We start from the raw sequence: 57,015 nt of genomic DNA on the forward strand, positions 1-57,015 counted from the left end.
ACAACGGATGGCTCGCCGTCGCCTGGTGCCTGGCGCTGGCCGCCCTCGGCTACTTCTGGTCGAAGGCGCTGTTCAACCGCGACCCGCGATGAGCACGCGGGCCGCGTCCCGCAGCTCGTCCCGCCCCAGGGCGGCGTACTCGGCCACCGCGTCGGCGTACGCCGCCCGGTCGGCGTCCTCGGCCGCCCGGCGGGCGCGGGCCGCCGCCATCGTGGGCTGGAACTCCCGCAGCACCCAAAGCCGTTCGGCGAGCGCGAGCATCCGTAGGGCGGCTGCGTCCCTGGCCACGAGCCCGGCCGCGCCGAGCGCGTGCAGCACGGTGCCCAGGACGGGCAGCCCCAGCTGGTCCGCGGCCGGCCCGGAGGCCACCGCCCGCAGCCGGTCGACCACGTCGGCGACCGGCGCCGTCCGCCCCGCGTACGCGTGCGCCGTCACCGCGGTCGCCTGCAGTTGCAGCGCCCACGGGTCGTGGCACCAGTCGGTCTCGTGGCCCGCCCCGGCGACGGGCAGCCTGGCCACGGCCCGGCGCCACAGTCCGAGCCCGGTGCCCGTGTCGCCGCGGGCGAGCGCGATCTCGGCGCGGACGCCCAGGTCGGGGCTGTAGAAGGGGGCCTTCTGCGCGGTGCCGTCGGCCAGGGCCCGCCGCAGCCAGCCCTCGGCCTCGTCCGGGTCGCCACGCTGCAGGCAGGCGAGGGCGAATCCCCAGCGGATGCCGACGTAGTCGTTCTCGTCGCCCAGCCGGGGCAGTGCCGCGCGGGCCGCCCCGAGGTACCGGTGGGCGGCGTCGCCGTCCCCCGTCTTCAGGCACAGCTCGCTCAGCCGTGAGTAGCCCATCACCTCCAGCGGCGGGCTGTCGACCGGCCCCAGGACCTCGTTCACCCGGCGGGCCGAGGCGAGCGCGCGGTCCATGTCGTGCTCGTGCTCCCAGACGTACGTGGCGACGCTCTCGGCGACGGAGGCGACCAACGGGTGCTCACTGGCGCACAGTTCGCGCAGCACGTCGTAGCCGGGAGGCCGCATCTCGGGTACGGCGCTCAGCACGACGGCGATCGCGCGCAGCAGCGTGTCCGGCGGGGCCGGGGGCAACCGGCGCAGGGCGACGAGGTGGCGGACGACCCGCGGGGCGTGGTCGACGATGAGGCTCGCGGCGCACAACACCGCCGCGGCGCGGGTGACTTCGACGTAATCGGGTTCGGGGCGGTAGTGCGAGAGCGGGGCGCCGGTGTCGGCGGCGAGCGCGGCGAGGCGGGCGAAGTTCGAGTCGGTGGACCACAGGGCGGCGAGCACGGCGGTGACGGCCGCGAGGGTGGGGCCGTCGCCACGGGTCAGGGCGTGGCGGAGGGCCGCGACGAGGTTGTCCTGCTCGGCCTTGATCAGCTCCCAGGTGTCCGGCGACCGCGGCCCGAACAGCGTCGCGTGCTGGGTGACGCCGAACTCCCGCGCCCACAGACACATGCGGCCCACGGCCCGCTCGTCGTCACCCGCCTCGACGCGGCGGGCCGCGCTGAACTCCCGTACGGTCTCCAGCATGCCGAACCGGACGCCGGCCGGGGTGTCGGTGACGGTGAGCAGCGACTGCTCGGCCAGTTCCCGCAGCAGGTCGAGCGCGTCCCCGCCGAGCACCCGCTCGGCCGCCGCGCCGGAGAATCCGCCGGGGAAGACGGACAGGGTGCGCAGGGCTGCGCGGGCGTCGTCCGTGAGCAGGTTCCAGCTCCACTCCACGACGGCGTGCAGGGTGCGGTGCCGCTCCGGCACGTCCCGCACCCCGCCGCGCAGCAGGGCGAACCGGTCGCCGAGGCGGCGGGCCAGGTCCGGCACGGACAGCACCCGCACCCGGGCCGCCGCGAGCTCCACCGCGAGCGGCAGCCCGTCGAGGTGTCCGCACAGGTCGGCCACCGCGTCCGGGGGCAGTTCGACGCCGGGCCGCGCGGCCCTGGCCCGCTGGACGAACAGTTCGGCCGCCGTCTCGCGGCCCAGCTCCGGCAGCGCGTGCACCGCTTCGGACGTGAGGCCCAGCGGGGACCGGCTGGTGGCGAGCACCCGCAGGTCGCGGCCGCGGGACAGGATCGCCCGGACGAGCTCGGCGACGCCGTCGACGACGTGCTCGCAGTTGTCGAGGACCAGCAGGGCGGGCCCGGTGCCGAGCGTGCCGACGATGCCGGACACCGGGTCGGCCGGGGCACGTGAGCCGACGGCACCGTGCCGTGCCTCGCCCACGCCGAGCGCGGCGGCCACCTCGGCGGTGACGTCCGCGTCCGCGGTGACGCCCGCCAACGGCACGGCGTGCACGACGCGTTGCGGGGCGCGGCGGGCGACGGCGTAGGCGAGGCGGGTCTTGCCGAGGCCGCCGGGCCCGACGACGGTGACGGCGCGGGAGGCACGCAGCAGTTCCTCCACCGCGTCGATGTCCGCGTCGCGGCCGAGGAGCGCGTTCGGTTCGTGCGGCACGCCGGACCGGATCGCGGGCGGCTCGTCGCGCAGCAACTCCTCGTGCACTGTGCGCAGTTGGGGGCCCGGGCCGGTGCCGAGGTCCCGCCGCAGCCCGGCGCGGTACGTCTCGTAGCGGGTCAGTGCGGCGGCCGGGCCCGCGGTCGCCGCCTCGGCGCGCAGCAGTTCGGCGAGCACCTCCTCGTCGTGGGGCCGGTCCGCGAGGGTCCGGGCCAGGTCTCCGGTGGCCTCCGTGGCGCGGCCGAGGCGGGCGAGCGCGAGGGCCCGGGTGCGGGCCAGACCGGCGCGGACGGGGCGGCGCTCGGCGCGCAGCACGGCCACGGGGTCGCCGGAGTCGCCGGGGCCTCCGGGACCGCCGGGGCCGCCGTTCTCGTCGGCGCCGTCCGGCCACAGGGCGAGCCCCGACTCGGCCGCAGCCAGCGCCCCGGCGTGGTCCCCGGCCCTGGCCCGCTCCGCGCTCACGGCGGCGTGCCGCAGCAGCGCGGAGCTGTCGACCTGGTCGTCGGCGAGGGCGAGCCGGTAGCCGGTCGGCGTGCTCGTGATCGCGTCGGTGCCCAGCAGGGTCCTCGCCCGCGAGACGAGCACCTGCACCGCCTTGCCGGGACGCTCGGGCCGTTCGTCGGGCCAGAGCCCCGCCACGAGCCGCTCGGTGCTGCACCCGCCGCGCGGCTCACCGGCGAGCAGGGCGAGCAGGCCGCGCAGCCGGGGCGCGGTGATCTCCCGGCCCCGGTGGGCGACGCGGGGCAGCAGGGTCAGGTCGGTGCTCACCCGTGCAGATTAGATCCCCGGCGCGGTCAGGGGCCCGGCGGTGCCGGACGGGCGGCGGCGGGCACCGGTGCGGCGGCCGGTACCGGGGGCGTGGACTCCTTTCCGCGGAAGGCGAGTTGGGCGAGGACCGCGAAGGCGCAGGCGACGGCGGCCCCGGTCCAGATGACCAGGTAGGCGGTGAGCGCCGGGGTGTCCGTCGTGCCGAGGACGAGGGAGCCGAGGGCGACGGAGAAGGCGGCGCCGCCGACGCTGCCGCCGAGCGTCTTGAGGTTGTTGTAGACGGCGGTCGCGCTCGCGGTGCGGTCGGTGGCGCTGCGCTCCACGATCACCGTGGGCAGCCCGCCGAGCGCGAACCCGGCTCCGACGCCGACCAGGGCGCCGCACGCGGCGAACGGGACGAGCGCGGAGTGGCCGACGATCTGGCCCGCGTATCCGGCGGCGAGCAGGGCGAAGGCGACGAGCAGCAGCCGCCGGTAGCCGATCTTCACGGCGAGCGCGGCGCACAGGGCGGACCCGGCGAACGCCATGATGTTCGGGACGACGCCGTAGAGGCTGATCTGCCAGGGCGCGAGGTCGAAGCCGTAGCCCTCGTCGGCGGGCGAGGCGGCCATGAAGCTGACGGCGACGGTCTGTCCGCCGAGCATCACCCCGCCGAGCACGAACCCGGACGCGTAGTACGGGGCGCTGTGCCTGCGTGCGAGGGCCCGGACGTCCACCAGGGCGTGCGGGCGGGCGAGTTGGAGCCTGGCCCACACGGTGAGCAGCACGGCGGCGAGCAGCAGTCCGCCGAGCGTGGGCGCCGACAGCCAGCCCCACGCCGTGCCGCGCGAGACCGTGCCGAGCAGCAGGACCAGGGCGAGCGCGAGCAGGGCCGCGCCCGACCAGTCCATGCGGCCCCCGGCCCGGGTGCGCGACTCGGGCACGGCGACGAAGGACAGGGCGACGCAGCACACGGCGAGCACGGCGAGGGCGACGAGGGTCGCGCGCAGATCGCCGAGGAGGCTGAGCAGGGGGCCGGCGAGGGCGTGTCCGAGGACGGTGCCCAGGGTCAGCGAGCCGACCAGCATGCCGACGGCCCGGCGTCCGCCGTCGACGCTGAGCCGGTCCCGGACGAGACCGATCTCCAGGGGAAGGAGCGCGGCGAGGGGGCCCATCAGGGCGCGGCCGACGAGGAGGACGGCGAGGTTCGGGGCGCAGGCGACGAGGACGGTGCCCAGGGCGATGGAGCCGAGGGCGACGCGGATCAGGCGCCGGTGTCCGTACAGGTCGCCGAGGCGGCCGAAGGCGGGGACGCTGATCGCGGCGGCCAGGTACTGCACGGTGGTGAACCACTGGGCCTGGCCGGTGCTGATGCCCTGCCAGTCCTGGATCTGCGGGACCAGCGGCACTGCGGCGCCCTGGAGGAAGCCGCTGACCAGCTCGAAGGCGACGAGGAGTCCGACGACGGCACGGACCTTGGCGGCGGCCGGGGCCGGGGCGTTCACGCGGCGGCTCCCTGCTTGAGGCGCTCCTCGGCGAGCACGGTGAGCAGGGCGGCCTGGCGGCCCAGGACCCGGTCGTCGAAGACGGCGTGCGGTGAGTGGTTCATCGGCGCGGTGGCGGCGTCGACGCCTTCGGGGGCGGCGCCGACCAGGAGCATCGCGCCGGGGACGCGCTGCAGGACGAACGCGAAGTCCTCGGAGCCGTTGGCCGGGTCGGGGGCCTGCCACACCTGGGTGGGGCCGAGCAGTTCGCGGGCGGTGTCGAGGGCGAAGGCGGTCTCGCCGGGTTCGTTGACGGTGACCGGGTACTGCACGTCGTAGGTCACCTCGGCGTCGATGCCGTGCGCCTGGGCGATGCCGCGCACGAGCCGGGGCAGGCCCTCGACGAGGCGGGCGTGGGCGGCCTCGGAGTAGCTGCGCACGGTGGCCTCGAAGGTGGCGGTCTCCGGGATGACGTTCTGCTGGGTGCCGGCGTGGAAGGTGCCGACGGTGACGACGACCGGGTCGAAGATGTCGAAGCGCCGGGTGACCCAGTTCTGCAGCGCGGTGACGATCTCGCAGGCGACCGGGACGGGGTCCTTGGCGCTGTGCGGGGTGGAGCCGTGGCCGCCCGCGCCGCGCACGGTGACGCGCAGGACGTCGGAGGCGGAGGTGACGGTGCCGGGGCGGGTGGCGACGAGGCCGCCGGGCAGCCGGTTGGCGGCGACGTGCAGCGCGAAGGCGGCGTCGAGCGGCTTGCTCGCGGCGTCGAGGACGCCCTCCTCGATCATCAGGCCGGCGCCGTTGTGGCCCTCCTCGCCCGGCTGGAACATGAACACGACGTCGCCGTGGAGGTGTTCACGCCGTTCGGCGAGCAGGGTGGCGGCGCCGACGAGTCCGGCCGTGTGCAGGTCGTGGCCGCAGGCGTGCATCGCGCCGGGGACCCGGGAGGCGTACTCCACACCCGTCTTCTCGGTGACGGGCAGGGCGTCCATGTCGCCGCGCAGCAGGACGGCGCCGCCGGGCTTCCCGCCGCGCAGGACGGCGGTGACGGAGCCGAGTCCCTTGCCGGTGCTGATCTCCAGGGGCAGTCCGTCGAGGGCGGTGAGCACCTTCTCCTGGGTGCGGGGCAGGGCGAGGCCGAGCTCGGGTTCCTGGTGCAGGGCCCGGCGCAGGGCGACGAGTTCGGGGGTGAGTTCCTGGGCGCGTTCGGTGATCGACATGCGGGACGAACCTCCTGGTACGGTCCGGCGGGACGGCGGGGAATGGCGTCAGGGTGCTGCCCTGGCGCAGGAACGGCTCTTGAATCGCAGGGAAAACGCAGGAGTGGAGCGGTGGTGCAGGAATTCTGCGGGGCGCTCGACGACCTCGATCAGGCCCTCGTGCACGCCCTGCAGATCGCGCCGCGGGCCGGTTGGGCCCGGATCGGGGCGGCGATCGGGGTGGATCCGGTGACGGTGGCCCGTCGCTGGAGCCGGCTGACCGAGGCGGGTGCCGCCTGGGTCGGCTGTCATCCGGCGCCGGCCCTCGCCGAGTCGGGCCAGGGGTGCCTGGCGTTCGTCGAGGTCGACTGTGCGAACGGGCGGCTCTCCGGCGTCGCCCGGGAGCTGATGGCGGAGCCGCACGTCATCGGGGTCGAACACGTCAGCGGCGGCCGGGACCTCCTGCTGACGGTGCTCGCGCCGCGGCTGTCGGCGCTCACCCACTGGGTGACGCACCGGCTGGGCTCGCTGGCGGGCATCGTCGCGACCCGCACCCACCTGTCGAGCACGGTTTACACGGAGGGCAGCCGCTGGCGGCTGCGCGCCCTCGACGCCGCGCAGATCGCCCGCCTCGCCGGGACGGCGCAGACCCGCGCGGACGCGCCGGTCTTCGAACTGACCGAGCTGGACCGCGCGTTGCTCGCCGAGCTGTCGGTGGACGGCCGGGCGGGCCACCGTGCGCTGGCCGAGCGGTGCGGTACGAGCCCGGACACCGTGCGGCGCCGCGTGAACCGGCTGTTCGCGTCGGGCATGGCGCAGACCCGCTGCGAGGTGGCCCGCCCCCTCTCCGAGTGGCCGGTGTCGCTGATCCTGTGGTGCCGGGCGGCGCCCGCCGAACTGCGGGCGGTCGCCGAGCAGGTCACGGGGGCGCGTGAGGTGCGGCTTTGCGCGGGGGTGATCGGCCGCCACAACCTCAAGGTGATCGCCTGGGTCCGCTCGATCGACGACGCGCAGCGCTTCGAGGTCCGGCTCGCCGAGCGGGTCCCGGCCCTGACGGTGGACGACCGGGCGGTGGCCCTGTGGCCGATGAAGCTCAACGGCCATCTGCTGGACGAGCGCGGATACCGCACGGGCGCCGTGCCGATCGACGTCAGGACCGTGGCTCCCTCGGCATGAGCAGGTTCCGGGCGATGCCGTTCTTCTGGATCTCGGAGGACCCGGTCAGCACCCGGAACATGCGCAGCCGCCGGAAGATCCCTTCGACCTCGGCGCCGCGCACCAGGCCCGCCTTGCCGTGGATCTGCACGGCCTCGTCGGCGATCCTGAAGGCGTTCTCGGCGACGAACAGCTTGCACATGAAGGCTTCCGTACGGGGCTCGTGGCCCGCGTCGAGGTCGGCGAGCGCGTCGTAGGTCATGCTGCGGGCCGCGTAGTACGAGGTGGCCATGTCGGCGATCTTGTGCTGGACGGACTGGAGAGCGCCGAGGGGTGCGCCGAACACCTGGCGGGTGCGGGCGAAGTCGATGGTCAGGTCGAGGGCGCGGCGGGCCTGGCCGAGGGCGGTCGGGCAGTGCAGCAGCCGGTTGGTGGTGACCCGGCCGAGCCCGATGCGCAGCCCGTCCCCCACCGAGCCGAGGAGCTGCTCCGGTCCGACCCGGCAGCCGTCGAGCACGATGTCGCTCTCGATGTGCTCGCCGGACATCGGCGTCTCGCCCGGCAGGACGGTGCAGCCGGGCGCGTCCAGGTCGACCAGGAACGCGGAGAACACCGGCGGGGCGTCGGCCGGGGCGTCCGGCTCGGCTGCCATGCGCGCGATGAGCACGGAGAAGTCGGCGAAGGGGCCCGCCGAGGAGAACACCTTGTGCCCGGTGATCCGCCAGCCGTCCCCGTCCGCCTCCGGTACGGCGACCGTCGTCATGGCCCGTACGTCCGAGCCCGCGTCGGTCTCGGTCAGCGAGAAGCAGCAGGCCCGCTCGCCGCGGACGACCGGCAGCAGGTACTTCTCCAGCTGGTGGTCGGTGGCGTACCGGAGGATCGACCCGGCGCGCAGCGGTCCGCCCATGTCGCCGAGGACGCTGTGCTGGAGGACGCGTCCGGAGGCGCCCACCTCCTCCTTCAGGGCGGCGAGTTCGGTGTGGGTGAGGCCCTGGCCGCCCTGTTCGACGGGCAGGTGGATCCCGTAGAAGCCGAGTGCGCGGCTGCGCCGCCAGACGGGTTCGAGGACGGCGCGGGTGTAGACACTCTCGGGCGCGAGCCCCAACTCCGCCTCGTACTGGGCGAGTTCGCCCTGGAGATAGTCACGCAGCCGCTCGACCAGGTCCTGGAGGCGCGGATGGTCGTCGTAGGTCGGGGTGAGGGTGAAGGTCACGGCGGTCTCCTGTCAGTGGACGCGGCGCTCGGCGCCGGCCCAGTAGCGCGCGCGGACGGCGCGGCGGTCGATCTTGCCGTTGCGGTTGACGGGGAGCGCGTCGACGAACTCCACGGACCGCGGCTTCTTCACCCGGGCGAGCCGGTCGGCGCAGAACGCGACGATCTCGTCCTCGTCGGCCGCGGTGCCCGCCCGGCGCACGACGACGGCCTTGACGGCCTCGCCCCAGCGTTCGTCGGGGACGCCGACGACACAGACCTCGGCGAGGGCGGGGTGGGTGTAGAGGACGGCCTCGACCTCGCTGCAGTAGACGTTGTAGCCGCCGGAGATGATCATGTCCTTCTTGCGGTCGACGATGAACAGATAGCCGTCCGCGCGCAGGTAGCCGAGGTCACCGGTGTGCACCCAGCCGTTCTTGAAGGTCTGCGCGGTCAGTTCGGGTTCGTGCCAGTACTCCCGTACGCAGTCGGGTCCGCGCGCGATGACCTCGCCGACGGTTCCCGCGGGCACGGCCTCGCCCGCCTCGTCGACGATGCGTATCTCGGTGTCGTAGACGGGACGTCCGCAGGACAGCAGGAGGTCGGGGTCGATGGTGGTGCCGGCGAGGACGTCCTCGCGGGTGAGCATGGTGATGCCGCTGGTCGTCTCGACCTGTCCGTAGCCCTGCACGAGGATCGGGCCGAACGCCTCGACGGCGTCCCGCAGCCGCTGCGGGGCGACCGGTGCACCGCCGACGTGCAGGGCCTTGAGGCTGGAGAGGTCGGCGGTGGCGGACGCCGGGTGGGCGAGCAGCATGTTCAGCATCGTGGGCACGACGAACGTGGCGGTGATCCGCTCGCTCTCCACGGTGCGCAGGAACAGCTCGGTGTCCCACTGCGGCAGGACGACCACGGTGGAGCCGTACGCCAGTGAGGCGAGCAGCGGCATGCCGGGCGCGTGCGTGATGGGTCCGGCCGCGAGGTAGCGCTCCCCCGTGGAGGGCGCGCTCTCCGAACTCATCATCCGCTTGCGCATGTTGGCCAGCCGGTTGCCCTGGGTCTGGACGGCGGCCTTGAGCTTTCCGGTGGATCCCGAGGTGAAGTTGAGGACGGCCGGGTCGTGCTCGTCGACCTCGACGGCGACGGGCTCCTCGCTCCCCTCGTCGAGCAACTCCGCGTAGCCGAAGGCCCCCTGTCCGTCGTACGCGACCAACAGGCAGTCCGTTCGGGCCTGCTGGAGCGCGGCGCGGGCGGCGTCCAGACGCTCCGCGTCGGCGAACAGCACGCGCACGTCGGCGTCGGCCACGATGTGCGCGACCTCGCCGACGGAGAGCCGGGGGCTGATCGGCACCCGTACGAGGCCGCTCTTGCACAGGGCCATCTCGGTCTCCACGACCTGTGCGCAGTTGCCCGCGTACGTCGCGACGGCCCGGCCCGGCGCCAGCCCGCGGCCGGCCAGCGCCGACGCGAGGCGGTTGGAGACCCGCTCCAGCTCGCGGTAGGTCAGCCTGCGTTCGCCGCAGACCAGGGCTTCCCGGTCCGGCCAGAAGGTACTGCTTCGAGTGATGTACGTGCCCAGGTTCACGGGCTGCTCCCACGCTCGTCGGCTCAAATCGTCATGGCGGCCACTAATAGACAGCGTGTACAGAAACTTTCTGGCTGTCAATGATCAGGTGTAGGCTGCCGACGCCGACGAGGGACGCGAGAGGAGCCGGACCATGCCGCCGGAAGCGGGCGACCGCCGAGTACGCCGCACCCGACGCCTGCTGCGCGACGCACTGGTGTCACTGGTCCTCGAACGGGGCTACGCCGCCGTGACCGTGGAGGACATCACCGAACGCGCCGATCTGGGCCGGGCGACGTTCTACAGCCACTACACGGACAAGGACGACCTGCTCGACCGGGTCGTCACCGATCTGCTCGACGAGCTGGCGGAGCGGCTGCGGCCGCTGGTCCCGGCGTCCGAGGTCGGGTTCACCGGCAAGCCGGCGCTGGAGATCTTCCGGCACGCCGAACAGGAGCGCGACGCCTACCGGATGATCCTGCGCGGCGAGGGCGACGGGCGGGCGCTGCGCCAGTTCACGCAGGCGCAGACGCAGGCGGCGGCGGAGGTGTTCCGGGAGCGCGCCGCGCACGAGAACGTCACGCCGAGGATCAGCGTCGACGTCCTGGCCCGCGCCTGGGTCGGCGAGCAACTCGCCGTACTGCACTGGTGGTTGGAGGAGGAACCGCGCCCGATGTCTCCGGAGGAGGCCACGGAGACGCTCCTCGACCTCTCGCTCCGGGGCCGCTACTGGGCCAACGGCTTCGAAGGCACCGCGCCCGAGCGGGGGCCGTCCGGCCGGTAGCGGGCCCTGGGCGGCCCCCGCTCGGGCCCTGAGGACTCAGCGCACCGCCTGGCCCTTGCCGAGCGCGATCACGCCCGCCTGGGAGACCGTGTAGAGCTCGGCGTCGCGGCCCGGGTTGACGCCGATCGTCGCGCCCGCCGGGACCTCCACGTTCTTGTCGAGGACCGCGCCGCGCACCACCGCGCCCCGGCCCACCCGCACGTTGTCGTGCAGCACCGAGCCCTGGACGACCGCGCCGTCCTCGACGGTGACGCCCGGCGAGAGCACGGAGCGGGTGACCTGGCCGCGGATGACGCAGCCGGGGCTGACGATCGACTCGCTCGCGATGCCGCCCGCGCAGAACTTGGCGGGCGGCAGCTGGCCGGGGTGCGTGTAGATCGGCCAGCGGCGGTTGTCGAGGCTGAACACCGGACGGTCGGAGATCAGGTCCATGTGGGCCTCGTAGTACGAGTCGAGCGTGCCGACGTCGCGCCAGTAGCCGTGGTCGCGCTCCGTCTCGCCGGGGACGTGGTTGCCGTCGAAGTCGTAGAGCTGGGCGACCCCGCGCTCGGTGAGCATCGGCAGGATCGAACCGCCCATGTCGTGCGCGGAGTCGTCGTCCTCGGCGTCCTGCTGGATCGCGTCGACGAGGGTCTTCGTCGTGAAGAGGTAGTTGCCCATCGAGGCGAACACCTGGTTCGGGGTGCCGGGCAGCGCCGGCGGGTCGGACGGCTTCTCCAGGAACGCCTCGACGCGGGTGCCGTCCCGGGCGGGCGTGATGACGCCGAAGGACGACGCCTCCGCGCGCGGCACGCGGATGCCCGCGACCGTGACGCCCGCGCCGGACTCGATGTGCTGGGCGAGCATCTGCCGCGGATCCATCCGGTACACGTGGTCGGCGCCGAACACCGCGATGTAGTCGGGCTGTTCGTCGTGGACCAGGTTCAGGGACTGCAGGATCGCGTCGGCGCTGCCCAGGTACCAGCGCGGCCCGAGCCGCTGCTGCGCCGGGACGGGCGTGACGTAGTTGCCGAGCAGGCTCGACATCCGCCAGGTCGTGGTGACGTGCCGGTCGAGCGAGTGCGACTTGTACTGCGTCAGGACACAGATCCGCAGGATGTCGGCGTTCACCAGGTTCGAGAGGACGAAGTCCACGAGGCGGTACGTGCCGCCGAACGTCACCGCGGGCTTCGCCCGGTCCGCGGTGAGCGGCATCAGCCGCTTCCCCTCTCCTCCCGCCAGTACGATCCCGAGCACCGAAGGCCCACCGCGCATGTCAACCCCCTGTGATTCACGTGCCGTTGAGGATCTCCTCGTACACGTCGACCGTGCGCCGGGCGATCGCGCCCCAGCCGAACTCGGCCGCCGCCCGCTCCCGTCCCGCCTCACCCATCCGGCGCGCCGCTCCCGGATCGCCGACCACCTCGTTCAGCGCCCGGGCCAGCCCCGCCTCGAAGCCCTCCGGGTCCTGCTCGCGGTACGGGACGAGCAGCCCGCTCTCCCCGTGGGCGACCACCTCGGGGATGCCGCCGACCCGGGAGGCGACCACGGCGGTGCCGCAGGCCATCGCCTCCAGGTTCACGATGCCGAGCGGCTCGTACACCGAGGGACACACGAACACCGAGGCATGGGTGAGGAGTTGGACGATCTCGGAGCGCGGCAGCATGGACGGGATCCAGCGCACGCCGTCCCGCGACCGCTTCAACTCGTCGACCAGCACCCGGAATTCACGCCCGATCTCCGGGGTGTCCGGCGCCCCCGCGCAGAGCACGAGCTGGACGTCCTTCGCCAGTCCGTGGGCCGCGCGCAGCAGATGGGGCACGCCCTTCTGGCGGGTGATGCGGCCGACGAACAGCACGTAGGGGCGGGCCGGGTCGACGCCGATCCGCTCCAGCACCTCCGTGCCGGGGTCCGCGTGGTAGAGCGAGACGTCGATGCCGTTGTGCACGACGCGCACCCGCTTGGGTTCGAGGGCGGGATAGCAGGCGAGGATGTCGTCGCGCATCGCCCGGGACACGGCGATCACCCCGTCCGCCGCCTCGATCGCGGTGCGTTCCGCCCAGGCCGACAGAGCGTAACCGCCACCGAGCTGCTCGGCCTTCCAGGGGCGCAGCGGCTCCAGGGAGTGAGCGGTCATCACGTGCGGGATGCCCAGGTGCAGGGCCGCGAGGTGGCCCGCGAGGGCGGTGTACCAGGTGTGCGAGTGGGCCAGCTCGCGGCCTTCGAGGGCGGCGGCGATGGACAGGTCGACGGAGAGGGTGCGCAGCGCGTCGTTCGCCCCGTCGAGCGCGGGCCACGCGCGGTGCCTGCGCACGCCGTCGGTCGTGCCCTCGCCCCACGTGTGGACCTCGAGGTCGACGAGGGGGCGCAACTCGCGCGCCAGGAACTCGACATGGACGCCGGCCCCGCCGTAGACGTCCGGCGGGTACTCCCGGGTGAGCAGTCCCACTCGCACGCGCGGCCCCCGTCGTCGGTCGGCAACACTCGCTCAAGGTCATGGTGCTCGGTTCCGCGCCCGAAGCGCTCCTCATGGTCACCCATGGAGCGGCCCGTGCGGAAGAGCGCGTACGCCACGAGGTGCTCCGACGCACCGGGGGCACCCGCCCTGGGGATGACGCGGCAGGAGCCGTACTCCATCGGCAGTAGGACCCAATGCCTGCTCAGGTCGGACGACAGATCCGCGTAAGAGAGAGATCGTGGAGACATGAGAACCGACCGTTCGCCGCGCCGCACCGCCAGGGACGCCAAATGAGTGCCCTGGTGCTGTCCGTGCTGCTCTCGCTCGTCTCCGCGTTCGCCTACGCGGGCGGGGCGATCGTGCAGGAACGGGTGGCCGAGACGTCCGGATCCACGTACGCGCCGCTGCGCAGGCCCGCCTGGTGGGGCGCCGGGTGTCTGAACGGCCTGGGCGCGCTGCTGCACGTCGTCGCGCTCGCCTACGGCCCGCTGAGCCTGGTGCAGCCGCTCGGCGCCCTGACGATCGTCGTGGCGCTGCCGATGGCGGCCCTGTTCGTCGGCCGCAGAGCGGGTTCGACCGCCTGGCGCGGGGCGATCATGGCGACGGTCGGTCTCGCGGGGCTCCTCGCGCTGACCGGAACGCCGTCGGAGCAGGCCCTCGACGGCACGGAGCGCCTGCTGGTCGGCCTGATCACGGCCGGTGGCGTGGTCGTCCTGATGACGTCGGCGCGGGCCGCGCACCGGCATCCGGTGGTGCGGGCGGTGCTGCTCGCGGTGGCGGCGGGCGGCGCGTTCGGCATGGCGTCGGTCTTCACGAAGTCGGTGGCCGTCGACTGGTCAGGCAGTCCGCTGGCCCAGCTGCCCAGCCTGCTGGCCATCGCGGGCCTGGCCACGACGGGCATGCTCCTGTCGCAGGCCTCCTACCGCGGTGCGGGGCTGGCCGCCCCGCTGGCGACCGCGACGGTGGTGAACCCGGTCGTGGCGGCGGCCGTCGGCATCACGCTGTTCGGCGAGACGTTCCGGCACGGCACCATCGGCACGGTGCTGGCCCTGGGCTGCGGCGTCGTCGCGGCCGGCGGCCTGATCCTGCTGACCACGGAGCGCATCGGCCGGGACCGCCGCGAGAGCACCGCTCACGTCGTCGCCCGGCACCCGTCGGCGCCGGCGTCCCCGGTCGTGCCGGACAGCCCGGCCGCGCTCGACGGCATGCCGAGCCAGCCGAAGCCGCCGCACGACGACGAGCGCTCCTCGTACGAGAACGTCAGATCCTGACCCCGTGGGCCCGCAGGTACGCGAGCGGGTCGACGTCACTGCCGAAGCCGGGCCCGGTCCGCACCTCGAAGTGCAGATGCGGGCCCGTGCTGTTGCCCGTGGACCCGGAGCGGGCGATCCGCTGGCCCGCGACGACGCGCTGGCCGCTCTTCACGGAGAGCGCCGACAGGTGCCCGTACTGGCTGTACCGGCCGTCTGCGTGCCGGATCACCACTTCGTAGCCGTACGAGCCGCCCCAGCCCGCGGAGACGACCTGGCCCGCCGCGACGGCCTTCACGGAGGTGCCGGTGGGCACCGCGAAGTCGACGCCCGTGTGGTAGCCCTTCGACCACGAGGAGCCGGCGGCGTGGTACGGGGTGCCGAGCGAGGCGGCGACCGGGGCGACGACGCCGCCCGCGCCCGCCCTGGGCCCTTCGGTCTTCTTCGGCTCGGTCTTCTTCGGCTCGGCCTTCTTCGGCTCGGCCTTCTTGGGCTGAGACTTCTTGGGCTGCGTCTGCTTCGGGTGGGCCTGCTTCGGGTGCGCCTTCCGGGACACCGGTGCCTGCCCGGTCCCGCCGGGGACGGTCAGCCGCTGCCCGGGCACGATCAGGTCCGGGTCGGCGCCGATCGTGGAGCGGTTCGCCGCGTACAGCCGGGACCAGCCGCCGGGCACCTTGCGGGAGTCCGCGATGCCGGACAGCGTGTCGCCGCCGACCACCGTGTACGAGGATCCGCGCCCCGCCGTGGACTGCGGGATGACCTCCGGCTTGACGTCCTGGACGGTCCGCGCACGGACCGGTTCGCGCTCGGGTGCGCGGGCCAGGCCGGCCTTCTGCGAGCACACCGGCCAGGCACCGGGTCCCTGCCCCTTCAGCACCTTCTCCGCGACCGCGATCTGCTGGTCCTTGGACGCGAGGTCGGCGCGCGGCGCGTACGCCGTGCCGCCGTACGCGGCCCAGGTGGAGCGGGTGAACTGGAGCCCGCCGTAGAAGCCGTTGCCGGTGTTGATCGCCCAGTTGCCGCTGGACTCGCACGCGGCCACCTTGTTCCACGTGGTCACGTCCGCGGCGTGCGCCGTCCCGGCGCCGATGAGGGGGATCGCCATCCCGGCGCCGCCGACGGTCACGGTGAGCGACGCCCGGTTGACCCTGCTCGGCTGATACCGGCGGTGCCGGCCGCGTAACGCCATGAAAGCCCCCTCTGGGTACCCGTACAGGCACACGTAGGAGCGGCAAATTAGCCGCTCCCACGCAGTCATGACAAGAGAGCCTCAAGCCACCTTGGCCACTTTTAGCCCCTCAAGTGACCAGGAATCCACCGCAGTTGGACGGCCTGCTGGAAGGGGCCGCCGCCCTCGTGGTCGTTGAAGGCGTACACCTCCATGGACCGCTCCGCGCCCGCCCAGTTGTTGTACGCCGCGAACACCGTCGACGGCGGGCAGGTCAGGTCCTCCAGGGCGGCCGAGAAGAGTCCGGGCGCCGTGGCGCGGGCCGCGAAGTTCATGCCGTCGAAGTACGAGAGTGTCCGGAAGACCCGCTCGTCCTCGCCGATGTGCGTCTTGAGGTACTGCGCGATCTCGCGGTACGGGTGACGCTCGGTGAGCGTGGCCGCGCGCCCGAAGTGGCACAGGAACGGGACGTCGGGCGCCGCCGCCTTCAGGTCCGGCACCAGACCGGCCACGGCGATCGTGATGCCGCCGCCCTGGCTGCCGCCGGTGACGGCGACCCGGGAGGCGTCCACGAGCGGGTGCGAGCGGGCCGCGTCGACCGCCCGCACCCCGTCCGTGTACACGCGCCGGTAGTAGTACTCGTGCGGGTCCTGGATGCCCCGCGTCATGAATCCGGACACCGCGGGCGCGCTGCCCACCGGGTCCGGGGTGTCGCCGACGGTGCCGCCGCTGCCCTGGCCGCGGGTGTCCATCACGAAGTGCGCGAAACCGGCGGCCGCCCACCTCAGGTGGGTGTGCGGCAGGCCCCGGCCGCCGCTGTAGCCGATGTACTCGACGACGGCCGGTATCGGCTCGCTGGTGCCCGCGGGCAGCACGAGCCAGCCCTTCACGGGATGCCCTCCGAAGCCCGCGTACGTAACGTCGAACACGTCGACCGCCGTGTACGGCACGTCGACGGGCTCGAAGCGCGCGTCGAGGTCGTGCTCCCTGGCCTCGGCGAGGGTCTTCTCCCAGAAGGCGTCGAAGTCGTCAGGGGCCGTCAACGCTGGCTTGAACGCACGCAGTTCGTCGAGCGGCAGATCGAAATGAGGCACGCACGGCTCCGGTTTCGTAGAGAGTTCACCTGGGGTGTCAGCGGCAACGCTAACTCCCGCCGTGCCACAACTGAACAAGATCTATCAATTTCCCAATCCAGGAGCGACAGGCATGAGCACTACAGCCCAGATCGGTGTCACGGGGCTCGCTGTCATGGGGCGCAATCTCGCCCGCAACTTCGCCCGCAACGGCTACACCGTCGCCCTCCACAACCGCACGGCGTCCCGGACGCACGCGCTGGTGAAGGAGTTCGGCGAGGAGGGCATCTTCGTCCCGACCGAGACCGCCGAGGAGTTCGTGGCCGCGCTGGAGCGCCCGCGCCGCCTGGTCATCATGGTCAAGGCGGGCGACGCGACGGACGCGGTGATCAAGGAGTTCGCCCCGCTCCTGGAGCCCGGCGACATGATCGTCGACGGCGGCAACGCGCACTTCGCGGACACCCGCCGCCGCGAGAAGGAGCTGCGCGAGCAGGGCATCCACTTCGTCGGCACGGGCGTCTCCGGCGGCGAGGAGGGCGCGCTGCACGGGCCGAGCATCATGCCCGGCGGCAGCGTCGAGTCGTACGCGTCGCTCGGCCCGATGCTGGAGAAGATCTCCGCCAAGGCGAAGGACGGCGCCCCCTGCGTCACGCACGTCGGCCCGGACGGCGCAGGCCACTTCGTGAAGATGGTGCACAACGGCATCGAGTACGCCGACATGCAACTCATCGGCGAGGCCTACCAGCTGCTGCGCGACGTGGCCGGCTACTCCCCCGCGGAGATCGCCGACATCTTCCGCAGGTGGAACACGGGCCGCCTCGACTCGTACCTCATCGAGATCACGGCGGAGGTGCTCTCCCACGTCGACGCGGCCACCGGGAAGCCGTTCGTGGACGTGGTCCAGGACCAGGCCGAGCAGAAGGGCACCGGCCGCTGGACGGTGCAGATCGCGCTCGACCTGGGCGTGCCGGTGTCCGGCATCGCGGAGGCCGTCTTCGCCCGTTCCCTGTCCGGGCACGCCGAGCTGCGCGCCGCGTCCCGGGGCCTGGCGGGCCCGACGGCGAAGCGGCTGACCGACGCGGAGGCCGCGGCCTTCGCCGGGCAGGTCGAACAGGCCCTGTACGCCTCGAAGATCGTGTCGTACACGCAGGGCTTCCACGAGATCTCCGCGGGCAGCGACGAGTACGACTGGAACATCGACCTGGGCGCGGTGGCCGGCATCTGGCGCGGCGGCTGCATCATCCGGGCCGCGTTCCTGGACCGGATCACGGCCGCCTACGAGGCGGAGCCGGGTCTGGTCTCGCTGCTCTCGGACAAGGGCTTCGCCGACGAGATCGCGGCGGCGCAGGACGACTGGCGTGCCGTCCTGGTCGCCGCGACCACGCAGGGCGTACCGACACCGGGGTTCGCCGCGGCCCTCGCGTACTACGACGCGCTGCGCGCCGAACGGCTGCCGGCCGCGCTCACGCAGGGCCAGCGGGACTTCTTCGGCGCGCACACGTACCGCCGCGTCGACCGGGAGGGCTCGTTCCACACGCTGTGGGGCGGTGACCGCTCCGAGGTCGACGCGTAGACGGCTCGTCCCCTATGCGGGTGAGGGCTCCGGCTCGGGTGGCGCCGGGTCGGGGTCCGGGAGCGGTCCCGGTGGGGCCGGGGCCGGCGGGGGCTGCGGCACGGGCCGCGGCTTCGGCGTCGGGAACGGGTCCGGGAGCGGTCCCGGGTCCGGGACGTCGGGGCCCGGTCCTGGGCTCGGCCCGGGGCCCGGGGTCGGCCCGGGCGGGACGGGGTCGGGGAACGGATGGGTCATGGTGGTGCCTCCAGCGGTTCGGAGGATTCCTTTCCACTGTCTCCCGGCACGCGTGCCCACGCCCGCCGAGTCCACGCGTCCCGCACCCGGCGGTTCAGCCGTTCGCGCGGGTCAGCCGGACGACGGGGATGTCCCGGCTGGTCTTCTTCTGGTACTCCGCGTAGTTCGGGAACAGCTCGACGAGCGAGTCCCACACGCGTGCCTTGTCCGCGGCGGAGAGCGTCTCGGCGCGGGCGTCGAACCGCTCGGTGCCCACGCGCAGCCGGACGTCCGGGTTGTCCTGGAGGTTCAGGTACCACAGCGGGTGCGTGTCGGATCCGCCGTACGAGGCCACGATCAGGTAGTCGTCGCCGTCGCGCCCGTAGATCAGGACGGTCCGCCGCCACTGGCCGGACCTGCGGCCCTGGTAGTCGAGCAGCAGACAGGGCACGCCCTGGATCGTGGTGCCCTTGGTGCCGCCGGACTCCTCGTAGGTGCGCGCCTGGTCGGCGACCCATCCGGTGGGGCTGATGACGACGTCGGTGTCATGGTCGGCCATGCCGGTCCTCCTCGCTCGGTCCTCGCTCAACTTCCTTCACCGTAAGCGTTCTTGAGCCGTCCGCATTCCGCCGCGCCGGCCTCGAAGCCGGTGCGCGGGCTGGACAGGACGGGCAGCGGGGTGCGGACCCGGCCGGCGGCGTCGGCGAGGGAGGGCTGCGCGAGGACGATCACGTCGGCGTCGGTGACCGCGTCGACGGCCGCCGCGACCAGGTCGAGGTAGCCCTCGCGGTCGCCCGCCTCGAACCGCTCCCAGGCGCCGTCGACGAGGACCGTGCGCACGGTGACCTCGCGGCCGGCCCGCGCGGCCTCCTCCGCGACCAGCGCTGCGCTCGGTCCGAGGGTGCTGGCGACGGTGGCGATCACGGTGACGCGCTCGCCCGCGGCGACCGCCCGGGCGGCCATCGGCCGGTCCCCGCGCAGGACGGGGACGCCGACGGCGGCGGTCTGTTCCTCGGCGACGCCACTGATGGTGGAGCAGGTGCACACCACGACGCCGGCGCCGTCCGCGACCGCCGCGGCCAGCAGGGCGCGGATGTCGTCGGCCACGGCGGCCGGGCCCTCGGCGCGGGCCCTGGCCAGCAGGTCCTCGTGCACGAGGTGGCGCAGCGCGAGGTCCGGCTCGTGGGCGTCGCGCAGCGCGTCGTAGACGGGGACGTGGACCGGGGAGGTGTGCAGCAGTGCCAGGGTCATGCAGGGCACCCTACGCAGCGCCTCCGGTCGGGTCACCAGGTGCTCGGGTCGGCGGCGAGGGCGGCCCGCGCCGCGTCCAGCAGTGCGCCGGACGCGGCGGGCGCCTCGCCGGGGTGCCGCTCGGCCCACCGCACGACGAACGAGCAGAGCGGGGCGACGGCCACGCCGTCCCGGGCCGCGATCGCGTACAGCTCGCGCGTGAGCGATCCGGCGATGCCCTTGCCCTCGTGCTGCGGCTCCACGACGGTGTGCACCGGCACGAGGGCCCGCTCGGGCGCGTCGAGCACGAAGTACTGGATGTGGCCGACGGTCTCCCCGTCGGCGCCGCCCGCGCGGGCCAGGAGCATGCCCCGGTCGCGGTCGTCGTGGATCTCGATGTCGCTCATGGGGCTCTCCTGCCGTCCTGGGCGGGCCGGTGCTCAGCCCGCGGACACCGCCTGGGGAACTGCCTGGGGACTGCGCTGCGCGTCGCCGCCGGGGGCCGGCTCGGACGGGTCCGTCCCGAGCGCCACGATCGCGTTGTCCCGGTCCACGTGCACGACCCTGGGCCGCAGGGAGCGGGCCTCGGCGTCGTCGACCTGAGCGTAACTGATGATGATCACGAGGTCGCCCGGGTGCACGAGGTGGGCGGCGGCGCCGTTGATCCCGATGACACCGGATCCGCGCTCGCCCTCGATGACGTAGGTCTCCAGACGGGCGCCGTTGTCGATGTCGACGATGTGGACGAGTTCGCCGGGCAGCAGGTCGGCGGCGTCCAGCAGGTCGGCGTCGATCGTCACCGAGCCGACGTAGTGCAGGTCGGCCTGGGTGACGGTGGCCCGGTGGATCTTGGACTTGAACATGGTGCGCAGCATGAAGGCACTCCTGAGGGGTCGGCTCCCTGCCTGTCTTGTGCAGGTCAAGGGCGTCTCGCCACTGTAGCGCGCCCCCGATCGGCCCCACCGGCCGAACGCCGACGGACCCCACCTGCCATGGACCCCGCTTTGAGGGTTGCCCGACCGAACTTCCTTTCTTCCAGGGCCATTTCGCGACCTGTTCACGCAAAAGTCTCCAACGATTATTCAACGATAGCGTTGAAGGCATGGCTACTGACATCAAGGGCACCACGCATGCCGTCGACGCCTCCGCCGTGCTGGGGCTGCTTCCGGTCCGGCCCCGGCTGCTCGGTCTCGGTGAGCCCACTCATGGGGCCGACTCGCTGCTCGACGTGCGCAACGACCTCTTCCGGGAGCTCGTCGAGGACCACGGGTTCCGGACGATCGCGATCGAGAGCGACTGTCTGACGGGGCTGGTCGTGGACGACTACGTCGCCGGGGGCCCGGGGACGCTCGACGACGTGATGGAGCGGGGGTTCAGTCACGGGTTCGGCGCGTCCGCCGCCAACCGCGAGCTGGTCCGCTGGATGCGCGCCCGCAACGAAGGACGCCCGGCGGACCAGCGGCTCCGGTTCGCCGGCTTCGACGGGCCGCTGGAGATCACCGGCGCCGCGAGCCCCCGGCAGGCCCTCACCTCCCTGCACCGCTTCCTCGCGGACCAGGTGGCGGCGGACCTGCTGCCCTGCACCGCCGACACCCTCGACCGGCTGCTCGGCGCGGACGACCGGTGGCCCGAACCCGCCGCGATGATGGACCCCGCCCGGTCCGTGGGACGGTCGGCCGACGCGAAGGAGCTCCAACTGCTCGCCGTCGACCTGGCGGCGCTGCTCGACGCGCGGACACCGGAACTCCTCGCGGCGACCTCGCGGGCCGACGTGGAGCGGGCCCGGCTGTACGCGCGCACCGCCGTCGGTCTGCTCACCTACCACCACTGGATGGCCGACACCTCGCCAGGACGGATGGAGCGGCTGCTGGGCCAGCGCGCCTCGATGATGGCCGCGAACCTGCTCGCGGTCGCCGAGCAAGGCCCGGCCCTGGCGTACGCCCACAACGGACACCTGCAACGGGAACGCAGCTCGATGCGCATGGGCGACCTGCCGCTCCGGTGGTGGAGCGCCGGCGCGCTGGTGAGCGACCGGCTCGGGGACGACTACGCCTTCCTGGCCACGCTGCTCGGCACGCTCCGGCACCATGGGGTGGACGCCCCGCCGCCGGACAGTGTCGAGGGGCTCCTGTACGCGCTGCCGGAGGACCGCTGCCTGGTCGACCCCACCCGGTTCGCCACCGCCGTCGGCGGGACACCGGTCGCGCAGCGCGTGTCCCCGTGGTTCGGGTACGCCCCGTACGACCCGGCCCATCTCGCGGCGACGGACGGGATCGTGTTCGTCAAGGACGTCCCGCGGGACTGAGCCGCACCGGCTGGACGGCGCCTACCGCATCCGTCGTATCCCTCTGGTCCGCGATCCCAGGGTTTTCACCGTGGCCCGATCAGCGGCGCGGGTCCATCGTGGAGGGCACGGAAGTTCACGGGCTTCCGGCACGGGGGAACAACGGGGGAACGGGGGACGGGGGTGTCCGCAGCGGGCACCCCCGCTGACATGCGGTCGACGGGGTCGGCCGGGTCAGGGGTCCCCGGACTGGCTGAGCAGACGCACGAGTTGGGCCCTGCGGTGCACCCCTTCGAGCTTCCGGTAGATGTTGCCGAGGTGGAACTCGACCGTCTTGACGCTGAGGAAGAGCTGCTCGGCCGCCTCGTGGTTGGTGACGCCACGGCCCACGGCGAGGGCGACGCGCAGTTCCTGCGGGGTGAGGCCGTCCAGCGGGGTGGGTCCGGTCCGCACCCGGTCGCCGCCCGCCGCGTGGAGTTCGGCGGCGGCGCGGGCCGCCCAGCCGCTCGCGCCGAGCCGTTCGAAGGTGTTCAGGCCGCGTTGCAGCCAGCGCCGGGCCTCGCTGCGCCGGCCCTGGCGGCGCAGCAGCTCACCGCGGGCGAACTCGGTGCGGCCGCGCTCGAACGGGGCCTGCACGCGGGCGAGCCGGGCCAGGGCGCGGTCCATGTGCCGGTCGGCGTCGGCCGGTTCGAGCATGCCGCGGACCCGGGCGGCCGCCGCGGCGGTGATCGGCCGGTCGCCGCGGCCCGCCTCGTGGTCCAGGACGCGGAGCACCTCGTGGGCGTCGGCGGTGCGGTGCAGGTGGACATAGGCGTCGGCGAGGTCGGCGGCCCAGGAGAGGTAGAGGCCGTCGCCGCGGCCGTGGGCGAGGGAGAACTCGCGTACCTCTTCCAGGTGTTGCACCGCCTCCTCGAACCGGCCGAGGCCGAGTTCCAGCAGGCCGAGGGCGCCGCGGGCGCGGGCCGCGTCCATGGGGAGTTCGGAGGCGGCGGCCAGCGCCCGGGCCTGGGCCTCGTGGCGGCGGCAGTCCGCCTCCCGGTCGAGGGCGGCCTCCGTCCTGGCCTGGGCGGCGAGCGCGCGGCAGACCTCGATGACGCGTCCGGTGTCCTCACCGAGCCGCGCGGACTCGTCGGCGTGGGCGAGCGAGGCGTTCCACCGGCCGCGCCAGAACTCGATGACGGAGTACGTGCCGAGGAGGTGGGCGAGGAGGCCGACGGTGCTGGAGGCGCGGGCCGCGTGCACGGCGCGGTCGAGCAGGGCGTGACCCGCGTCGAGTTCCTCGGCGGCCAGGTAGCACAGGCCGCCGACGCCGGAGACCGGATAGGGGAACGCGAGGTCCGGTGCGGCGAGGGGCTTCTCCAGTTCGTGCAGCAGGGCGCGGCCCTCCTCCGCGTCGCCGCCGAGCAGTTCGACGAGCGCGTGCAGCAGGCGGACCGGCAGGGCGGCGGACGGGTCGCCGAAGGCCTCGGCGATCTGCATCGACTCGGCGGAGGTGGCCTTGGCGGCGGTGAGGTCGCCGATGGCGAGTTCGGTGAGGGTGATGCCGCCGAGCATCACGGCGGCGAGGGCCGGGTCGACGCGGCGGGCCTCGTCGACGGCGGCGCGCAGCTGCTCCCTGGCGCGGGCCGGGCGGCCGCGGTTGATGTCGACGTAGCAGCGGAGTTGGCGCACGTCGAGCCGGGTGCGCTCGTGTTCGGCGTGGCCGAGCGCCCGGTCGAGGAGGTCGGCGGCCTCGTCGAGGGACCCGGCGGCCTGGGCGGCGCGGGCCGCGGACAGCAGGCGGCGCGCGCGGTGCTCGTCGTCGGGGGTGAAGCGGGCGGCGTGCGCGTACAGGCGGGCCGCGAGGGGGAAGGTGAGGCTGCCGGGGCCGCCGGACGCGGCGCGTTCCAGGCCGGCCGCGACCTGCTCGTCGGGGTCGGCGCCCGATTCGGCGAGGTGCCAGGCGTACCGCTCCAGCGCCGTGGGTGCCTTGGCGTCCTGGAGGGCGTGGGCGACGGTGCGGTGGGCCCGCCAGCGGCGCACGGCGGTCGCGCCGTGGTAGACGCCGGAGCGGACCAGCGGGTGCCGGAAGACGTACGCGCCCTCCTCGACGGTCATCAGGCCGGCCCGCTCGGCCGGTTCCAGGGACGCGTAGGTCAGCCCGTGGGCGCGCAGCACCCGTTCGGTGCCGGCGAGGGGGCGCGGGCCGAGGACGGCGAGCAGCAGCATCGCCTCCCTGGCCTCCGCCGGCAGCCGGTCGACGGCGCTGCGGAAGGTGCGGGCGAGGATCTCGCCGATGGGCAGCGGGGCGCCGGTGTCGGGCCGGTGGCCGCCGCGGACGAGCAGGGCGGGCAGTTCGACGAGGGCGAGGGGGTTGCCGCGGGCCTCGGCGAGCAGCCAGTTGACGTCGTGCGGGGTGAGCGGTTCGTCGGCGACGAGGCGGCGCGCGGAGTCGGTGTCGATCCCGCGCAGGGTGAGGGTGTCGACGGGAGCGAGGCGGGACGCGGCCTCGTCGGTGTCCCGGGTGGCGAACAGGGCGACGACGCCTTCGCGGCCGAGGCGGCGGGTGGCGAAGGCGAGGGCGTCGAGGGAGTAGGGGTCGAGCCACTGGGCGTCGTCGACCACGACGAGCACCGGGCCCGCCTCGCTGACCGCGCCGAGCAGGCTGAGCGTGCCGGCGGCGACGGCGAACCGGTCCTGGGCGACGGCCGGGCCGAGGGCGAGCGCCCCGGTGAGCGCGGCGGCCTGCCGGTCGGGGATCCGGTCGAGGTGGTCGGTGACGGGGCGGAAGAGGTCGGCGAGCCCTACGTAGGGCAGTCCGGTCTCGCTCTCGATGCCGTGGGTGCGCAGCTGCGTCAGATCGTCGGCGATGGACGTGGCGTACGCGAGCAGACTCGTCTTGCCGATGCCCGCCTCACCGCGGACGACCAGGGCGGTGCTGCGCCCTCTGCGCGCGTCGTCGACGAGGTCCGCCAACCGAGCGCATTCCGCTGTACGTCCCAGCAGCATGCGTCCAGAGTAATGGGGCCCAACGGCCCGTGGCAGGGGCCAACTGCGCCCTGCACCGGGCCGGTTGGACTCTGCCACGAGCTTCTCCCGGCGGCTTCCGGGCAGTCCCCGGAACCATCACCCCGCCCTCAGGCCGCCTCCGCGACTGGCTCCTCGTCGCCCGCCGCGAACTGGGTGCGGTACAGCTCCGCGTACCGGCCGCCGGCGTCGACGAGTTCGTCGTGCGTGCCGCGCTCCACGATGCGGCCGTCCTCGACCACGAGGATCTGGTCGGCGGAGCGGACGGTGGACAGGCGGTGGGCGATGACGACGGCGGTGCGGCCTTCGAGGGCCTCCGCGAGGGCTTCCTGGACGGCAGCCTCCGAGGTGTTGTCGAGGTGGGCGGTGGCCTCGTCGAGGATCACGACGCGCTGGCGGGCCAGGAGCAGGCGGGCGATGGTCATCCGCTGGCGTTCGCCGCCGGAGAGCCGGTAGCCGCGCTCGCCGACGACCGTGTCGAGCCCGTCGGGCAGCGCCCGCACCAGGGCGTCGAGGCGGGCCCTGCGCAGGACGTCCCAGAGCTCGTCCTCCGTGGCGTCGGGCCGGGCTAGCAGCAGGTTGGCGCGGACGGTGTCGTGGAAGAGGTGGCCGTCCTGGGTGACCATGCCGAGCGTGGCCCGCATCGATCCCGCGCGCACGTCGCGGACGTCGACGCCGCCGATGCGGACGGTCCCGGAGTCGGTGTCGTACAGGCGCGGCAGCAGTTGCGCGATGGTCGACTTGCCGGCGCCCGACGAGCCGACGAGGGCGACGGTCTGGCCGGGTTCGGCGCGGAAGGAGAGGCCGTGCAGGACCTCGGCGCCGCCGCGGGTGTCGAGCGTGGCGACCTCCTCCAGGGAGGCGAGGGAGACCTTGTCGGCGGCGGGGTAGCCGAAGCGCACGTCGTCGAACTCGACGGCGACGGGCCCCTCGGGGACGTCGCGGGCGTCGGCCTTCTCCTCGATGAGCGGCTTGAGGTCGAGCACCTCGAAGACCCGCTCGAAGCTGACGAGGGCGCTCATGACCTCGACGCGCGCGCCGGCCAGCGAGGTCAGCGGTGCGTAGAGGCGGGTGAGGAGCAGGGCGAGGGAGACGACGGCGCCCGCGTCCAGGGTGCCTTCGAGCGCGAACCAGCCGCCGAGCCCGTAGACGAGCGCCAGGGCCAGGGCGGAGACCAGGGTGAGCGCCGTGATGAACGCCGACTGCGACATCGCCGTCCGTACGCCGATGTCGCGCACCCGCCGGGCCCGCTCCGCGAACTCGGCCGACTCGTCCTCGGGCCGGCCGAAGAGCTTGATGAGGGTGGCGCCGGGTGCGGAGAACCGCTCGGTCATCCGCGTCCCCATGGCCGCGTTGTGGGCGGCGGCCTCCCGCTGGAGGCGGGCCATGCGGGTGCCCATGCGGCGGGCGGGGAGGACGAAGACGGGCAGCAGGGCGAGGGCGAGGAGGGTGATCTGCCAGGACAGGGTGAGCATGACGGCCAGGGTCAGCAGCAGCGTCACCACGTTCCCGACGACGCCCGACAGGGTGTTGCTGAAGGCGCGCTGGGCGCCGATGACGTCGTTGTTGAGACGGCTGACCAGCGCGCCGGTCCTGGTACGGGTGAAGAAGGCGACGGGCATCCGCTGCACGTGGTCGAAGACGGCCGTGCGCAGGTCGAGGATCAGTCCCTCGCCGAGGTTCGCGGAGAGCCACCGGGCGAGCAGTCCGATGCCCGCCTCGGCGAGCGCGATCAGGGCGATGAGGAGCGCGAGCCGGACGACGACGCCCTGGTCGTCGCCGCCCACGATGGCGTTGACGACGTCGCCCGCGAGGACCGGGGTGGCCACGGCGAGCAGTGCGGTGACGATGCTCAGGAACACGAACTGGGCGATGCGCCGCTTGTGCGGCCGGGCGAAGGCGGCGATGCGGCGCAGTGTGGCGCGGGCGAAGGGGCGGTTCTTGCGACCGCCGTTCTGGGCGTTCATGACGCTGTACATCTGCGTCCAGGCTGTGGTCTCCATGCTCATGTCCACGACGGTAGAACCTCAAGCTTTGTCGAGGTCAAGTCTTCAGCTCAGGGGGGAACCTTCGGCCCGCCGCAACCCGCCGTTGGCCGGGACCGGGAAACCTCCCCCGATGTGACCTCCCTCCCCACCTCCTTCCCCCTCCGCCTCCCCTCCGGCCGCTCGGTGCGGGGTGTCCTGTGCCTGCTGCCCCTCGCCCTCGTGGCGGTGGCCGCCAGCCGCCACTGGCCCGTCCTCGCGGACGGCTTCGGCCAGTTGGGCTCCGCGCGGCCCGCGTGGGTGCTCGCCGCGGTGGCGACGACCTGTCTGACCTGGGTGGCCGCGGCCTGTTCGCGGCAGGGCGCGGTGGTACAGCCACTGCCCCGGCTCCGGCTGCTCGCCGCCCAGTTCGCGGCGGGCGCGGCGAACCACCTGCTGCCCACCGGACTCGGCGCGGGCGCCGTGAACCTGCGGTTCCTGTCCGTGTGCGGAGTGCCGCTCGCCCGCTCGTCGGCGGCGCTCGCGCTGTATCTGCTGGCGGAGGCGGCCGGCCGGGTGGGGCTGCTGGTGGTGCTGTTCGCCGCGTTCCCCCGAGCGCTGCGGCTCGGCACCCTGCTGCCGGACATGGCCGTCGGGCCGCTGACGGCCGGCGCGGTCCTGGCCGTCGGATGCGCCGTGGCGGTGCTGCTGTGCGTACGGCGGCTGCGCACGGCCGTGTTCGACTTCGTCCGCACGGCGTGCGGCGAGGCCCGTTCGGTGCACGCCCGGCCGGCCAGGGCGGCGGCCCTGTGGGGCGGTTCGGTCGCGTTCCCCGCGCTGCAGGCGGCGGGTCTGGTGGCGGTCGGGCGGGCGTTCGCGCTGCCGGTGCCGATGGCGCACATGGCCGTCGCCTATCTGGCCGCCACGGTGGCGGTCGCGCTGGTCCCGGTGCCCGGTGGGATCGGCTCGGTGGAGGCGGCGCTCGTGGTGGCGCTGGTGGCGGCGGGCGGCCCGCTGACCACGGTGACCGCGGTCGTCGTGACGTACCGGATCATCACGGTGTGGGGGCCGCTGCTGCCCGGCGCGGTGACGCTCGGGGCGCTGGTGCGCATGAAGGTGATCTGACGCGACGCCCCGCCGCATTCCTTGATCCGCGGGTGAGCGGAACGTAGCTTCGCCGCACTTCTTGCGCCCACCGCACGCGTCGTGGGTCTGCGACCACCGGGAGGCGAAGACATGCCGGAGCTACGCGGACGTCCTGAGCTGCGCAGACGAACCGTGCTGTCCGCGCTCGGCGTCACCGCCGCCGCGGGAGCCGTCGTGACAGGGCCGTCCACCGGGACGGCAGGTGCGGCGGACACGACGGCCGCTTCGGACACGACGGCCGCTTCGGACACGACGGACACGACGGACGCGACGGGCGGGCGCGAACGGCCCTACGGGAGCAGGGTCCGCGACCTCCTCGACCGGATGACGCCCGACGAGAAACTGGGGCAGTTGCAGCAGTTGCCCTGGGCGTACGACCTCAATCCCGGATCGGGTTCGACCAAGGAGGTCGAGGACGCGGCCCGGTCGGGCCGGCTCGGTTCGGTGCTGAGCGTCTTCGGGGCGAGGACCACGAACGCGCTGCAGCGCATCGCCGTCGAGGAGTCCCGGCTCGGGATCCCGCTCCTTTTCGGCCTCGACGTCATCCACGGCTTCTGGACCACGTTCCCGATCCCGCTCGCCCAGGCCGCGAGCTTCGACCCCGAGGTGGCCCGCACCGACGCCCGGGTGTCGGCGAAGGAAGCACGCTCGAACGGGGTGCACTGGACGTTCTCCCCGATGATGGACGTCACGCACGAGCCGCGCTGGGGCCGGATCGCCGAGAGCAGCGGCGAGGACCCGTACCTCACCGCGCGGTTCGCGGCGGCCAAAATCGAGGGGTACCAGGGCTCGGGGTACGGCGCGAAGGAGACCGTCGCGGCGTGCGCCAAGCACTTCGTCGCGTACGGCGGCGCCGAGGGCGGCCGGGACTACAACACCGTGGACGTGTCGGAGTCGCGGCTGCGCAACCTCCATCTCCCGCCGTTCAAGGCGGCGTCGGAGGCCCGCGTGGCCACGGTGATGGCCTCCTTCAACACGATCAGCGGCGTCCCCGCGCACGGCAACGCGCACACCCTCACCGAGATCCTCCGCGACGAGTGGGGCTTCGGCGGGACGGTCGTCAGCGACTGGTCGGGCGTCCAGGAGCTGATCGCGCACGGCTTCGCCGAGGACGGGGCCGACGCGGCGCGGCTCGCCCTGAACGCGGGCGTCGACATGGAGATGACCAGCACGCACCTGCGCACGAACGGCAGGGCGCTGCTGCGCGCCGGGAAGATCACGCAGCGCCGCGTGGACGACGCCGTGGCACGGGTGCTGGGCCTCAAGTTCGAGCTGGGGCTCTTCGACGACCCGTACGTCGAGGAGGACGCCGCGGTCCCGAAGCCGTCGGCCGGGGCGCGCGCGGCGGCGCGGACGGCGGCCGCCCGCTCGATGGTGCTGCTCAAGAACGACGGGGACGTGCTGCCCCTCGCGACGTCCGTCCGCTCCCTGGCTCTGGTGGGCCCGTTCGCGGACTCGGCGGACCTGCTGGGCACGTGGGTGCTGCCCGCGGCGGCGGAGCGGTTCCCGGCGGTGACGGTCCTCGACGCGGTGCGGCGGGCCGCGCCGGACACGAAGGTCACGCACGTGCGGGGCGTGGATCCGGTGGGCGAAGAGGCGGATGACGCCGGCGGCATCGACGCGGCGGTCGCGGCGGCGAAGGCCGCGGACGTCACCGTCGTGGTCGTCGGGGAGCCCGCCGCGCTGAGCGGAGAGGCGGCCGCGCGCAGCGACCTCTCGCTGCCCGGCGCGCAGGAGGAGCTCGTCGCGGCGATCGCCGCGACCGGCAGGCCGTTCGTGGTGGTGCTGGTCAACGGCCGGCCGCTGACGACCGGCGACTGGATCGACGCGGCGCCCGCGGTCCTGGAGGCGTGGCACCCCGGCATCGAGGCGGGGCACGCGATCGCGGACGTGCTCTTCGGCGCGTTGAACCCGGGCGGCAGACTGCCGGTCTCCTTCCCCCGCACGGTCGGCCAGCTCCCGGTCCATTACAACCACGAGTCGACGGGCCGCCCCTACGCCGCGGACAACAAGTTCACGTCGAAGTACCTGGACCTGCCGCCCACCCCGCAGTTCCCCTTCGGGTTCGGCCTGAGCTACACGACGTTCGCACTCGGTGCGCCACGGCTGGGCCGGGGCGACGTCTCCGCGGCGGCGCTGCGCGCGGGCGACACCGTGGAGGTCGCGGTGGACGTCCGCAACACCGGCGCGCGGCCGGGTGACGAGGTGGTGCAGCTGTACGTCCACGACGTGGCGGCGAGCATCACCCAACCGGTGCGCAGGCTGCGGGGATTCAAGCGGGTGACGCTCGCCGCGGGCGCCGCCACGACGGTCCGCTTCCGGCTCGGCGCGGACGATCTGGGGTTCTGGACGAACGACCCGCGCGGGCGGTTCCTCGTCGAGGAGGGCACGTTCGACCTGTATGTGGGCACCAGCTCGACGGCGGAGGCGAGACTGTCCCTCAAGGTCACGTGATTCGCTCCCCTGGAGGCTCCGTCATGTCGTCGGTCATGTCGTCGGTCCGCGTCGAACGAGTAGGCCCTGTCACCACGGTGATCCTGTCCCGCCCGGAGGCCCGCAACGCGGTCGACGGCCGGACGGCCGGCCTGCTGGCGGACGCCTTCCGGGCGTTCGAGGCGGACGAGGCGGCGCGGGTCGCGGTGCTCTGGGGCGAGGGCGGCACGTTCTGCGCGGGCGCGGACCTCAAGGCCGTCGGGACGGAAGCCGGCAACCGGGTCGCGGAGGACGGGGACGGCCCGATGGGTCCGACCCGGCTGCGCCTGTCGAAGCCGGTGATCGCGGCGGTGAGCGGGCACGCCGTGGCGGGCGGCCTCGAACTGGCCCTCTGGTGCGATCTGCGGGTCGCCGAGGAGGACGCCGTGTTCGGGGTGTTCTGCCGCCGCTGGGGCGTTCCCCTGATCGACGGCGGTACGGTGCGGCTGCCGCGGCTCATCGGGGAGAGCCGTGCCATGGACCTCGTCCTCACCGGCCGCCCGGTCCCGGCACCGGAGGCCCACGCGATGGGGTTGGCGAACCGTCTCGTGCCTCCAGGCCGGGCCCGCGCGGAGGCGGAGGCACTCGCCGCGCAGCTGGCCGCGTTCCCGCAGGCGTGTCTGCGCAGCGACCGGGCGTCGGTGCGGGAGCAGGGCGGGCTGGCCGAGGAGACGGCCATGCGGGGTGAACTCCGTTACGGCATGGGGGTGTTGGCGGAGGGCCTGGACGGGGCGGGACGGTTCGTGGCCGGGGAGGGCCGGCACGGCGGCTTCGGCGGCGGCGCATGACCTCTGAGGTAATCGCCCGCGGCGGCGCGGCTCCCTAGGTTCGAAGCGGCGCCCCCGGGCGGGGGCGTGACCAGCCGGAGAGGAGACTGCCGTGTCCGCCTATGGCTTCGCCCATCTGCGCAGTCGGCGCGATCACCCCGACGTCCTGGAGTATCTGGAGCGCATCCAGGCGACCCTCGACCCGTTCCACGGGCGCTTCGTCATCCACGGGCCGCCGGCCGAGGTCCTGGAGGGCGACTGGCCCGGCAGCATGGTGCTGATCGAGTTCCCCGGAACCGCCGAGGCCCGCGCCTGGTACGCGTCCCCCGCGTACCAGGGGATCCTGCGGCTCAGGACCGACCACATCGACGGGGACGTGCTGCTGATCGAGGGGGTCGGTCCGGACTACGACCCGAGGGAACGCGCCGCGAAACTGCGCGCGGACGGCCGGGCCCGGGGCGCGTCCGGCGCTTGACGCGCCCACTCGGACCGCTCTGCCCGCCCAACTCGCTCAGCCCGCCCAACTCGCTCAGCCGGCCCACTCGCTCGGCCCGCTCAGCCCGCCCAGCCCGCTCAGCCCGCTCAGCCCGCTCCCAGGTCGCGGAGCACCACCGCGCCCACCCGGCGTCCTTCCGCCGCGGCCATGCGGGCCGTCCAGGTCACGTGGGCCAGGTTGCCGATCGCGTAGACGCCGGACCGGGAGGTGCGGGCGGCCCCGTCGGTCGCGGGGGCCCGGGTGGCGGGGTCGAGGAGGAGGGCGCCTCGGCGGGCCAGGTCGTGGTCAGGGGCGAGGTCGCCGGTGAGGACGACGGTGTCGCAGGGCAGCACCGCGGTGCGGCCGTCGGCGCGGCGCACGCGCAGGCCGGTCGCGCGGGGGCTGCCGAGGATCTCGGCGGGGGTGGTGCGGGTGAGGACCGGGATGCCGAGGCGCAGCCGGGCGTCGAGGTCGCGCGGTGCGGCGGGCCGGTCCGTGACGAGCGCCGCGACGGCGACCCCGGCGCGGCGCAGTGTGCCCACCGCGGCGTGCCCGATCCGGCCGGTTCCGACGACGACCGCGCGGGCCCCCACGTACTGGCCGAAGAGGTGGACGGACTGCTGCAGTTCGCCCGTGGTGAGGATGCCGGCGGGGCGGGTGCCGGGGATGAGGCGGGCGGCCCGGGAGCGTTCCCTGGCGCCCGTCGCGAGCAGGACGGCGCGGGCGGCGATCCGCTCGTGGCCGTGGGCGCCGACCGTGTCGAGCGCCGGTGTCGTGGTGTCGGCCCAGCCGAGCGCGGTGACACCGGTGCGGACGGCGGCTCCCGCGTTCTCGGCGGCCCGGACGGCGCGGCTCGCGTAGCCGGGGCCGTTCAGCGGGTGCCACGGCGTTCCGAAGCCGCCGTGCCGGCAGTGCCGGGGGACGCCGCCGGCCTGCTGGTCGCGTTCGAGGACCTCGACGTCCAGGCCCGCCGCCGCGAGCCGGGTGGCCGCGGCGAGGCCGGCCGGCCCCGAGCCGACGACCAGGACGTCCACGTGGCGTACGGCCGGGGTCATGTGCGCCCCCCGTTGCCCCGCCCGAACAGTTCCCGTACCGCCGCCCCGCAGGAGAACCCCTGGCACCGGCCGGCCCGCGCCCGGGTGCGGCGGCGCAGTCCCTCCAGTGACGCGGGCGGGATCGTGGCGGCGAGGGCGTCCCTGATCTCGCCGCGCGTGACGCGCTCGCAGTGGCAGACGATGGTGCCGAACTCCGGGTCCCGCGCGATGAGTTCGGGATCCTGGTAGGGGCGCGGGAACGCCTCGCCGAGGTTCGGCAGGGTGACCGGCGGCAGGTCGCGGGCCCGGCCGAGGTCGGTGCAGCCACTGTCGGCGAGCAGGTCGGCGACGTGCGCGGCGATGCCCATGCAGGCGGTGAGGCCGGTCGAGCGGATGCCGCCGACGGTCACGTAGTGCTGGTCGGGGCGGGCGTCGATGCGGTAGTCGTCCTGGTCGGTGGCGGTGCGCAGTCCCGCGTAGACGGCGGTGACCTCCTCCTCGACGAGCGGGGGCAGGATGCGGCGACCCGCCGCGCGCAGCCGGTCGAGCGCGTCGGCCGTGGTGTGCGTGGCCCGTTTGTCGTCGAGGTCCTCGGCCGTGGGGCCGAGCAGGACGTTGCCGTAGACGGTCGGCGCGACGAGCACGCCCTTGCCGAGCGCGGTCGGGACGGGCAGCAGGATGTGCCGGACGAGGTCGCGGGCGAACTTGTCGTAGACGATGAGCTGGCCGCGGCGCGGGGTGACGGTGAGCGTGTCGTGGCCGAGCAGCCGGTCGATGGCGTCGGCGTGCAGACCCGCCGCGTTGACGAGCCAGCGCGTGTCGACGGTGCCGCGTCCCGCGGTGTCGACGTGGTGGCTGCGCCCGTCCCATGTCACCGCCGTCACACGGGAGTTGAGGTGCAGGTCGACTCCGGCGCGGACCGCCTGGGTGGCGTGGGCGAGGGTCGTGGTCCAGGGGCAGATGATGCTCTCGCCGGGGACGTCGAGCGCGCCGTGCGCGCCGGGGCCCAAGTGCGGTTCGGTGGCGACGAGTTCGTCGGGTTCGATGATGCGGGTGGCGCGGTGGCCGTTGCGTTCGGCCTTGGCGGCGAGGCCGGGCAGCGCGGCCCGCTGCGCGGCGTCCCAGGCGACGAGGAGCGCGCCGACGGGCTCCACGGGGATGCCGGACTCGGCCGCGTACTGGGAGAGTTGACGGCCTCCCTCGCGGACGAGCCGTGCTTCGAGGGAGCCGGGCACGGCGTCGAAGCCGGTGTGCAGGATGGCCGTGTTGGCCTTGGAGGTGCCTTCGCCGACGTCGTCCGCCGCGTCGAGCAGGGCGATCCGGGCGCCGGGCGCCCGTCGCACCAGCTCCCGGGCGAGCGCGCAGCCGACCACTCCGGCGCCGACGACCGTGAGGTCGTACGCGATGGTGGGCAGCGGCCCGGTGCGGCTGACCGTCACGAGACGCGGTCCACGGCCGCACGGAACCGGGCGAGCCGCTCCTGCGCCTGCGCCGCGTCGATCCGCGGCTCGTGAACGCGGGCCGGCCGCCCGCCGGCCACGACGTCCTTCAGCGACAGCGAGGGATCGAGGCCGAGGCGGGCCGCGGCCGCCGCGCCGAGGGCCGTGGTGTCGGGCAACGCCGATACCTCGACGGGGAGTTGGAGCAGATCGGCCTGCGTCTGCATGAGCAGCTCCGAACGGGTCAGGCCGCCGTCGACCCGCAGCGAGGCCAGTGGCGCGCCCAGGTCGTCGGCGGCGGCGTCGGCGAGCGCCACGACCTGCGCGGCGATGCCGTCGCACAGTGCCCGCACCAGGTGGCCGGGGCCGCTGTCCAGGCCGAGTCCGGTGAGCGTGCCGCGGGCGTCGCCGCGCCACCAGGGGGCGGCGAGCCCGGACAGCGCGGGCACGAACGTGACGCCGCCGCTGTCCGGCACGGACCGGCCGACGGTGTCGAGTGCGTCGGGTCCGCTGAGTACACCGAGGTCGGTGAGCCAGCGGACGGCGGACGCCGCCGCGTAGACCTGGCCGTCGAGGCAGTAGTCGGTGCCCCGGCCGGCGAGCCGCCAGGCCACGCAGGAGACGAGCCCCGAGGAGCCGCGGCGCGGCCGGTCCCCGGTGTGCGCGAGCAGGAACGCCCCCGTGCCGTACGTGCACTTGGCGGCGCCCGGCTCCGTGACGCCGTGGGCGAGCAGGGACGCCTGCTGGTCGACGAGCAGCCCCGTGAGCGGAACCGGCGCGCCGCCGAACGCCGCGATCTCCCCGAACTCCCCCGCGACGTCGACCACTTGGGGCAGGTTCTCGTCGCCGAGGCCGTAGATCTCCAGGGCGCGGGGCGACCAGTCGACGGTGTCGAGGTCGAGGAGCTGGGTGCGGCTCGCGGTGGCGGCGTCGGTGACGAAGGCGCCGGTCAGCCGGTGCGCGAGCCAGGCGTCGCTGGTGGTGACGACGCCGTCGCGGGTGAGGTGGCGGCGGATCCACGCCATCTTCGGCGCGGCGAAGTACGGGTCGAGCGGGAGCCCCGTGAGGGCCAGCAACTCGTCGGCGTGCGGCGCGAGTTCGGCGCAGATGCCGTCGGCCCGCCGGTCCTGCCAGACGATCGCGTCGGTCAGGGGCGCGCCGGTGGCCGGATCCCAGGCGAGGACCGTCTCGCCCTGGTTGGCGAGGCCCGCGGCGACGACCGGCTCCGCCGCCTCGGCGAGCGCGCGGCCACCGGCGTCGAGCACGGAGCCGAGCAGCTCGGCCGGGTCCACCTCGACCCGGCCGCCGGGCAGATGGCGGGTCCGTACGGGCGCGGTCGCCGCGCCGATGACTCCGCGCTCCGGGCAGACGACGAGCGCCTTGGTCGCGGAGGTGCCCTGGTCCACGGCGAGCACGGGCCCGCTCACGATGCCGCCACCTCTCCCCCGTCCGCCTTCTTGATCGCCGTCGGCCAGCCTGCGGCACCCGGCCGACGCCCGTCAAGCACGCCAACTGGCCTGCGCCCCCTGGCCGTTCCGGCCCACGACATGAATCATGGGCGGCCGCAACCCCCGACCCCCACCGGAGGCAAGCCCGTGTCCCACGCACCCGCCGACGAGGAGCAGCGCCTGCGCGCCCTCGGCTACCGGCCCGTCCTGGCCCGCCGGATGAACGGCTTCGGCAACTTCGCCATCAGCTTCTCCGTCATCTCGGTGCTGTCCGGATGCATGACCCTGTACGGCTTCGGCCTGGGCACCGGCGGGCCCGCGGTGATGCTGTGGGGCTGGGCGGGCGTCGGCCTGTTCGTGCTCTTCGTGGGGATGGCGCTCGCCGAGGTGACCAGCGCGTACCCCACCTCGGGGGCGCTGTACTACATGGCGGACCGGCTCGGCGGGCGCCGCTGGGGCTGGTACACGGGCTGGCTGAACCTGCTCGGGCTGCTCGGTGCGATCGCCGGGATCGACTACGGGGCGGCCCTGTTCACGGGCGCGTTCCTGAACCTGCAATGGGGTTTCGTGCCGACGCCCGGCCGCACCATGCTGATCTTCCTGGTGATCCTGCTCCTGCACGCGACGCTCAACCTGTTCGGGGTCCGGCTCGTCAGCGTCCTCAACTCCATCAGCGTGTGGTGGCACCTGGCGGGCGTGGCGGCGATCGTCGGCGCCCTCGCGCTCGTCCCCGACCACCACCAGTCGCCGTCGTTCGTGTTCACGCACTTCGTCAACGACACCGGCTGGGACAGCCCGTTGTACGTCGCCGCGATCGGACTGCTGCTCGCCCAGTACACGTTCAGCGGCTACGACGCCTCCGCCCATCTGTCCGAGGAGACGTCCGGCGCGTCCGTGGCGGCGGCGCGCGGCATCGTGCGGGCGATCTGGGTGTCGTGGATCGCCGGGTTCGCGCTGCTCGCCGGGCTGACGTTCGCCATCCAGGACTACGCGGGGACCCGGGACAGTGCGACGGGGGTGCCGCCCGCGCAGATCCTGCTCGACGCGCTCGGCACGGGCGGGGCGACGGCGCTGCTCCTCGTGGTGATCGTGGCCCAGCTCTTCTGCGGCAACGCGGAGGTCGCCGCGGCGAGCCGCATGGTGTTCGCGTTCAGCCGGGACGGGGCGCTGCCCGGCTCGCGGCTGTGGCGCAAGGTGAGCGACCGCACCCGGACCCCCGTCGCGGCGGTCTGGCTGTCGGTGGCGGCGGCCGGGGTGCTCGCCCTGCCGTCGCTGTGGTCGGCGACGGCGTACGGCGCGGTGACCGCGATCAACGTCATCGGGATCACGCCCGCGTACGCGATCCCGGTCCTGCTGCGGCTGCGCGCGGGCGACCGGTTCGAGCGCGGCCCCTGGCACCTGGGCCGCTGGAGCCGCCCGGTCGGCTGGGTGGCCGTCGGATGGGTGGCCTGCGTGACGGTCCTGTTCTGTCTGCCACAGGCGTCACCGGTCACCGCCGACTCGATGAACTACGCGGTCGTCGCGCTCGCCGCCGTCCTGCTCCTCGCGACCGTGTGGTGGTACGCGGCGAAGGACCGCTACGCCACGCCCCGACTGCCGCACCCGTCAGCCGAGTTCGAGCGTCGTGACACCGAAGACGCGGCTCTCGGCGAATGACCGGACGGGCCCGGTGTACATCCGGGCCGTCTCGAACCCGGGCGTCAGGCCCCGCGCCTCGGCGAGGGCGACGGCGTCCGGGTTCGACAGCGGGACGTCGATGCAGACCGGCCCGTCCGCCGGCACGAGCGCGTCGAACAGGGCCCGCGCGTCGTCCGCCGTGTCCGCGAACAGCGGCCCGATCCGGGGCATGTCGCGGCCGGGCCGCAGCACCCCGTACCCGACGAGGCGCCCGTCGACGACCCGGGCGAGCGCCGTGTGGCCCTCCGTGGTCAGCCAGGTCTCCAGGAAGCGGGGCCGGTCGGCCGGGTAGCAGGCGCTGTCGTACGCGTGCAGGGGCGCGAGGTCGCCGCCGACCGGCACGATCCCCGGCGCGGGCACGCGCGCGGCGCCGGCCGGGATCCCGGTGAACCGGGCGGTGCGGTGGGCGAGTTCGAACCCGGACCTGCGGTAGTTGCCCTGCTGGGCGACGACGCCGTCCAACCCGACGGTGCGCCCGCCCGCGTGCTCGAGCCCCGCGGTCCAGGTGGCGAGGCCGTGCCCGCGTCCGCGCAGATCGGGCCGGACGAGGTAGAACCCGAGGAAGGCGTAGCGGTCGTCGTAGGTGACGACGGAGACGGCGGAGACGGGTTCGCCGTCGAGCCGCCCGAGGAAGAAGCCGTCCGGATCCTGCGCGAAGAAGCTCGGGCCGTCGGCGAGCCCGGGGTTCCACCCCTCCTGGGCGGCCCAGCCGCGGACCACCGCCCAGTCGTCGGGGGTGGCCCGGGAGACGTCGAGCCGGTCGGGACGCGCAGGGGTGTCGAGCCGGTCTGGCCGTTCGTGGCTGCCGAGGCGGTCGGGCCGCCCAAGGGCGCCGAGCCGGTCGGGACGCCGGGGGGTGTCGAGCCGGTCGGGACGCTGGGGGACGTCGCTCATGCCTGCTGCTCCTGTTCGGTCCGCTGCCGCCGTGCGGCCTGCGCCGCCATCCTTCCCGATTGCCGCCCCACGCCTCACACCCGTACGGCAGGATGACCGGACGTACGCTCGAACGGACCACGCCGACCAGGGAGTTGCCCATGCCGGAGACGTCCCCCGCCTCGCCCGCCTCGCCCGCCTCGCCCGCCTCGCCCCGCATCGACACCAGCAAGCCGCACCCGGCCCGGGTGTACGACTGGTTCCTCGGCGGCAAGGACAACTACCCGGTGGACGAGGCGCTCGGCCGGCAGATCACGGCGATGGAGCCGACGGCCAAGTACGGGGCCCGGCACAACCGTTGGTTCATGCAGCGCGCGACGCGGATGCTCGCGGCCCGGCTCGGCGTGCGCCAGTTCCTCGACATCGGCACCGGCATACCCACGGAGCCGAACCTGCACCGCGTCGCACAGACCGCGGCGCCCGAGGCGAGCGTCGTCTACGTCGACAACGACCCGATCGTCCTCGCGCACGCGGAGGCGTTGCTGCGCGGCACGCCGGAGGGCGTCACCCGCTACCTCCAGGCGGACGCCCGCGAACCGGCGAAGATCCTGGAACTGGCGGGCGGGATCCTGGACTTCGACCGCCCGGTGGCGGTGTCCCTGATCGCACTGCTGCACTTCATCCCCGACGACCAGGGGGCGTACGACATCGTGCGCACGCTGGTGGACGCGCTGCCGTCCGGCAGCCATCTCGTCCTGTCCCGGTTCGAGCCCTGTCTCCAGGATGAGGGCGACCGGCACACCCTGCATCTTCGTGCCCGCCCCGCACGGCACTACATCGTGAAACCATGCAGCGCATGACCACCGCCGGGGAGACCTGGAAGACCTAGGAGACCGGGAGACCTGGGAGAACGATGGACGATCTCGTGCAGTGGCTCGGCGAACAGCTCGACGAGGACGCGCGCGCGGCGAGCAGCTGGCACACCCTCGACTGCGACATCCACGCCTACCTCCAGGGCGACCTGGACGCCGTGAAGGCGGCCATGTCCATGTTCCATGACGCTCCGGGTGCGGTCTGTGACTGTGGGGTACCGGCCCGGGTGCTGCGCGAGATCGACGCCAAACGACGCATCCTCGCCCGCTACGTCGAGGCCCGCACCGAGCGCCACGGCGTCCGTGAGCGCTACCGCGAGGCCCTCGCGAACGGCAGCGACGAGCACAGGATGCGCCTCCGGCAGGATCTGGACGACGCCACCGAGCGCCTGGCCGACCATCGGGATCCGGTGTCCGATCTGGCCTCCGTGTACGCGGGCCGCCCCGGCTACCGCGAGGAGTGGCCGGCGTGACACTCGCCGTGTTCCTCCCCGGCCTGGGCACGGTGCCGCGCTGGCTGCAGATCACTGCGGGCGTGGTGGTCCTCGGCCTGGCGGTGGCCAGGATCGTGCTCTTCTACCGCCGCCGGAAGTAGCCGGAGGAACAGGGAGGGATCGGCGACCTGGGGCCTGGGACCTGAGGGCTACTTGACCTCACCCACCCAGTGCTTGCCGTCACCGAGGAAGTCGGGCCGCACTTCGAGATCCACCTTGGTCAGCTGCGCACGGGGCACGTCGAACGCGAACTCGGCGGTTCCCGACGACCCGGGCGACACGCTGCCCGCGATGCCCGCGCCGAGGTTCCCGTCGAAGATCTGCTCACAGGTGTCGCCGTCGCTGCCGGACTTCGCGTAGACGGTCATCAGCGCTCCCTGGAACGCTTCGTCCGTGCCGTTGTGCACCTTGATCCGCCACTTCACGCCCTGGTTGCCGGTCTCGTGCCCGATCGAGTACGGGGACGGCGTGAACTTCACCGGCTTCGACACGGTGACCTCCAGGCCACCGTCCCACTTCTTCGTGTCTCCCCAGTCCGTGTCCGTGGACGGCGAGGGCGAGGGCGACGGCGCCGCCACCGTCACGCCGGCACCGGCTCCCAGGAGACAGACAGTCATCACGGCGGCAGCGGAGACCCGCACCGCCGCGGTCACGCGTATGCCGTTCATGGTTCCAGCATCCGCCTGTCCACCGGGGCGGTCGACTCGATCAACTTCCGGACCGAACCGGGCGGCGCCCCCCTCTCTACGCCACCTGGCCTTCGATGTCCGCGGCCCAGTCGGCAAGCGCCCGGAAGTCGGGGTCGAGGAGGCCGAGTCGGGGGCTGACGTGGTGCAACAGGGCGGGTCCGTCGTGGTGCGCGGCGACGTAGGCGCGGTCCCGGTCGGTGACGTCGTCGTCGATCCACGCGAAGGGCCGCCCGGCCGCCCAGTCGACGACGTGCTTCGTCTTCCAGAAGACACCGCCCTGTGGCTCGTCCCGAGCACCGTCGGGCCACGTGATGACAGGCAGGTGCGGCAGCCCCAGGTGCGGGCCGATCCATTCGTTGGCCTCCGCCTGCCAGGTGGTGCACCAGACCAGGTCGAACGGCAGCGCCTGGAGCGCGGGGCCGTGGGCAGGGTTGAGCCAGACCCGCAGCGGCTTCTCCCACGGGTTCTCCCATCCCGCGGGTCGCATGCGGTGCGTCCGGTAGCCGTCGGGGCGCCGGCTCGGCGGGGCCGCATACGGGTTGAGCGGGCCGTCGACGTCGATGAGGAGCAGAGGCCTCACTGCGCTCTCCTGGGCACGCTCAGCCGATGATTCCGGCGGCGGTGGCGGTGCGCAGCCAGTCCGGGAACTCGGCCATGAGCCGGTCGTAGAGGACGCCGTCGGGAATCAGCTTCGGGTCCTTGCCCGCAGGGAAGAAGTTGGCATTGTCGACAAGCCGCTTCTTCGGGACGGCGAGCTCGTCGAGCTTGTGCAGGAACCGGAACTCGTCGTCGCCGTATCCGATGAACTGCCAGAACAGGGGCAGCTTGGCGGCCTTGCACAGGGTCTGTTCGGCGGCGCGGCGGGAATCGGGCGATCCGTCGGTCTGGAAGATCACGTACGCGGGGTGCTTGGCGTCGCTGTCGAGGTAGTGGTCGATGACGGCGTCCATGGCGGCGGCGTAGTTGGTGGTGCCCATGTGGCCGAGGGCGTCGTGGAGTTCGTTGATCCGGCCCGTGTAGTGGTCGAGGCTGATGTCGACGGCGTCGTGGGCGTCGGTGTCGAAGAAGACGGTGGGCACCACGCCGTCGTCGTCCAGGTTCGCGGACAGGGCGAGGGCCTGTTCGGCGAGGTGCTGCATGCTGCCGTCCTTGTAGTAGCCGCGCATGCTCCCGGACCGGTCCAGCACGAGGTAGACGGCGGCCCGCCGCCCATCCAGGCCCTGCTTGCGCAGGGAAACGGCGGCGGTCTTGGTGAGACTGACGAGTCCGGCGGGGACCTTCTCGACGCTGATCGGCATGGGGGTGCTCCTTGGTGCGGGTGGGTGGTTGACGCTTCAGACCCACCAAGGGTTGCCCTCCCGTCCACTCGACCGAGAACAACGGCACGCCACGAGCCGCCGTCCTACGTAGTTCACGGCCGCGCGCCAACCCCCAGATGCGTACCAACTGGCATGGTCAATAGTCGAGTTGATGGCCGACGGGCCTTTTCACGGCGCCCGCGTGGCGAACGTTCACTCAGGTGTCCCGCCGCCGGAGCGCGGGAGGTAGTACTCCGGGACGGGAGTCGGTGGGCCGGCCCGGTCGGATGACTCGAGCGCCCGGTCGAGCAGCGTGACGAACTTGCGGTCCTTGCGGCTCATGGCGCTCGCCGTGGCATGCCATCCAGCACGCCGGGTCCTCCAGAACTCTCGCCCGATCTCGCCTCTCATCAGCGTTTGGGCCCACACGAGGACGCTCGCGTCGGTGGACGCGCCGTTCAGGTAGTCCACCCGCCAACCGCTGATGATCAGGTTGATGTAGGTGTACTGGCGCGCCCGCTCACGCGTGGTCGGGGTCACGGGCGGCTCCCAGCACTCCTGCAGGCTCGGGTCCTGCAGAGCCTGCATCATCAACTCCCGGTGGCCGGCCCTGAACTCGTTGCCGTTGGCGATCCTCATCTGCCGCGCCTGCATGATCAGCGACCAGGCGACCGCAATCAGTGCCGCCCCGGACAGGGGCGCGGACAGCGCGCTGTACGTCTGGCTGATGTCGGCGAGGCGGTCCCACTTCAACCCGCCCGGCGCCCACCGATCGAGGATGAACGGCGTGAGGATCGTCAGGGCCAGCAGTGCGGTGGTGACGGCTGCCCACGGTGTCCAGCGCAGGAGTTTGGATGTCGCCATAGGCCCCCCTCTGTACGACGTGGGCCAGATATGCCCACCATCCGTGAGGAGTAGCCCCTTCCGGCGTCAGCGTGGCCGCCTTGACGCCGACGAGTGGCTGTACGGATTGCCCGCAAAGGGTGGCGGCTCAACAGGCTCAGGGGTCGCACTAGTTGAGGGTCGTAGCGTCACCCGCGTCGGCCCCAGCCCTGTCGGCGGGGCTGGGGCACGGCACCGGGGCGGTCACCGCCTGCGCACTTCTCCGATTTCGATGACCTGCGGCTGCTCGACGGGGAGCTCGTGATGGATGCCCCGCGCATGAGTGCAGTCGAGCAGTCCGGGCTATGCGTAGTTCGCGATCAATGATGGCCGGGGCCTCGGCGTGAGCCGATCTCACGTAACGAACAGCGGGCGTCTTCCACCCGCCGCTGCTCATCATCACCAGGGATCGGCATACGGCAGGGATGCCCGACCGGGCGAGGAACAGTCGTTTCCCGCACGCAGAAGGCCCCGGACGCGGAATGCGGCCGAGGCCCCGTCGTGTCTGGTCAGCCGAGGCTGCCGGCGAGCCCATCGCTCTGCGCTTCCTCCGCAGGCAGTCGGGGGGTCTGGGGAGTCCAGTCCCCCGGTTCATGGCTCACGGCTGAGGCCGAGGGCAGCCGCCTACTCCGGCGGCGTAGGCGTGTCGTGGCTGCGGTACATCGCCTGGACGTCCAGTTCCAGCTTGACCGTGGGGCCGACCACCGCGATGCCCTTGGCCAGCATGGTGCGCCAGTTGAGCGTGTAGTCCTCGCGGTGGAGTTCCGCCGTGGCGAGGGCCGCGCAGCGCAGTTCTTCCGCGTAGCCGCCGTTGACGACGCCGAGGTAGCCCGTGTCCAGGTCGACCGTGCGGCTCACGCCGTGCATGGTGAGGGCGCCCTGGAGGGTCCACTTGCTGCCGCCCCGGTAGAGGAAGCGGTCCGCGGAGAAGTCGATGTAGGGGTAGCGCTCGACGTCGAGGAAGTCCGCCGAACGCAGGTGGTTGTCCCGCGTGTTGTTGCCCGTGGTGATGGAGGCGGCGTCGATCCGGACCTCCACGCGGGAGTCCGCCATGTCGGGGGCGACGTGGATGCCGCCCTCGAAGCGGGTGAACCGGCCGTGCACGTGCGCCATGCCGACGTGCTTGGCGATGAAGCGGATCGCGGTGTGCGGCGGGTCGAAGAGCCAGGTGCCCGGCCGGGGCAGCTCGGGGGCGCGGCCCACATGCAGTTGGACGGAGGTGAGCGGGGCGGTCTCGTCGGGGAGCACGTCGACCGTCTGCTGGTGCGGCTGGAGGCCGTCCGCCGAGATCAGGACGCCGTAGCGGCCGGGCGGCAGGGTCAGGAAGACGAGGCCGTAGGGGTCGGTCGTGGCCTTCGCCGCCGCACGCCCGGTGTCCGTGGCCGTGACGGTCACGTCGGCGCCCGGCATGGGCTGCCCCATCGGGTCGGCGACCTGGCAGTGGAAGGCGCCCGCGCCGTGCGGCAGGGGGTGCGCGAGGCCGGCGCCCCGCGCTGCGGAACCGGCCCGCTTCCGGCGGAACAGGGCGAGGGGCATGGCGGGCCTTTCTGATGCTGCTGACGTCCACGATCACCTTGCCATGTACACCGATTCCGCAAAGAGGGACGGAAGGCCGCATTCCGGTGCGCCGGGGCGCCGCGCTTCACCGAATTCACACCGTCCTGACACCCTCCGGCCTCAAAGAGAAAATTAAGGCACCCGAGCTGTTTTCCAAGGATTCGCCCAGGTCGCGCGGGCAGCATGCGACACCTCAGCAGCCATCGATCAGAAAGGCTCGGCGTGGGCGGCTCTCGGGAACGGACAGACGGCGGGGCGGGGACGGGATGGATAGCAGGGGCGGCGGGGGCGGCAGGGGCGTGGTCTCGGCGCGGGGTGCTCACCGCACTGGGTGCGGCCTCCCTCGTGTCTGTCGCGGGGTGTGGTGGTCGGGACGAGAGCGAGGCGGGGGGCAAGGCCTCGGCAGCTGGCGGGCGTAGCGCCGCGAAGGTCACTGTCAGGCCGACCGCCGGGACCACGGGGGCCGACTTCACCGAACCGGTCACCGTGGCCGTCTCGGGCGGGACGCTCGCCGACGTCAGCGTGATGGCCGAGGGCGGGAGCAGGCTGACGGGCACGTTCAACGACGCCCGGACCCGGTGGACCTCGGACGCCCACCCCGCGTCCGGCACCACGTACACGGTCACCGCGGGCGTCGAGGACGACGACACCGCGCACACGTCCCGGTTCACCACGAAGAAGCCGGGCGCGACCTTCGTCGGGTACTTCACCCCGGAGGACGGCTCCACGTCGGGCGTGGGCATGCCCGTCTCCCTCGCCTTCACGAAGGCCGTCGGCGACCGGGCCGCCGTACAGAAGGCGATCACCGTGACCGCCGAACCCGACGTGGAGATAGTGGGCCACTGGTTCAGCGACACCCGGCTGGACTTCCGGCCGAGGACCTACTGGGCCGCGGGCACGAAGATCACGCTCGCGCTGCGGCTCAAGGACGTCGAGGGCGCCGACGGGGTCTACGGCACCCAGGACAAGGACGTCACCTTCCACATCGGGCGCGAGCAGATCAGCGTCGTGGACCTGAAGGCCAGGTCGATGACCGTGCGGCGGGACGGCGAGGAGATCGCCACGTACGACGTGACCGGCGGCGGCAGCGGCTACGAGACCTGGGCGGGGAAGATGGTGATCTCCGAGCGGTTCGAGGAGACCCGGATGGACTCGACGACGGTGGGACTCGGCGACGAGTACGACATCGACGACGTGCCGCACGCCCAGCGGCTGACCACCTCCGGCACCTTCATCCACGGCAACTACTGGGCGGCCGCGTCGGTCTTCGGCACCAGCAACACCAGTCACGGCTGCATCGGCCTGCGCGACGCGCAGGGCGCGGACGACTCCTCGACACCGGGCGCCAGGTTCTACGCCGGTTCCATGGTGGGCGACGTGGTGGAGGTACGGCGCTCGGGCGAGGAGACGGTCGCCCCCGCCAACGGCCTCAATGGCTGGAACCTTTCGTGGGCGGAGTGGAAGGCGGGCAGCGCGGCCTGATGCGGTCGGGGCGGAAGTCGCACCGTGAGCCGAACGTATGTTCTGCGCCAGATGTTCACGGCATGTCCTCAACACGTTGACGGCGCGGGAAACGCTCTGACAGGGTCACCAGGCCAGTCGAACCGCCCCCGGTGCGGGACCGAGGAGATCCCAGACCCGATGAACCGCAGCCCCGCCCCCGCCCACGCAGCCGGCCGACCCGGCCGTGGCTGGCGCGACTTCGCCGCCACGCACTGGGCCCGGGAGGCGGTGGTGGTCCCGGACGCACCCCCGCTCGGGATCGGCCCGGCCGACGCCCACGCGCTCCTGGTGGCGGCCGCCGCCTCCCGCACCGCGCGCCCCCGGCTGACGACGACGGACGGACAGCTGCGCGAGCCGGGACGGCTGCTGCCCGGCCCGGCCGACGCGGACCTCACCGGTTACGCGGACCGGCTGGCGGCCGACCCCCGACTGGCGGGCGACGGCTGGCTGTTGACCGTACGGGACCCGTTCGGCGACGACTTCGCCCGCTGGTCGCGGGTACGGGACGTGCTTGCCGGTCTGTGGCGGCACATCGGGCGGCCCGCGCTGCCCGTCACCGCGGAACTCGCCGTCGGCGACCGGCACCACGCGGCCGACGAGACGACGGTGCCCGCGGACGCGGCCGCCCTCACCTGGGTGATCGACGGTTCCCTGACCGTACGGGTACGGCCCGAGCACACCGGAACCGAGTACGAACTCCACGCCCGCACGGGCGACTTGGTCCACTGGCCGGCCGGCAGCCGCCACCTCGACCACCGGGCGGGCCGGTGCACGACGCTCCGGCTCACCGTGCCCGCGCGCGCCACCTCGGCCCTGCCGCTCGTCGCGGACGTCGTCACGGACCAGATGCGCAGGCATCCCCGGTACGCGAACGGGCAGGTCGTCCTCCCCCACCCCGTGCCCGCCGCGGCGGACGGCCGACTCGTGCCGCCGGCCCAACTGACCGGATCCGCCGCCCAGTTCGCGGACACCCTGGCCGGTCCGGGGCCCGAGCGGGCGCTGCTGCTGCGCTGGGCCGGGCTGCACTCCGCCGAGGGGCTCGACCCGGCGCCGCCGCTGCGCCCCGGCGTCCGCCTCACTCCGTACCACCGATTACTGCGCACCGCCGACATCGTCCGCGTCGGCGACACACCGGACCACGCCTTCTGGGCGGCGAACGGCCACACGTGGCCGGCCCCGGGGGCCGGCGCCGACCGCGCCCTGGCCGCACTGCGGACCGCCCACGGCGGGCTGACCGTGGCCGAACTGGCCGAGGCCTGCGCCGTCCCGGCCGACGACACCCGGCTCCACGCCCTGCTCGGTGCGGCGTACCGGGCGCGGGCCGTGGCCGCGACGGCCCCGGAGCGGCGGCCGTGAGCGCGGCCCGCGCCGCCCGGATCGACGTCCTCACGGCCCTCGACTGGCAGCGGTTCGCCGACGAGTACTGGGACCGGCGGCCCGTCCTGATCCGCGGCCTGGCCCCCGCCGACGCCCCCTTCGACCCGAACGAGGTCTTCGAGGGCGCCGTCGTCGCGGCCCAGCGGCCACCGGCCCGCGAGCGGATCCGGCTCACCGTGGGAACACGCCTCCTCACCGACCCCGGTGACCTGCTGCCGGGTCCTGAGGACGGCACGTTCTCCAGCTACGACCGGCGCGCGCTGCGGCAGCTGGCCGACGATCCGTTCGCGCTCGTCGTCCGCGACCTGCACGCGGGCCACCATCCGCTGTGGGTCAGGGAGCGGGACTTCCTCGCGGGTCTCTGGGACCGGGTGGGGCAGCCGCTGGCGGGCGTCTCCACCACGCTGCACCACGGGACGTGCGAACCGGTGCCGGAAGCGGAGCCCACGCCGTCCGCCGACGGCGCCCCCGCCTACGGCGCAACGTTTCTCTACACCGTGCGCGGGCAGCGCGGCCTCCGGCTGGACAGCGGCGGACCCGGACGCCGGGCCTCGGTCGAGACGGGCCCCGGCGATCTGCTCTACCGGCCGCCCGGCTTCCGGCACACCGTCGAGCCGCACACCGCTCCCGCCTCCGTCGTCCGTATCGGCATACCCCGCTCTCCGCACAGGCCCGGCGCGGAACTGCACTCGCTGCTGGCCCCCGGCCCCAACCCCGTGTCCCCGCAGGCCGGTTGGGGCGGTGACGACATCCTCGTACCGGACGGCGACGGCCGCTCGCGGGACCTGTCGGCGACGCTGCCGCCAGTCCTCTCCGCCGCGCTCGACCACTTCAAACAGGCCGCCCGCCCGGCCGCGCTGGAGCGGCGGGTGGCCCGGGAGGCGCTGCGGCAGGCCACGGACGGCGGGCTGCGACCCGTGCCGCCGCCCGCCCGACCCGGCTACTTCACCGACGACGACGCGGTGCGGGCGACCGAGCGCGTGCTGTGGGCGGAGGTCGGCGGGCGGCGGCTCGTCGCGGCTTGCGGGCACGTCCTGGAGACGGATCTGTCGGCGCCCGAACTCTCGGCCGTGATCGGCCTGTTGAACGCCGGGCACCCCGTACAGGTGGGTGAACTCGCGCCACCCGCGCGGACGTTGATGTCCCGGCTCGCCGGGTTCCGGTCGGTGGAGCGGCTCTGACGTGAGCCGCTCCCCCGACGGCGGGCGGGCGTGCTACGAGCCGGGGCGGGCGGTCACCGGGACGGCGAGGTACTTGTACTCCAGGAACTCCTCGATGCCGACGCGGCCGCCTTCCCGGCCCAGTCCGGACTGCTTGACGCCGCCGAAGGGGGCGGCCGGGTTGGAGACCAGGCCGGTGTTGAGGCCGACCATGCCGGTCTCCAGGCGTTCGCCGACCCGCAGCGCCCGGTCGAGGTCGCGGGTGAAGACGTAGCTGACGAGGCCCCATTCGGTGTCGTTGGCGACCTGTACGACGTCGTCCTCGTCGTCGAACGTGAACAGCGCGGCGACGGGGCCGAAGATCTCCGTGCCGGTGAGTTCGGCGTCGCGCGGGACCTGGGCGAGGACGGTGGGCGGGTAGAAGTGGCCTTCGCCCGACGGGAGTTCGCCGCCGGTGAGGACCTTGGCGCCACGGTCGACGGCGTCGCGCACGAGGCGTTCGACCTTGGCGCGGCCCGCCGCGTCGATGAGCGGGCCGACGTCGGTGCCCGGGGCCGTGCCGTCGCCCACGGTCAGGGCGGCCATCCGTGCGGTGAGGCGGGTGGCGAACTCCTCCGCGACGGAGCTGTGCACGTAGATCCGGTTGGCCGCGGTGCAGGCCTCCCCCATGTTGCGCATCTTGGCGACCATCGCGCCGTCCACCGCCGCGTCCAGGTCGGCGTCGTCGAAGACGATCAGTGGGGCGTTGCCGCCGAGTTCCAGCGAGGTGCGGACGACCGTGTCGGCGCACTGGGCGAGCAGGACGCGGCCCACCTGGGTGGAGCCGGTGAAGGACAGCTTGCGGATGCCGCCGCCGCGCAGCAGGGGTTCGACGAGGGCGGCCGCGTCGGACGTGGTGACCGTGTTGAGGACGCCGGGCGGCAGGCCCGCCTCCGTGAGGATCTGGGTGAGGGCCAGGGTGGACAGGGGGGTCTGGGGGGCCGGTTTCAGGATCATGGTGCAGCCCGCGGCGATCGCCGGGCCGATCTTGCGGGTGCCCATGGCGAGGGGGAAGTTCCACGGGGTGATCAGGAGGCACGGGCCCACCGGCTGGCGCAGGACGAGGTGGCGGTTGCGGCCGTCGGGGCTGGTGGCGTAGCCGCCGTCGATGCGGACCGCTTCCTCGGAGAACCAGCGGAAGAACTCGGCGGCGTACGCGACCTCGCCGCGGGCCTCCGCGAGGGGTTTGCCCATCTCCAGGGTCATGAGGAGGGCCAGGTCTTCGGTGCGGCTGAGGATGATCTCGTGGGCCCGGCGGAGGATCTCCGATCGGGTTCGGGGGGGTGTGGCGGCCCACGCGTGTTGCGCTTCGCGGGCGGCGTCCAGGGCTCGTCGGCCGTCCTGCGGGGTGGCGTCGGCGACGTGGCAGAGGGGGGTGGCTGTGGCCGGGTTGTCCACGGGCATCGTGCGGTTGTCCTGGGCGGGGTGCCAGGTGCCGGCCGTGTGGAGCTCTTTCGGTACGGCCTGGATCACCGAGGGTGTGGGCATGGTGGGCTCCTGGTGGCGGGTGGGGTGGGTTTTGCGGGTGGGGTGCGGGTGGGTTGGGTGCGGGTGGGTTGGGTGGCTGGGTGCGCAGTTCCCCGCGCCCCTAAAGGCCGGCCTCCGCCCGGGGGGTTGGCGGATCATGCCGGGTGCCGGTCTGTTGTGGCTTGGCGCGCAGTTCCCCGCGCCCCTAAAGGCCGGCCTCCGCCCCGGGGGTTCGCGAATCTTGCCGGGTGGCGGTCTGTTGTGGTTGAGCGCGCAGTTCCCCGCGCCCCTGAAAAGCCGGTCCCCGTACGTGTGCGTCAGGACGTTGCCGTGGTCACTGCTGCGGTCCAGGTTCGTAGGGCCTCGTCCACCTGGGGCTCCGTCACCACCAGCGCCGGGATCATCCGGACCACGTTGCCCCAGGGGCCGCAGGTCAGGAGGAGGAGGCCCTCGTCGGCCGCCGCCTGCTGGGCCCGGAGGGCGGTCGCCGGGTCGGGGTCGCCGTCCGGTGTCGTGAACTCGCTGGCCAGCATCAGGCCGAGGCCCCGTACGTCGCCGATGGCGGGGGTCTTCGCCGCCACGTCCTCCAGGCCCGCCCGCAGCCGCGCCCCCATCGCCGCCGCGTTCGCCACCAGGCCCTCCTCGGCGATGACGTCGAGGGTGGCGCAGGCCGCCGCGCAGGCGACCGCGTTGCCGCCGTACGTGCCGCCCTGGGAGCCGGGGCGCACCTTGTGCATGAGGGCGGCCGGAGCCGCGATCCCGGACAGCGGGAAACCGCTGGCCAGGCCCTTCGCCGTGATCAGCACGTCGGGCCTTACGTCGAAGTGGTCGTGGCCCCAGAACCGCCCGGTGCGGCCGACGCCCGTCTGGATCTCGTCGAGGATCAGGACGATGCCGTGGCGGTCGGCGCGTTCCCTGAGCCCTTGCAGGAAGGCCGTGTTGGCGGGGACGTAGCCGCCTTCGCCGAGGACGGGTTCGACGAGGATCGCCGCCGTGTCGTCGGGGTCGGAGACCGTCTGGAGGACGTGGTCCAGCTCGCGCAGCGCGAACCGGGTCGCCGTCTCCTCGTCCCAGCCGTAGTGGAACGCGTTCGGGAAGGGAGTGATCGCCACCCCCGCCATGAGGGGCCCGAACCCGGTGCGGATCTTCGTGCCGGACGTCGTCAGGGACGCCGCGGCGACGGTGCGTCCGTGGAATCCGCCGTGCGCGACGACGATGTTGGGCCGGCCGGTGGCCTGGCGGGCGAGCCGCATCGCGGCCTCCACCGCCTCGCTGCCGGAGTTCACGAAGAAGAGGCTGTCGAGGCCCTCGGGAAGGACGTCACCGAGCTTCTCCACGAGGCGTTGCAGCGGCTGGTGCAGGACGGTCGTGTACTGGCCGTGGATCAGCGTCGCGACCTGCTCCTGCGCGGCCGCCACCACCCGTGGATGGCAGTGGCCGGTGCTCGTCACCCCGATCCCGGCGGTGAAGTCCAGATAGCGGCGGCCGTCGATGCCGTAGAGGTGGACGCCTTCCCCGCGCTGCGCGACGACGGGGGTGGCCTGACGCAGATGCTCGGACAGTCGGGTCATGACTCCAGCGTCAGTGCCGCGCCGAACGGGCGTCAATGGGTCATGTGTGGCGATTCGCGTCTCGGGTGCCGAAGCCGCGCTTCCACGATTCGAAGGAGTTCTGCGTAATTTCCGTACGGGCGGGGTTCCCAAGCCCTGACGGTTATGCAACAGTCCTGCGCAACCCACTCGACCGACCGGCGAAGGCGGATGCGATGGCGTCGCACGACCGGGCGCGCGGGCACGATCTCGCGGCTCTGCGCGGCCTCAACACCCAAGTGGTGCTGCGGGCGTTGCGGCAGGAGAGCCCGCAGACGGTGAGCCGGATCGCGGGCGCCACCGGCCTGTCCCGGCCGACCGTGGAAGCCCTCGTGGAGGAACTGGTCGGGCGGGGCTGGATCGCCGAGACGGACGCCCCGGCGGCGGGCCGCGCCCCGGGGCGGCCCGCGCGCCGGTTCCGGTTCCGGGCCGAGGCCGGGCACGTCGTCGGCGTCGACATCGGTCTGCGGAAGATCGTGCTGCTGCTCGCCCGGCTCGACGGCGAGGTCGTCGCACGTCACCGCGAGGACTTCCCCGAGGAGCTGACGGGCGCCGAGCGGATCGAGCTGCTGCGCGGGCGGCTGCGCGGCTTCCTCGCGGACCGGGGCCTCGGCCCGCACGACGTGTGGTCGGTGGGCATCGGCGTGCCGGGCATGGTCGACGAGACGGGCCGGATCCGGTCGGTGATCGTGCCGGACTGGACCGATCTGGACCTCGCGCGGCGGCTCGCGGACGACGTCCCGTGCCGGATCCACGTCGAGAACGACGTGAACCTCGCGGTGCTCGCGGAGCACTGGCGGGGCGCCGCGGTGCTCGCCGACGACGTGGCGTGCGTCCTCGTGGGGCGGCGCATCTCGTGCGGCGTGATGATCGACGGCAGGCTGCACCGGGGCCGGCGCGGCGGCGCGGGCGAGCTCGGCATCCTGCCCCAACTGGGCCTGGACGCGGCGGAGAAGGCGCTCGCCTGGGACGCCGACCGGCGGCCCGGCGAGTCGGAGACGGACGCGCTCGCGCGGGCCGTGCGAGCGGGCGACGCCGGTGCGCTCGACGTCCTCGACCGCTATCTGGCCGGTGTCGCCCCGGGCATCGCCGCGCTCGTCCTCGCCCTCGACCCCGAACTCCTCGTCCTGTCCGGCGCGTTGGCGCCGGTCGGCGATCCGCTGGGCCCGCTGCTCACCGAGCACCTGCGCCCGATCACCCTGCACGTGCCGCGCATCGCGGTCAGCACGCTCGGCCGCGAGGGCGTCGCTCTCGGCGCGGTACGCCGCGCCCTCGACGCGGTCGAGTCCCAACTCGTCGACGGGGCACGCCCGTTAAAGCCCTGAGCCCGCACCCCTACCCGTATCCACATCCAGACCCGCACCCGCACCCGCACCCGCACCCAACCCATACCGCACCCCACCCGCCCTCTCCCCCTACCTACCGGAGACGCGTATGCGCAGGAGAACGCTTCTCGCCGGTGCGCTCGCGGCGACCCCGCTGGCCGCCGGCTGCAGCACCGGCGGCGAAGCTTCCGACACCGCCGGGGCCGGCGGCCGCACCACCCTCACGTACGGCATCTGGGACGTGGCCCAGGCGCCCGGCATGCAGCAGATCATCAAGGCCTTCGAGCGCGAGAACCCGGACGTCTCCGTGGAGATCCAGCTCACGCCGTGGAACACCTACTGGACGACGCTGCGCACCTCGATGCGCGGCGGCACGGCGCCCGACGTGTTCTGGATGAACGCCGTGAACATCCAGCTGTACGCGGCGAACGGCGTCCTCGAACCGCTGGGCGAGCACATCGAGCGCGACCGCACGCCGGTCGGCAAGCATCCCAAGGCGCTCGTCGACATCTACGCGTACGACGGCGAGCAGTACGGGCTGCCGAAGGACTTCGACACGATCGGGCTCTGGTACAACAAGGAGCTGTTCGACAAGGCCGGCGTGAAGTACCCCGATTCCAGCTGGACCTGGGACGACCTGCGGGACGCGGCGCGCGAGCTGACGAATCCGAAGGCGCGGGTGTACGGAATCACCGCGGAGATGGACCGGCAGTCCAAGTTCTATCCGACGGTGTTCGGCGCGGGCGGGTACGTGCTGCGCGACGGGCGCTCCGGGTTCGCCGACGAGCGGTCCATCGAGGGGCTGCGGTTCTGGACGGACCTCGTGGACCGGGGCTGGTCGCCGCCGCAGAGCGCCATGGCGGAGGTGCGGTCGCGCAATCTGTACCTGTCGGAGCAGACCGCGATGAACTACGACCTGTCGGCGATGGCGTCGTTCATGTACGGCACTCCGGCGATCAAGGACCACGGCGGGGTCACCGTCCTGCCCAAGGGCCGTGAGCGGGCCACGGTCATCCACGGTCTGGCGAACGTCATCAGCGCCAAGTCCCGCAAGAAGAAGGCCGCGTGGAAGTTCGTGGACTTCATGGCGCGGCGCCCGGCCGCCGAGATCCAGGCGAAGGGCGGCGTCACGATCTCCTCGTACGAGGACACGCAGGACGCCTGGCTGAAGTCGATGCCGGAGTTCGATCTGCGCAACTTCATCGACATGCTCGACTATGCGGTCCCGTACCCGAGTTCGCGGAACACGGCCGTCTGGGAGGACCTGGAGTACCTGCTGCTCGGGGCGCCGTTCAGCGGCAAGGGGAACATCGAGGACGCCGCCCGCACCCTGGCGAAACAGATGGACAGGGCGCTCGACGAGGAGGGCAAGTGATGGCTGTTTTCCCGTCGACGGCCGCCGCGGAGGCGGAGGGCCGGATCAGGAGGCCGCGCGCGAAGGCCGGGCCCGACGGTGCCACCCGCGGCCCCAACTCGCGGACACAGAAGGCCGCTTACCTGTTCATCGCGCCCATCGGCCTCGGCTTCCTGCTGTTCTACATCTGGCCGATGTTCCAGACGTTCGGCTACAGCTTCACCTCGTTCGGCCCGTTCGGCGGCAACAGCTGGATCGGCGGTGACAACTACGCGCGCGTCCTCCAGGACGTCACCGTGTGGCGGGCCGTCGGCAACACCCTGCTGTACGGGGCGATCGGGCTGGTCACGCTGCCGCTGTCGATCGCGGTCGCGGCGCTCCTGAACCGGCGCGGGCTGCGCGGCGTGTCCGTGTACCGCGCCCTGTACTTCATCCCGTTCGTGACGCTGCCGGTCGCGGTGGGCCTGGTCTGGAACTGGCTCTACAACGGCAACTTCGGTCTCCTGAACGAGGTCCTGTCGTGGTTCGGCATGTCCCGCCACTACTGGGTGTCCGACCCGTCGTCGGCGCTGTGGGCGATCGGGCTCGTGTCGGTGTGGCAGAGCATCGGCTACTACTTGATCATCTTCATCGCGGGGATCAAGGGCATCCCGCAGGACTACTACGAGGCGGCCGAGCTCGACGGAGCGGGCCCGGTGCGCCGGTTCTTCACCATCACGCTGCCGCTGCTGAGCCCGAGCATCTTCTTCGCGGCGATCATCTGCGTCATCAACTCGCTCCAGATGTTCGACCTGATCTACGTGATGATGGCGCCGACGAACCCGGCGCTCGGCTCCACCCAGTCCGTGGTGAGCCTCTTCTACCAGTGGGCGTTCCAGCAGAACAACCAGGGCGCCGCGGCCGCGCTCGCCTTCGTCCTGATGCTGCTCACCGCGTCCCTGACGTACCTTCAGTTCCGGCTCCAGAAGAGGTGGGTGCACTATGCGTGACCGGCTGCGCCGCGTGGACGGCGGTTCCGTCGCCACGCACGTCATCCTCTCGCTCGGCGCTCTCGTGATGGTCTTCCCGTTCCTGTGGCAGCTGCTGACGGCGCTGAAGACGCTGGGCGAGGCCGTGCACGTACCGACGACGTTCCTGCCCGAGAAGTGGAACTGGTCCTCCTTCGAAGAGGTCTTCACCGCGCTGCCGTACGGGAAGATGCTCGGCAACAGCGTCATCAACACGGTCGGCCGCACCGTCGGCCAGCTGGTGTTCTGCTCGCTCGCCGCGTACGCCTTCGCCCGGATGCGGTTCCGCGGCAAGAACGTGCTGTTCGCCCTGTTCCTGTCCGTGCTGCTCGTGCCGTCGTCGCTGCTCGTCCTGCCGCAGTACGACATCATCCAGCGTCTCGGACTGCTCAACACGGCGCCCGCGCTGTTCCTGCCGGGGATGTTCAGCGCGTTCGGCACGTTCATGCTGCGGCAGTTCTTCCTGTCCCTGCCGCGGGAGCTGGAGGAGGCCGCCCGGATCGACGGCGCGGGTCCCTTCCGCATCTTCTGGTCGATCATGCTGCCGCTGATCCGGCCGGCGCTCGCCGCGCTCGCGGTGATCACGGCGATGTGGTCGTGGAACGACCTGTTGTGGCCGCTGGTCGTGAACACCGATCCGGCGAAGATGCCGATCAGTGCCGGACTGACCTCGCTGGAGGGCCAGTTCGAGACCAACTACCCGGTCATGATGGCCGGTTCGCTGATCGCGAGCCTGCCGATGATCCTCCTCTACCTCTTCCTCCAGCGGCACTTCGTGCAGGGCATCGCCCAGAGCGGCACGAAGGGCTGAGCCCGAACCCGCACCACCGGAAAGGACCTCCATGGCACGCCTCGACGTGGGCCTGATCGGCGCCGGCGGCATCGCCCGCGCCCATCTGCCCGCCTGGATCGCGCTGGGCGCACGCGTCACGATCCTGTCCACCGACGGCAACGCGGAGAAACTCGCCGCCCGCCACGCCGAGTCCGGTGTGACGGCCGTGCACAGCCTCACCGAACTCCTCGACCGCGCCGCCGTCGTCGACCTGTGCACCCCCACCTTCACGCACCGGCAGCTCGCCCTCGACGCGATCGCCGCGGGCAAGCACGTGCTGTGCGAGAAGCCGCTCGCGCTGACCGTCGGCGAGGCGCAGGAGATGGCCGACGCGGCCGAGGCGGCGGGCGTCCTGCTCTTCCCCGCCCACGTCGTGCGCTACTTCCCGGCGTACGCGGCGCTCGCCGAGTCCGTCGCGGCGGGCGGCGTGGGCGCGCCGGCCGTCCTGCGCTTCACCCGGTCGGGCAGCTATCCGGTGTGGGCGCCGTGGTTCGCCGACCCGGCGCTGTCGGGCGGCATCCTGGTCGACCAGATGATCCACGACTTCGACTTCGCGCGGCTGCTCGCGGGCGACGTGGTCCGCGTCCACGCCCAGGTCCGCGGCCGGCAGGAGCCGGGCGCACGGGCGGGCGACGTGGCCACGGGCACGGCGGTCCTCACCCACGCGTCCGGCGCGGTCAGCCACGTGCTGGGCGTATGGGGGCTGCCCGACCTGCAGTTCCGTACGACGTTCCGGGTCGCGGGCCCCGACGGCATCCTGGAGCACGACTCGACCGCGCACACCGGCTTCCGCGTGCTGGCCCAGGGGACGCGGCCGCTCGGCGAGGGCATCCCCGGCAGTCCGATGACGGAGAGCCCGTACCTGACCGAGCTGCGGGAGTTCGCGGCGGCGATCGAGGGCGGTCCGGTACCGCGGGTGTCGGCCCGCGACGGTGTCGAGGCGGTCCGGATCGCCGCTGCCGCCGCCGAGTCCGCGCGCACGGGCGAGCCCGTCGAGATCAAGGTGACCGAAGAGGCCGGGCTGTGAAGGACCTGAAGGTCGGGGTGCTGTCGTTCGCGCACGTCCACGCGGGCGGCTTCGCCCGCCTGCTCGGCGCCATGGACGGCGTGCGGGTGCTGGCGGCCGACCCGGACACGGACCTGGCGGCGCCGGGCGAGGTGCGCGGGAAGCCGTTCGCCGCGCAGCTGGGCGTCGACTACGTGGACACCTACGAGGAGTTGTTCGCCTGGGGCCCGGACAAGGTGGTGGTCTGCTCGGAGAACGTCCGGCACCGCGCCCTGGTCGAACGCGCGGCGGCGCACGGCGTCGACGTCCTCTGCGAGAAGCCCCTCGCCACCACGCCGGAGGACGGCGCGGCGATGGTGGAGGCGTGCCGGGCGGCCGGGGTGCGGCTCGCGGTGGCGCACCCGGTGCGCTTCAGCCCCGCCTATCTGGCGGTGCGCGAGGCGGTACGGGCGGGCACGGCGGG

Annotated in this window: 49 protein-coding genes (2 of these 49 running past the window's edge); 23 read left to right on the forward strand and 26 right to left on the reverse strand. The window is 73.2% G+C overall.

Annotated elements, in window-relative coordinates; all coding sequences use genetic code 11:
- Positions 1-92, forward strand: partial view of an ABC transporter permease gene (locus RBJ77_RS08960; protein ID WP_372344435.1) — the end only. Its footprint begins 700 nt before the window's first position; the window shows 92 of its 792 coding nt (coding positions 701-792); its start codon lies beyond the left edge, outside the window; the stop codon is at positions 90-92.
- Here RBJ77_RS08960 and RBJ77_RS08965 read toward each other — a convergent pair.
- Genes RBJ77_RS08965 through RBJ77_RS08975 form a run of 3 tightly spaced genes read right to left on the reverse strand, consistent with a single transcriptional unit; the run spans position 73 to position 5,899 of the window.
- Entirely contained in the window at positions 73-3,216 is a 3,144-nt protein-coding gene (locus RBJ77_RS08965; RefSeq protein ID WP_372344436.1) for a BTAD domain-containing putative transcriptional regulator, read from the reverse strand. The two genes, RBJ77_RS08960 and RBJ77_RS08965, sit on opposite strands and share 20 nt — an antisense overlap.
- A gap of 26 nt (positions 3,217-3,242) precedes the next feature.
- Positions 3,243-4,700, reverse strand: coding sequence for an MFS transporter (locus RBJ77_RS08970; RefSeq protein WP_372344437.1), 1,458 nt, complete (start codon positions 4,698-4,700; stop codon positions 3,243-3,245).
- Entirely contained in the window at positions 4,697-5,899 is a 1,203-nt protein-coding gene (locus tag RBJ77_RS08975; protein WP_372344438.1) for a M20 family metallopeptidase, read from the reverse strand. Before RBJ77_RS08975 ends, RBJ77_RS08970 begins: the two co-directional genes overlap by 4 nt.
- A gap of 111 nt (positions 5,900-6,010) precedes the next feature.
- On the opposite strand from RBJ77_RS08975, the gene RBJ77_RS08980 reads away from it, so the two are divergent.
- Positions 6,011-7,054, forward strand: a complete 1,044-nt coding sequence (locus RBJ77_RS08980; RefSeq protein WP_372344439.1) for an Lrp/AsnC family transcriptional regulator — start codon at positions 6,011-6,013, stop codon at positions 7,052-7,054.
- Here the strand turns inward: RBJ77_RS08980 and RBJ77_RS08985 are convergent.
- Together RBJ77_RS08985 and RBJ77_RS08990 are read right to left on the reverse strand one after the other, a co-directional pair.
- Positions 7,029-8,246, reverse strand: a complete 1,218-nt coding sequence (locus tag RBJ77_RS08985) for an acyl-CoA dehydrogenase family protein (RefSeq protein ID WP_372344440.1) — start codon at positions 8,244-8,246, stop codon at positions 7,029-7,031. The genes RBJ77_RS08980 and RBJ77_RS08985 overlap by 26 nt on opposite strands.
- Positions 8,247-8,258: 12 nt before the next feature.
- Positions 8,259-9,809 carry a long-chain fatty acid--CoA ligase gene (locus tag RBJ77_RS08990; protein ID WP_372344441.1) on the reverse strand — a complete coding sequence of 517 codons (1,551 nt, stop codon included), beginning with the start codon at positions 9,807-9,809 and terminating at the stop codon, positions 8,259-8,261.
- 133 nt (positions 9,810-9,942) lie between these two features.
- Between RBJ77_RS08990 and RBJ77_RS08995 the strand changes: the two genes are divergently transcribed.
- On the forward strand, positions 9,943-10,572 hold the full coding sequence (locus RBJ77_RS08995; RefSeq protein ID WP_372344442.1) for a TetR/AcrR family transcriptional regulator: 630 nt from the start codon (positions 9,943-9,945) through the stop codon (positions 10,570-10,572).
- 36 nt (positions 10,573-10,608) lie between these two features.
- Here the strand turns inward: RBJ77_RS08995 and glgC are convergent, their stop codons facing one another.
- Positions 10,609-11,826, reverse strand: a complete 1,218-nt coding sequence (glgC, locus tag RBJ77_RS09000) for a glucose-1-phosphate adenylyltransferase (protein WP_372344443.1) — start codon at positions 11,824-11,826, stop codon at positions 10,609-10,611.
- Positions 11,827-11,842: 16 nt separating this feature from the next.
- The gene (gene glgA / locus RBJ77_RS09005) at positions 11,843-13,000 is read right to left on the reverse strand and encodes a glycogen synthase (RefSeq protein WP_372344535.1); all 1,158 of its coding nucleotides are present in this window, start codon (positions 12,998-13,000) and stop codon (positions 11,843-11,845) included.
- Positions 13,001-13,299: 299 nt separating this feature from the next.
- Between glgA and RBJ77_RS09010 the strand changes: the two genes are divergently transcribed.
- Positions 13,300-14,280 carry a DMT family transporter gene (locus tag RBJ77_RS09010; protein WP_372344444.1) on the forward strand — a complete coding sequence of 327 codons (981 nt, stop codon included), beginning with the start codon at positions 13,300-13,302 and terminating at the stop codon, positions 14,278-14,280.
- Here RBJ77_RS09010 and RBJ77_RS09015 read toward each other — a convergent pair.
- Complete coding sequence (locus RBJ77_RS09015) at positions 14,270-15,448, reverse strand: transglycosylase family protein (RefSeq protein ID WP_372344445.1); 1,179 nt, start codon at positions 15,446-15,448, stop codon at positions 14,270-14,272. The genes RBJ77_RS09010 and RBJ77_RS09015 overlap by 11 nt on opposite strands.
- 101 nt (positions 15,449-15,549) lie before the next feature.
- The gene (locus RBJ77_RS09020; RefSeq protein ID WP_372344446.1) at positions 15,550-16,521 is read right to left on the reverse strand and encodes an acetylxylan esterase; all 972 of its coding nucleotides are present in this window, start codon (positions 16,519-16,521) and stop codon (positions 15,550-15,552) included.
- A gap of 112 nt (positions 16,522-16,633) precedes the next feature.
- Between RBJ77_RS09020 and gndA the strand changes: the two genes are divergently transcribed.
- Positions 16,634-18,073, forward strand: a complete 1,440-nt coding sequence (gene gndA, locus RBJ77_RS09025; RefSeq protein ID WP_372344447.1) for an NADP-dependent phosphogluconate dehydrogenase — start codon at positions 16,634-16,636, stop codon at positions 18,071-18,073.
- Between the two features lie 328 nt (positions 18,074-18,401).
- Here the strand turns inward: gndA and RBJ77_RS09030 are convergent, their stop codons facing one another.
- Genes RBJ77_RS09030 through panD form a run of 4 tightly spaced genes read right to left on the reverse strand, consistent with a single transcriptional unit; the run spans position 18,402 to position 20,391 of the window.
- Entirely contained in the window at positions 18,402-18,845 is a 444-nt protein-coding gene (locus tag RBJ77_RS09030; protein ID WP_372344448.1) for a nitroreductase family deazaflavin-dependent oxidoreductase, read from the reverse strand.
- A 26-nt stretch (positions 18,846-18,871) separates the two neighbouring features.
- Complete coding sequence (locus RBJ77_RS09035) at positions 18,872-19,537, reverse strand: aspartate/glutamate racemase family protein (protein ID WP_372344449.1); 666 nt, start codon at positions 19,535-19,537, stop codon at positions 18,872-18,874.
- A gap of 32 nt (positions 19,538-19,569) precedes the next feature.
- Positions 19,570-19,923, reverse strand: coding sequence for a GNAT family N-acetyltransferase (locus tag RBJ77_RS09040; protein WP_372344450.1), 354 nt, complete (start codon positions 19,921-19,923; stop codon positions 19,570-19,572).
- A gap of 33 nt (positions 19,924-19,956) precedes the next feature.
- Positions 19,957-20,391, reverse strand: coding sequence for an aspartate 1-decarboxylase (gene panD / locus RBJ77_RS09045; protein WP_372344451.1), 435 nt, complete (start codon positions 20,389-20,391; stop codon positions 19,957-19,959).
- Positions 20,392-20,618: 227 nt separating this feature from the next.
- Between panD and RBJ77_RS09050 the strand changes: the two genes are divergently transcribed.
- The gene (locus RBJ77_RS09050) at positions 20,619-21,821 is read left to right on the forward strand and encodes an erythromycin esterase family protein (RefSeq protein ID WP_372344452.1); all 1,203 of its coding nucleotides are present in this window, start codon (positions 20,619-20,621) and stop codon (positions 21,819-21,821) included.
- A 213-nt stretch (positions 21,822-22,034) separates the two neighbouring features.
- On the opposite strand, the gene RBJ77_RS09055 is transcribed toward RBJ77_RS09050, so the two are convergent.
- Both RBJ77_RS09055 and RBJ77_RS09060 read right to left on the reverse strand, forming a co-directional pair.
- A complete protein-coding gene (locus RBJ77_RS09055) occupies positions 22,035-24,788 on the reverse strand; it encodes an AAA family ATPase (RefSeq protein ID WP_372344453.1) in 2,754 nt (917 codons plus the stop codon).
- A 128-nt stretch (positions 24,789-24,916) separates the two neighbouring features.
- Positions 24,917-26,815, reverse strand: coding sequence for an ABC transporter ATP-binding protein (locus RBJ77_RS09060; RefSeq protein ID WP_372344454.1), 1,899 nt, complete (start codon positions 26,813-26,815; stop codon positions 24,917-24,919).
- A 111-nt stretch (positions 26,816-26,926) separates the two neighbouring features.
- Between RBJ77_RS09060 and RBJ77_RS09065 the strand changes: the two genes are divergently transcribed.
- The 4 genes from RBJ77_RS09065 to RBJ77_RS09080 all read left to right on the forward strand — a co-directional run bounded on the left by RBJ77_RS09065 (position 26,927) and on the right by RBJ77_RS09080 (position 31,630).
- Positions 26,927-27,895 carry a YbhN family protein gene (locus RBJ77_RS09065; protein WP_372344455.1) on the forward strand — a complete coding sequence of 323 codons (969 nt, stop codon included), beginning with the start codon at positions 26,927-26,929 and terminating at the stop codon, positions 27,893-27,895.
- Between the two features lie 111 nt (positions 27,896-28,006).
- Positions 28,007-30,370: a beta-glucosidase BglX gene (gene bglX, locus RBJ77_RS09070; RefSeq protein WP_372344456.1), complete on the forward strand. Its 2,364-nt coding sequence runs from the start codon at positions 28,007-28,009 to the stop codon at positions 30,368-30,370.
- Between the two features lie 23 nt (positions 30,371-30,393).
- Entirely contained in the window at positions 30,394-31,176 is a 783-nt protein-coding gene (locus tag RBJ77_RS09075) for a crotonase/enoyl-CoA hydratase family protein (RefSeq protein WP_372344457.1), read from the forward strand.
- A 91-nt stretch (positions 31,177-31,267) separates the two neighbouring features.
- Entirely contained in the window at positions 31,268-31,630 is a 363-nt protein-coding gene (locus RBJ77_RS09080; protein WP_372344458.1) for a DUF1330 domain-containing protein, read from the forward strand.
- Positions 31,631-31,737: 107 nt separating this feature from the next.
- On the opposite strand, the gene RBJ77_RS09085 is transcribed toward RBJ77_RS09080, so the two are convergent.
- From RBJ77_RS09085 to RBJ77_RS09095, 3 genes are read right to left on the reverse strand one after another with little or no spacing between them, the layout of a single operon-like run.
- The gene (locus RBJ77_RS09085) at positions 31,738-32,685 is read right to left on the reverse strand and encodes an NAD(P)/FAD-dependent oxidoreductase (protein WP_372344459.1); all 948 of its coding nucleotides are present in this window, start codon (positions 32,683-32,685) and stop codon (positions 31,738-31,740) included.
- On the reverse strand, positions 32,682-34,103 hold the full coding sequence (locus RBJ77_RS09090) for an FAD-dependent oxidoreductase (RefSeq protein ID WP_372344460.1): 1,422 nt from the start codon (positions 34,101-34,103) through the stop codon (positions 32,682-32,684). The genes RBJ77_RS09085 and RBJ77_RS09090 overlap by 4 nt, the downstream gene beginning before the upstream one ends.
- Positions 34,100-35,530: an FGGY family carbohydrate kinase gene (locus RBJ77_RS09095; protein WP_372344461.1), complete on the reverse strand. Its 1,431-nt coding sequence runs from the start codon at positions 35,528-35,530 to the stop codon at positions 34,100-34,102. The genes RBJ77_RS09090 and RBJ77_RS09095 overlap by 4 nt, the downstream gene beginning before the upstream one ends.
- Before the next feature lie 120 nt (positions 35,531-35,650).
- On the opposite strand from RBJ77_RS09095, the gene RBJ77_RS09100 reads away from it, so the two are divergent.
- Positions 35,651-37,207 carry an amino acid permease gene (locus RBJ77_RS09100; protein WP_372344462.1) on the forward strand — a complete coding sequence of 519 codons (1,557 nt, stop codon included), beginning with the start codon at positions 35,651-35,653 and terminating at the stop codon, positions 37,205-37,207.
- Here the strand turns inward: RBJ77_RS09100 and RBJ77_RS09105 are convergent.
- On the reverse strand, positions 37,157-38,122 hold the full coding sequence (locus RBJ77_RS09105) for a GNAT family N-acetyltransferase (RefSeq protein WP_372344463.1): 966 nt from the start codon (positions 38,120-38,122) through the stop codon (positions 37,157-37,159). The two genes, RBJ77_RS09100 and RBJ77_RS09105, sit on opposite strands and share 51 nt — an antisense overlap.
- 140 nt (positions 38,123-38,262) lie before the next feature.
- Between RBJ77_RS09105 and RBJ77_RS09110 the strand changes: the two genes are divergently transcribed.
- Genes RBJ77_RS09110 through RBJ77_RS09120 form a run of 3 tightly spaced genes read left to right on the forward strand, consistent with a single transcriptional unit; the run spans position 38,263 to position 39,568 of the window.
- Entirely contained in the window at positions 38,263-38,961 is a 699-nt protein-coding gene (locus RBJ77_RS09110; RefSeq protein ID WP_372344464.1) for an SAM-dependent methyltransferase, read from the forward strand.
- Between the two features lie 53 nt (positions 38,962-39,014).
- On the forward strand, positions 39,015-39,446 hold the full coding sequence (locus tag RBJ77_RS09115; protein ID WP_372344465.1) for a DUF6221 family protein: 432 nt from the start codon (positions 39,015-39,017) through the stop codon (positions 39,444-39,446).
- On the forward strand, positions 39,443-39,568 hold the full coding sequence (locus RBJ77_RS09120; protein ID WP_372344466.1) for a hypothetical protein: 126 nt from the start codon (positions 39,443-39,445) through the stop codon (positions 39,566-39,568). Before RBJ77_RS09115 ends, RBJ77_RS09120 begins: the two co-directional genes overlap by 4 nt.
- A gap of 48 nt (positions 39,569-39,616) precedes the next feature.
- Here the strand turns inward: RBJ77_RS09120 and RBJ77_RS09125 are convergent, their stop codons facing one another.
- The 5 genes from RBJ77_RS09125 to RBJ77_RS09145 form a co-directional block, all read right to left on the reverse strand.
- Entirely contained in the window at positions 39,617-40,135 is a 519-nt protein-coding gene (locus RBJ77_RS09125) for a hypothetical protein (RefSeq protein WP_372344467.1), read from the reverse strand.
- Between the two features lie 76 nt (positions 40,136-40,211).
- A complete protein-coding gene (locus RBJ77_RS09130; RefSeq protein WP_372344468.1) occupies positions 40,212-40,736 on the reverse strand; it encodes a hypothetical protein in 525 nt (174 codons plus the stop codon).
- A gap of 19 nt (positions 40,737-40,755) precedes the next feature.
- Positions 40,756-41,454, reverse strand: coding sequence for a VWA domain-containing protein (locus tag RBJ77_RS09135; protein ID WP_372344469.1), 699 nt, complete (start codon positions 41,452-41,454; stop codon positions 40,756-40,758).
- 213 nt (positions 41,455-41,667) lie between these two features.
- Positions 41,668-42,318: a DUF6082 family protein gene (locus RBJ77_RS09140; RefSeq protein ID WP_372344470.1), complete on the reverse strand. Its 651-nt coding sequence runs from the start codon at positions 42,316-42,318 to the stop codon at positions 41,668-41,670.
- A gap of 642 nt (positions 42,319-42,960) precedes the next feature.
- Positions 42,961-43,872 (reverse strand): YceI family protein, encoded by a 912-nt coding sequence (locus RBJ77_RS09145; RefSeq protein ID WP_372344471.1) that lies wholly within the window; start codon positions 43,870-43,872, stop codon positions 42,961-42,963.
- A 336-nt stretch (positions 43,873-44,208) separates the two neighbouring features.
- On the opposite strand from RBJ77_RS09145, the gene RBJ77_RS09150 reads away from it, so the two are divergent.
- From RBJ77_RS09150 to RBJ77_RS09160, 3 genes are all read left to right on the forward strand, one after another.
- Complete coding sequence (locus tag RBJ77_RS09150; RefSeq protein ID WP_372344472.1) at positions 44,209-45,375, forward strand: Ig-like domain-containing protein; 1,167 nt, start codon at positions 44,209-44,211, stop codon at positions 45,373-45,375.
- A gap of 159 nt (positions 45,376-45,534) precedes the next feature.
- Positions 45,535-46,752, forward strand: coding sequence for a hypothetical protein (locus RBJ77_RS09155; protein ID WP_372344473.1), 1,218 nt, complete (start codon positions 45,535-45,537; stop codon positions 46,750-46,752).
- Positions 46,749-47,954 (forward strand): hypothetical protein, encoded by a 1,206-nt coding sequence (locus RBJ77_RS09160; protein WP_372344474.1) that lies wholly within the window; start codon positions 46,749-46,751, stop codon positions 47,952-47,954. Before RBJ77_RS09155 ends, RBJ77_RS09160 begins: the two co-directional genes overlap by 4 nt.
- Before the next feature lie 33 nt (positions 47,955-47,987).
- Here the strand turns inward: RBJ77_RS09160 and RBJ77_RS09165 are convergent, their stop codons facing one another.
- Together RBJ77_RS09165 and RBJ77_RS09170 are read right to left on the reverse strand one after the other, a co-directional pair.
- Positions 47,988-49,460, reverse strand: coding sequence for an NAD-dependent succinate-semialdehyde dehydrogenase (locus RBJ77_RS09165; RefSeq protein ID WP_372344475.1), 1,473 nt, complete (start codon positions 49,458-49,460; stop codon positions 47,988-47,990).
- A gap of 296 nt (positions 49,461-49,756) precedes the next feature.
- Positions 49,757-51,010, reverse strand: coding sequence for an aspartate aminotransferase family protein (locus RBJ77_RS09170; protein ID WP_372344476.1), 1,254 nt, complete (start codon positions 51,008-51,010; stop codon positions 49,757-49,759).
- A gap of 194 nt (positions 51,011-51,204) precedes the next feature.
- Between RBJ77_RS09170 and RBJ77_RS09175 the strand changes: the two genes are divergently transcribed.
- From RBJ77_RS09175 to RBJ77_RS09200, 6 genes are all read left to right on the forward strand, one after another.
- Positions 51,205-52,353, forward strand: coding sequence for an ROK family transcriptional regulator (locus RBJ77_RS09175; protein ID WP_372344477.1), 1,149 nt, complete (start codon positions 51,205-51,207; stop codon positions 52,351-52,353).
- Positions 52,354-52,462: 109 nt separating this feature from the next.
- Entirely contained in the window at positions 52,463-53,728 is a 1,266-nt protein-coding gene (locus tag RBJ77_RS09180; protein WP_372344478.1) for an extracellular solute-binding protein, read from the forward strand.
- The gene (locus tag RBJ77_RS09185) at positions 53,728-54,696 is read left to right on the forward strand and encodes a carbohydrate ABC transporter permease (protein WP_372344479.1); all 969 of its coding nucleotides are present in this window, start codon (positions 53,728-53,730) and stop codon (positions 54,694-54,696) included. Before RBJ77_RS09180 ends, RBJ77_RS09185 begins: the two co-directional genes overlap by 1 nt.
- A complete protein-coding gene (locus RBJ77_RS09190; RefSeq protein WP_372344480.1) occupies positions 54,689-55,525 on the forward strand; it encodes a carbohydrate ABC transporter permease in 837 nt (278 codons plus the stop codon). Before RBJ77_RS09185 ends, RBJ77_RS09190 begins: the two co-directional genes overlap by 8 nt.
- A 31-nt stretch (positions 55,526-55,556) precedes the next feature.
- Positions 55,557-56,573 (forward strand): Gfo/Idh/MocA family protein, encoded by a 1,017-nt coding sequence (locus RBJ77_RS09195; protein WP_372344481.1) that lies wholly within the window; start codon positions 55,557-55,559, stop codon positions 56,571-56,573.
- A protein-coding gene (locus RBJ77_RS09200) for a Gfo/Idh/MocA family protein (protein ID WP_372344482.1) crosses the window boundary here: on the forward strand, positions 56,570-57,015 show its beginning. 577 nt of this gene lie beyond the right edge of the window; the window shows 446 of its 1,023 coding nt (coding positions 1-446); its start codon is at positions 56,570-56,572; its stop codon lies off the right edge, out of view. Before RBJ77_RS09195 ends, RBJ77_RS09200 begins: the two co-directional genes overlap by 4 nt.

Source organism: Streptomyces sp. KL116D (genome assembly GCF_030766975.1).
Taxonomy (GTDB): domain Bacteria; phylum Actinomycetota; class Actinomycetes; order Streptomycetales; family Streptomycetaceae; genus Streptomyces; species Streptomyces longispororuber_A.

Coding starts and splice junctions, on each gene's coding strand:
- RBJ77_RS08975 (WP_372344438.1), bottom strand. CDS start 5,899: ATGTCGATCACCGAACGCGCCCAGGAACTCACCCCCGAACTCGTCGCC.
- RBJ77_RS08995 (WP_372344442.1), top strand. CDS start 9,943: ATGCCGCCGGAAGCGGGCGACCGCCGAGTACGCCGCACCCGACGCCTG.
- glgC (WP_372344443.1), bottom strand. CDS start 11,826: ATGCGCGGTGGGCCTTCGGTGCTCGGGATCGTACTGGCGGGAGGAGAG.
- RBJ77_RS09010 (WP_372344444.1), top strand. CDS start 13,300: ATGAGTGCCCTGGTGCTGTCCGTGCTGCTCTCGCTCGTCTCCGCGTTC.
- RBJ77_RS09015 (WP_372344445.1), bottom strand. CDS start 15,448: ATGGCGTTACGCGGCCGGCACCGCCGGTATCAGCCGAGCAGGGTCAAC.
- gndA (WP_372344447.1), top strand. CDS start 16,634: ATGAGCACTACAGCCCAGATCGGTGTCACGGGGCTCGCTGTCATGGGG.
- RBJ77_RS09030 (WP_372344448.1), bottom strand. CDS start 18,845: ATGGCCGACCATGACACCGACGTCGTCATCAGCCCCACCGGATGGGTC.
- RBJ77_RS09035 (WP_372344449.1), bottom strand. CDS start 19,537: ATGACCCTGGCACTGCTGCACACCTCCCCGGTCCACGTCCCCGTCTAC.
- RBJ77_RS09040 (WP_372344450.1), bottom strand. CDS start 19,923: ATGAGCGACATCGAGATCCACGACGACCGCGACCGGGGCATGCTCCTG.
- panD (WP_372344451.1), bottom strand. CDS start 20,391: ATGCTGCGCACCATGTTCAAGTCCAAGATCCACCGGGCCACCGTCACC.
- RBJ77_RS09050 (WP_372344452.1), top strand. CDS start 20,619: ATGGCTACTGACATCAAGGGCACCACGCATGCCGTCGACGCCTCCGCC.
- RBJ77_RS09055 (WP_372344453.1), bottom strand. CDS start 24,788: ATGCTGCTGGGACGTACAGCGGAATGCGCTCGGTTGGCGGACCTCGTC.
- RBJ77_RS09060 (WP_372344454.1), bottom strand. CDS start 26,815: ATGAGCATGGAGACCACAGCCTGGACGCAGATGTACAGCGTCATGAAC.
- bglX (WP_372344456.1), top strand. CDS start 28,007: ATGCCGGAGCTACGCGGACGTCCTGAGCTGCGCAGACGAACCGTGCTG.
- RBJ77_RS09075 (WP_372344457.1), top strand. CDS start 30,394: ATGTCGTCGGTCATGTCGTCGGTCCGCGTCGAACGAGTAGGCCCTGTC.
- RBJ77_RS09085 (WP_372344459.1), bottom strand. CDS start 32,685: ATGACCCCGGCCGTACGCCACGTGGACGTCCTGGTCGTCGGCTCGGGG.
- RBJ77_RS09100 (WP_372344462.1), top strand. CDS start 35,651: ATGAATCATGGGCGGCCGCAACCCCCGACCCCCACCGGAGGCAAGCCC.
- RBJ77_RS09105 (WP_372344463.1), bottom strand. CDS start 38,122: ATGAGCGACGTCCCCCAGCGTCCCGACCGGCTCGACACCCCCCGGCGT.
- RBJ77_RS09110 (WP_372344464.1), top strand. CDS start 38,263: ATGCCGGAGACGTCCCCCGCCTCGCCCGCCTCGCCCGCCTCGCCCGCC.
- RBJ77_RS09115 (WP_372344465.1), top strand. CDS start 39,015: ATGGACGATCTCGTGCAGTGGCTCGGCGAACAGCTCGACGAGGACGCG.
- RBJ77_RS09125 (WP_372344467.1), bottom strand. CDS start 40,135: ATGAACGGCATACGCGTGACCGCGGCGGTGCGGGTCTCCGCTGCCGCC.
- RBJ77_RS09135 (WP_372344469.1), bottom strand. CDS start 41,454: ATGCCGATCAGCGTCGAGAAGGTCCCCGCCGGACTCGTCAGTCTCACC.
- RBJ77_RS09140 (WP_372344470.1), bottom strand. CDS start 42,318: ATGGCGACATCCAAACTCCTGCGCTGGACACCGTGGGCAGCCGTCACC.
- RBJ77_RS09145 (WP_372344471.1), bottom strand. CDS start 43,872: ATGCCCCTCGCCCTGTTCCGCCGGAAGCGGGCCGGTTCCGCAGCGCGG.
- RBJ77_RS09155 (WP_372344473.1), top strand. CDS start 45,535: ATGAACCGCAGCCCCGCCCCCGCCCACGCAGCCGGCCGACCCGGCCGT.
- RBJ77_RS09165 (WP_372344475.1), bottom strand. CDS start 49,460: ATGCCCACACCCTCGGTGATCCAGGCCGTACCGAAAGAGCTCCACACG.
- RBJ77_RS09170 (WP_372344476.1), bottom strand. CDS start 51,010: ATGACCCGACTGTCCGAGCATCTGCGTCAGGCCACCCCCGTCGTCGCG.
- RBJ77_RS09175 (WP_372344477.1), top strand. CDS start 51,205: ATGGCGTCGCACGACCGGGCGCGCGGGCACGATCTCGCGGCTCTGCGC.
- RBJ77_RS09180 (WP_372344478.1), top strand. CDS start 52,463: ATGCGCAGGAGAACGCTTCTCGCCGGTGCGCTCGCGGCGACCCCGCTG.
- RBJ77_RS09185 (WP_372344479.1), top strand. CDS start 53,728: ATGGCTGTTTTCCCGTCGACGGCCGCCGCGGAGGCGGAGGGCCGGATC.
- RBJ77_RS09190 (WP_372344480.1), top strand. CDS start 54,689: ATGCGTGACCGGCTGCGCCGCGTGGACGGCGGTTCCGTCGCCACGCAC.
- RBJ77_RS09195 (WP_372344481.1), top strand. CDS start 55,557: ATGGCACGCCTCGACGTGGGCCTGATCGGCGCCGGCGGCATCGCCCGC.